A 57,671-nucleotide genomic window follows, 5' to 3' on the forward strand; every position below is an offset into this window, starting at 1 on the left:
GCCTCCCCGGTCGCCCGGGGAGGCCTTCGTCGCTTTGGTGGTCTGGCGCCCCAAGCGCCGCTGACGACCAACGCGACGAAGGGTAAGGCGGGTTCTAACCCGCCTTACCACTCACGACCGGCGCGGCAGATCACTGGGCCGCGGCTCCCTGCCGGGCCCGGAGGTCGAGCTCGATCTGCTCCAGCGAGCGGCCCTTGGTCTCCGGGACCAGCCACTTGGTGAGCACGAACAGCACGACGTTGACCCCGGCGAAGAGGAACATCGAGCCGCCGATGCCGAGCGACTTCGGGTCGGAGATGATCGGGAACACCGCGCTCACGATGCCCGTCGCCGCCCACAGGACCACGCTGCTGATGCCCATGCCCGTCGCCCGGTACTTCAGCGGGAACACCTCGGCCATCATCACCCAGACGACCGCGCCCCAGCCCAGTTCGTAGCCGACCAGGTAGAGCACCATCATCACCAGCATCAGCAGCCCGCGCGTGCCGGTGTCGTGGACGTTGAGCACCACGAGCCCGGCCGCGACCAGCGTGAGCACCATGATGACGTTCCCGATGAGCAGCAGCGGCTTGCGGCCCCAGCGGTCCACCACGAACACGACCCACGCCGTGAAGAGGAACTTCGTGACCCCCAGCAGCACGCCGGACAGCAGCGCGGCCTGCGTGGCGAAGCCCAGGCCGATGAGCATCGTCGGGAAGTACGCGTTGATCGCGTTGACGCCGCTGAACTGCTGACCGATCGCGAGCAGCAGCGCCACGACGAGCATCGGGCGCACGAACCCGGAGAACAGGTCGCGGATCCGCGGCTTCTCTTCGGTGTCGAGCCGGATGACCTCGTGGATGGTCGAAATCTCCTCGTCGAGGTCCACGGTGCTGCCGTGCGCGCTCGCCAGGACGCGCCGGGCCTCTTCCTCCCGGCCGTTCTTGACCAGCCACCGCGGCGTCTCCGGCAGGAACACCAGTCCGGCCAGCAGGATCACCGCGGGCACGATCGCCCCGGCGAACATCCAGCGCCACGCCGAGATCGGCCCGAGCCAATAGCTCACCAGGAACGCGATCAGGATGCCCAGCACGATGAAGATCTGGTTGAGCGCGCCCATCGCGCCTCGCCACCGCGCCGGGGCCAGTTCGGACAGGTACGTCGGGACGGTCGACGACGAAAGGCCGATCCCCAGCCCGATGACCAGGCGCGAGAGCACCAGCAGCACGAACGTCGGCGAGAAGCTCGCCGCCAGCGTGCCGGCGATGACGATGCCCGCCGCCACCATGATCGTGCGGCGCCGGCCGAGGGCTTCGTTGGTGCGGCTGGAGAACAGCGCGCCGCCGATGGCGCCGACCGACAGGCTGGCGGTGATCACGCCCTTGTCCCAGCTGGTCAGCGCCCACAGCTTCCCGATGAACGGGAGCACCCCGGAGATCACGCCGAGGTCGTAACCGAACAGGATGCCGCCGAGCGCACCGAAGAAGTACAAGGTGGTCCGGCCGATGTGCCGCGCCGGGGCCGTTTGCGTCATTGCCTGGTCGCCTCTTTCGTAGGTCCGGTCCAGCAGCGGCCACCACACTCACACGCCGCAAAATGACGGGCAAGGAGGTTTCCGATAACAATTCAGAAACCTGATCGCCGTTCACGTATATGATTCCGACAAACCCGGCACCCCGCGGACGCAGAGCGGGCACAAAATCCACTGTGGACAGTGCGGACGGCGAAATCGTCGAACGCTTTACAACGCTCCGAACGCTGGTTTACCGTCCCTCTGGAAGCGCTCCCAGAAGGTGGAGGCAGAGGTGCACAACGTCGTGCGAAGAACTCATTCCCCGTCCCGGTTCCGTTCGGCGAGACGGTTTCTCACCACCGCGCTCGCCGTTCTCGTGCCCGCCGCGGTCGCGGTCACCGTGGGCGCGCCGGCCTCCCCCGCCGCACCGGCGGCCACCACGTGGCGCAATGCGGAGATCGGCGGCGGCGGGTTCGTGCCGGGAATCGTCTTCAACCAGAACGAACCCGGGCTCGTCTACGCCCGCACCGACATCGGCGGGGCGTACCGGTGGAACACCGCCACCGGGCGCTGGCTCCCGCTGCTGGACTCGGTCGGCTGGACCGATTGGGGCCACAACGGCGTCGTCAGTCTCGCCACGGACGCGGTCGACCCGAACCGCGTCTACGTCGCGGCCGGGATGTACACCAACAGCTGGGACCCGAACAACGGCGCGATCCTGCGGTCGGCCGACCGCGGCGCCACCTGGCAGGCGGCCGCGCTGCCGTTCAAGCTCGGCGGCAACATGCCCGGCCGCGGCATGGGCGAGCGGCTCGCCATCGACCCGAACCGCAACAGCGTCCTCTACCTCGGCGCGCCGAGCGGCAACGGGCTCTGGCGCAGCACCGACTCCGGCGTCACGTGGGCGAAGGTCACCAGCTTCCCCAACCCCGGCAACTACGCGCCGGACCCGTCCGACACGACGGGCTACTCCAGTGACATCGAAGGCGTCACCTGGGTGACGTTCGACCCGTCGACCGGCACCCGCGGCAGCACCACCCAGACGATCTACGCCGGGGTCGCCGACAAGCAGAACACGGTCTACCGCAGCACCGACGGCGGCACGACGTGGGCGCGGCTGGCCGGCCAGCCGACCGGGTACCTCGCGCACAAGGGCGTGCTCGACCCGGTCGGCGGTTACCTCTACCTCGCGACGAGCGACACCGGCGGCCCCTACGACGGTGCGAAGGGCGACGTCTGGAAGTACGCCACGAAGACCGGCGCCTGGACGCGGATCAGCCCGATCCCGTCCGACAGTTCCGACGACTACTTCGGCTACAGCGGCCTGACGATCGACCGGCAGCACCCGAACACGCTGATGGTGGCCACACAGGTGTCGTGGTGGCCGGACGTGATCTTCTTCCGCAGCACCGACGGCGGCGCCACCTGGACCCGGATCTGGGACTTCTCGAACTACCCCGAGCGGACGCTGCGCTACACGCAGGACATCTCCTCGGTGCCCTGGCTGAACTTCGGCCTCCAGGCCGCTCCCCCGGTGCCGTCGCCCAAGCTCGGCTGGATGACCGAGTCGGTCGAGATCGACCCGTTCGACTCCAACCACCTGCTCTACGGCACCGGCGCGACCATCTACGGCACGTCCGACCTCACGAAGTGGGACAGCGGCGGGAAGATCACGATCAAGCCGGTCGTCGGCGGCCTCGAAGAGACCGCGGTGCTCGACCTGATCAGCCCGCCGTCGGGCGCTCCCCTGCTGTCCGGCCTCGGTGACATCGGCGGGTTCCGGCACGACAGCCTCGACGCGGTCCCGGCCACCATGTACACGCAGCCGGTGTTCACCACGACCACCAGCCTGGACTACGCCGAGCTGAACCCGGCGACAATCGTGCGCGCCGGCACGCTCGACCGGTCCGCGCGGCCGAACGACAACCGGATCGCCTTCTCCACCGACGGCGGGAAGAACTGGTTCCAGGGCGCGGAGCCGGGCGGGAACGCCGCCGGCGGCACGGTGGCCGCGGCCGCCGACGGCAGCCGGTTCGTCTGGAGCCCGGACGGCACGAACGTCAGCTATTCCGTCGGCTTCGGCTCGTCGTGGACGGCGTCCACCGGCATCCCGGCGGGCGCGGTGGTCGAGTCCGACCGCGTCGACCCGAAACGGTTCTACGGGTTCGCGGCGGGGAAGTTCCACGTCAGCACCGACGGCGGCGCCACGTTCACCGCGACCGCGGCCACCGGGCTGCCGTCCGGGTCCGCGCACTTCAAGGCGGTGCCGGGCGTGGCCGGGGACATCTGGCTGGCCGGCGGCTCCGGCTCGGCGTACGGCCTCTGGCACTCCACCGACTCCGGAGCGTCCTTCACAAAACTGGCGAACGTCGCCGAAGCCGACAACATCGGGTTCGGCAAGGCCGCCCCCGGCCGGACGTACCCGGCGTTGTACACGATCGCGAAGATCGGCGGGGTGCGCGGGATCTTCCGCTCGGACGACGCCGGGGCTTCGTGGACGCGGATCAACGACGACCGCCACCAGTACGGCAACATCGGCGCGGCGCTGACCGGGGATCCGCGGGAGTACGGCCGGGTGTACGTGGGCACGAACGGCCGCGGCGTGATCGTGGGCGAGTCCGGGGGCAGCGAGCCGCCGCCCCCGACGAGCACCACACCCACCACGCCCACGACTCCGACGACTCCGACCACCACCACGCCCACGACGACCACCACGCCGGTGCCGTCGGGGTCCTGCACGGCGGCCTACACGGTCACCAACCAGTGGCCGGGCGGGTTCCAGGCCTCGGTGAAGGTGGGCAACACCGGCACGGCCGCGGTGACCGGGTGGACGGTGACGTGGACGTTCGCCGACGGCCAGCGGGTGACGCAGGGGTGGAGCGCGCAGGTCACCCAGAGCGGCGCGGCGGTGACGGCGGTGGACGCGGGCTGGAACCGGACGATCCCCGCGGGCGGGAACGCGGAGTTCGGGTTCACCGGGACTTCGGGGACGGTGAACGGGAAGCCGGCGGCGATCTCGCTCAACGGGCGGGCCTGCACGACCTCGTGAGCCGGTCTCCCGCAGCCGGTCGTGAGTGGTAACGCGGGTTAGAACCCTACTTACCACTCACGACCGGCTGGGGCACGGGCGGGAAGGGGGTTTCAACCCACCCCCAGGCGGTTGAAACCCCCTCCCCGCGCCCCCAGTCCGGGGCAGGCGGCCCGAGCAGCCGCAGCCTGCTCGGGCGCTGTCCCGGTAACCCCCACTCTTCCCGGTGCCGACGGCAGCCGCCATTCCTGCCCAAAGGGGACTTTTTCCTCCCGGCAACCCCGCACTGAGCTGGGGAAACGCGGTCAGGAGATGGTCAAAATACCCACCCGGGCGCGCAAAAGTTACCCGCGCCGGGCGCGAGGGCTCAGGCGCTCTCCAGGACGACCTTCCCGATGTGGGTCCCGGACTCGAGGTGCTTGAGGGCGCCGTCGACGTCGTCGAAGGGGAACCGGCGGTCGATCACCGGCTTCAGGCCGGTGCGCTCGATGGCCCGGTTCATCGCCTGGAACGTCTCGCGGGAGGCGTTGGTCAGCCCGCGCAGGGTCAGCTGCTTGACCAGCACCAGGATCGGGTCGGCACCGCCCTCGTGGGTCAGGACGCCGGCGACGCTGACGTGGCCGCCGTAGCGGGCGGCGATCATCGACTGGCCGATGGTGCCGCCGCCGCCCACGTCGACGACGTGGTCGACGCCGCCGCCGGTCAGCCCGGCCACGGCGGCGCCCCACTCCGGGACGGTCTCGTGGTTGACGGTCTCGGCCGCGCCGAGCGCGCGCAGCCGGTCCAGCTTCGCGTCCGAACTCGACGTCGCGACGACGTGGGCGCCGCCGAGCGCGGCGAACTGCAGCGCGAAGGTGGACAGACCGCCGCTGCCGAGGGTGAGCACGGTCTGCCCGGGGGTCAGCCCGCCTTCCTCGACCACGGCACGCCACGCCGTCACCCCGGCGCTCGGCAGTGTGGCGGCTTCGGCGTAGTCGAGGTGCGCGGGCACCGCGACCACGGCGTCCTCGGCGAAGACGGCGTACTCCGCGAGCACGCCGTCGAGCGTGCCGCCCAGGTCGTCCCCGGTCTTCTCCGGGGTGCCGGGACCGGACAGCCAGTTCGGGAAGTACGTCGCCGCCACCCGGTCCCCCACCGCCCAGGCGCGCACCCCGGCCCCGACCGCGACGACCTCGCCCGCGCCGTCGGACAGCGGGATCACGTCCGGCTTCACCGGCTTCGGGTAGAAACCCTTGACGATCATCAGGTCGCGGGCGTTGACCGCCCACCCGCGCATCCGGACCAGGACCTGCCCGGGACCGGGTTCGGGCACGTCACGCTCGCCGGGGACGAGCGCGGCGCCGGGGCGGGGCAGGGAAAAGTACTTCACAGCGGCTCCATGGGTCGGGGTACTCCTCAACGAGGCCAGTGTGTCGAAGTCGCCAGCTCCCCGTCGACGATCGCCAGGAGTTCCGGGGTCAGGTCGGCGAGCGAACCGGCGAAGTGGCGGACACCGCAGGAAGCCATGAAGTCCCGCTGCCGGGCGTGGGCGGGGCTCGAGGGGAACCCGATGAACCCGGCGCCGTGCGCGCGGGCGTCCTCGGCCACCCGGCTGACGTCGTCGACGAACACGATCTCGTCGAACCCGGCGCCGAGCACACCGCGGGCGATGTGGTCGACGCCCGGCCGGTGTTCGTTGATGCTCACGTAGGGCACCTCGGGGTCGAGCAGCTCGGCGAATTCGCCGAGGTACCGGTCGAAGGTGTGCTCGCGGGTCCGGCCGCCGTAGCAGACCAGTCGCACGGGCAGCTTCGAAAGCGCTTCCAGGCAGTCCCGCGCCCCTTCGGCGACGCGGATCGGGTGCTCGGCCAGGTACTCCTGGCGCGCGGCCCAGAGCTGCTTCAGCGTCTCCTCGGCCGGCTGGTCGAGGCCGCAGAGCGCGGTGACCTTCTCCGCGACCACGATGTCGCGCAAGCCGATGACGTCCCGCTCGGCCGCGGCGTCGTAGCGCCCGCCGTGGTCGGTGACGAACCGGGCGATCATGGCCAGGTAGGTGTCGTCGATGAGCACGCCGTCGCAGTCGAGCGCGACCACGCGCAGCTTTCCGAACCGGGTCACCGCTGCGCGAACACTTCCCGCGCGGCGGCGATCGCGTTGAGCGCGGCCGGGAACCCGCAGTAGAAGGCCAGGTGCAGCACGGTTTCCACGACCTCTTTCCGGGTTCCGCCGACGTTGAGCAGGCCGTGGATGTGCACCTTCAGCTGCGGCAGCGCGGTGCCCAGCGCGACGCACGCGGCGATCGTGACGATCTCGCGGTGGCGCAGGCTCAGGTGCGGCCGGGTGTAGATCTCGCCGAAGGTGAATTCGACGATGTAGGCGGCCAGGTCCGGGGCGATGTCCTGCAGTGCCTCGGCGACCTTCTCGCCCGCCTCGCCGTCGACGGCCTTCATCGCGGCCAGGCCGCGCTCGTAGCGGTCCTCGATGCCGGCCCACGGCACGTCGGCCGTTTCCTCGGACGGCTCTTCCGGCGGCAGCCCGTCGAAGGCCGCCTTCAGCGCCGTCAGCGCGTTGAGCGTGGCCGGGAACCCGGCGAACGAGCTGACGTGGATCACGGCCTCGATCAGCTGGCGGCGGGTGCAGCCGACGTTGAGCGCGGCCTTGGCGTGGAACTGCAGCTGTGAACCCGCGTAGCCGAGGGCGGTGAGCGCGGCGACCGTCACCAGCTGCCGCTCCGGCAGCGCCAGGCCGGGCCGGTGGTATACGTCGCCGTAGATGAACCCGACGCACTGCTCGCCGAACTCGGCCTCCCCGATGCTCTCGAACAGGTCCAGCACGGCCGGGCGATCCGTTCCGCCGAGCTGCTGGATGAGTTTCAAGCCCTGGGCGAAGGACGCGGAGCGGTCCTGCTGCAGGTCGGACATCGTGGAGTGGTTTCCCTTCCGGAGTGCGGGCCGTGCGTCGGCTCAGCCGAGGTAGGCCCGGGTGGCCTGGTCTGCCTTGCGGCGTTCGAGGGTGTCGACGCGCCCCTGCGCGATCATCGAGTACTCGATGCCGGCGGTGGCCACGGTGCGCCCCTGCTGGCGCACCGCCGTGGTGGCGCGGAACTTCAGGTTGGTTTCCCGGCCGAGGTCGGACTCGACGATCAGCGACTCGACCGTGGCCGGGAGCGGGAACAGGAAGTCCTCGAAGGACAGGTCGATCCGCTTCCACACCCCGGCGTAGGCGGCCGGGGGCAGGCCGGGGCGGATCGCGGTCTCGAACTGCGCGATGCAGATCTGCCGCATCGCCTCGATGATCACGATGCCCTGCACGTGCTCGCCGGTGTGGTGGTCGAGGACCAGCTCGTTGTCCCGGTGGATCCGCAGCTCGGCCCGGCAGTGCGTGGGCAGCGGGCTGTGCACGCCCGCGAGCAGGACGTTCTCCGGCCGGTCCTTGTGGACGACCACGGGGTGTTCGGGCGGGCGCCGGAACGAGTCCGGGTCCGCGAGCCGCACGGTCCCTTCGCTCTTGTCGCAAGCGGCTTCGAGCAGGTCGCCGTCGGTCGCGTCGATGCCCTGGCCGAAGTGGACGACCCAGTGGCAGCCCGAGGCACGCAGGCCACCGGAATCGAGCAGGCCCAGCAGGCCCGACAGCGTGAGCACCCGGTCCCCCCGGGCGAACTGCGCGAAGCGGTCGGCGACCACCACGACGTCCCGCCGGGTGTACCCGGCCAGCGCCCAGTCCTCCCCGGACGGCGTTTCCGGGCACGAAACTTCGCGCGGTGCCACCTCGGGGGCCTCCGTCGGGGTCGGGTCGGGTGTCACGGCCGCGCCGAAGCGTGGGCGTCCAGCAGCGCTCCGGCGAGGTTCCGGGCCGTCGTGGCCGAGCGCCAGCGCGGCCCGGACAGCTCGGTGGCCATCAGCTTCAGCATGGCGCGGACCATGTCCGGCTGCTTGCCGACGCCCGCGTCCAGCAGCGGTTCCACTTGGGCGGCGGCGCCTTCGAGGTCGTCGAGCCGCAGGTGGGCGCGGCCGGTGTCGATCCGGATCATCGGATCCATGGCCTCCCAGCGGTTTTCCAGCGACAGCCGCTCGAAGGCTTCGCGGGCGGTGGTGAACTCGCGCAACGCGGCCGAAGCCTGCCCGACCGCGAGCAGCGAGTTGCCCGCCATGTAGTGCCGCCGGTCCTTCGTGATGTTGAAGAACCGGTCCTCACCGCCGGCTCCGAGGTCCGGGTTTTCGATGGCGGTCCAGCGCGCGATCGCGTCCAGCACCTGCCCCTCGGCCTGCACCGACGACCAGCCGCGCGCCTCGGCGAGGATGAGCGGCGCGTCCGTGAGCTGCTCGCCCACGCGGTAGTTCAGCCCGTCCGCGGCGAGCCTAGCGGACTCGATGCCGTTGCCGGCCCAGAACGCCACGCGCGCCTGGGACGTGCGGACCCAGCGCCGGGCGAGGAAGTCGTCGGCGTACTGGGTGTAGAGCCAGGCGGCCGAGTTGAGCTCGCGCGAGAGCCGGTAGCGTCCGAGGTCCCCCGCGATCCAGGCCATCATCGCGCTCGACTTCGCCCCGACGAGCAGGAGGTCCTGGGTCTGCTTGGGCCGCTGGCGGCCCTTGAGCAGGGACGCGGTCCGGTCCCCGATCACGGCCAGCTCGCCGAGGATCGAGTCGGGGGCGATCCGGGTGTAGGCGCTGCCCAGGAAGTCCAGGTCCGACCACAGGTCGTCGAGTTGGACGTCGTCGACGTTGGTCTTCGTGAGCAGGATGGCCTCGTCGAGGGCGCCCGCCCCGAGCTCCTCGTCCGGCCGCGCCTCGACGCGGGCGACCGTGACGCGGGCGACCGCACGGGCCGGCGGTGGCGCCTCGGGGCCGGCCGCCGCGACGGCCGCGGGCTCCTGATCGGCGTGGTACTCGGCGAGGTCCTTGGCCGGCAGCTGCTCGAGGTCGCGCAGGCCGAGCAGGCACTTCCAGCTGGTCCCGTAGACCTGGGCCAGCACCCGCAGCGCCGCGACGGTGGGCCGGACCCCGCGTTCGGGCCACTGCTCGTACTCCCAGATCCGCGTCCCGCGCATGCCCGCGCGGGGGTCTCCGGTCACAGCGTTGTACTGGTGCGCGGCGACGTCGAGCGAGAGCTCGGACGCCAGCCGCCACGCGGTGCGCGGGGGGATCCGGCATTCGACGATCAGGTTCTTCGCCACCTGGGCCGGGATCGCCTCCTCGGAGAAGCCCAGGGCGACCAGCCGGTCGCGCAGTTGTGCACGGTAGGGCTTACTCCCTGGTTTGGCCTGTCGACTCATCGTTCATCCAACGATTTCCGGAGTACGGGTGCACCCCGACGACAGTACCGCAGCGTGACCACGGGGGGCCCAGGACGTCACCGGGCGGGAACCGTGCGCTTTCCGAGAAGTTGAGGACGCAACAAGGGTTTCCGGCGCCCGGATGGGCACGCCGCGCGGGGAACCTGACTGAGAGCGCTCCCAATCGCCGGTTCCGGCACCTTCATGGTGATCTTGGCCCGGATTTCCGGAATCCACCCCAACGGCCGCGTCCGGCACCGCGGGCCGGTGGCGCAGTGCTACCGGGACATGTCCTGCCTCCCAAGGGATTCGGCCGTTCAGGAGCGTTCAGCGGAGATCGCGGGCGGCCCGGCTGCGGAAAACGGACCACCGGATCCGGCCGCGTCCGGGTCGCTCTTTACAAGGGCGACACACCGGGGTTACCTTTCCGGCGGCTGGAAGCGCTCCCATGCCAGGTCGCCTCGCCAGAACGCGGCCACCAACCAGGGGCGTCGTGGTGCAGGCCACGGCGCCCCTGTCCGCGTCCGGAGGAGAAACCCGATGAACAGGTTCGCCGGCGCCTTCGCCGCGCTCTGCCTCGCCGCGGCGGGCACCGCCGCCGTCCTCGTGGCCGGTCCGGCCGCCGCCGCGCCCGCGTGCTCGGTCGACTACCGCGTCAACCAGTGGCAGACCGGCTACACCGCGGACGTCACGGTGACCAACGGCGCCTCCGCGGTCTCGTCCTGGACGCTCACCTGGAACTACGCCGGGAACCAGTCGGTGACCTCCGCCTGGAACGCCACCGTCCGCCAGACCGGGACCGCGGTCACCGCGCAAAACCTGTCCTACAACGGCGCCCTGCCCGCCGGCGGCTCGGTCTCCTTCGGTCTCCAGGGCACCTACAGCGGGACGAACGCCACGCCCACGGACTTCGCGCTGAACGGCGTTTCGTGCGGCGACCCCGCTCCCCCGACCACCACGACGCCGACCACGCCCACGACCCCCACCACCCCGACCACGCCCACCACGACGACCTCCGGGCCGCAGCCCGCCGGCTGCTCGAGCGCCGCGATCTGCGACGACTTCGAACAGCAGACCGGCAGCACCCCGGGCGGCCGCTGGACCGTCGGCGCGGCCAACTGCACCGGCACCGGCACGGTCGCCGTCGACACGGCGGTCGCGCACTCGGGCTCCCGCTCGGTCAAGGTCACCGGCCAGGGCGGCTACTGCAACCACGCGTTCCTCGGCACGAGCCTCACCGGGGTCGGCTCGAACCACCTCTTCGGCCGGTTCTGGGTCCGCCACACGACGGCGCTGCCCACCGGGCACGTCGCGTTCATGGCCATGCGCGACACCGCCGACAACGGCCGTGACCTGCGGGCCGGCGGCCAGAACCGGGCCCTGCAGTGGAACCGCGAGTCCGACGACGCGACGCTGCCCGCGCAGAGCCCGGCCGGGGTCGCCCAGAGCGTCCCGCTGGCCACCGGCACCTGGTCCTGCTTCGAGTTCGAGGTCGACGGCGCCGCGGGACGGCTCCGGACCTGGCTGAACTCTGCCGAGGTGCCCGGGCTCGTCGTCGACGGCGTCCCGACGCCCGACATCGACCAGCAGTGGCTCGCCCGGGCCTGGCACCCGGCGGTGACCGACCTGCGGCTCGGCTGGGAGAGCTACGCCGGCGACGCCGACACGCTCTGGTACGACGACGTGGCCGTCGGCACCGCGCGGATCGGCTGCTGACGCTGCTGCCCACCGGTCGTGAGTGGTAAGGCGGGTTAGAACCCGCCTTACCACTCACGACCGGCCGGAGCTTGCGGAGGCCGTCAGCCCTTGATTTCGGTCCAGGCCTTCGTCCACTCGCCGTAGTCCTTGCACTTGACGTCCGTGCGGCCGTCGAGGCACTGCGGGATCGGCGTGGTCCAGTACGCGATCTTCGCCGCGTACGCCGCGTCGCCGGCGTGGTAGGTGTCGCAGAGCGTCTTGTCCGTCATCTCCGCGCACGCCTTCGTGTTCGCCGGCGCTTCGCCGAAGTACTCGGCGACCTGGGCGTTGACCTTCGGGCTGATGATGTAGTCGAGCCACTTGTAGGCACACGTCTTGTGCGCGGACTTCGCCGCGACCATCCACGTGTCCGACCACCCGGTCGCGCCTTCGCTGGGCACGGTGGACTCGAGCGGCGCACCCTCGCCCTTGGTCAGGTTGACCGTGACCTGCCAGGCGGTGCCGACGACGGCGTCGCCGTTCTTCAGCGCCTGCGACTCCTTGAGGTAGTCCGACCAGTATTCGCTGACCAGCGGCCGCTGCTGCTTGAGCAGGTTCACCGCGGCGGTGAACTGCTTGTCGTCCAGGGCGTACGGGTTCTTGATGCCGAGGTCCGGCTGGTGGGTCTGCAGGTACAGGGCGGCGTCGGCGATGTAGATCGGCGAGTCGTAGGCGATCACCTTGCCCTTGTGGGGCGAGTTCGCGTCGAACACCACCGACCACGACGTCGGCGCCGGCGTCACCTCGTCGGTGCGCCAGGTCAGCAGGTTGGCGCCCCAGCCGTGCGGGATGCCGTAGGAGACGCCGCCGACGCTGTTCCAGGACTTGTCCTTGAGGAACGGCTGGACGTCGGCGTAGTTCGGGACCAGCGCGGTGTTCACCGGCTCGGCGTCGCCCGAGGCGACGAGCCGCAGCGACGCGTCACCGGAGGCGGACACGACGTCGTACTGCCCGGTCTTCATCAGCGTGACGGCCTCGTCGGACGTGCCGAACGGCTTGACGTTCACCTTGCAGCCGGTCTGCTGCTCGAACGGCGTCACCCAGTTGACCTTCGGGTCGTTCGAGCCGTTCTCCGCGTACCCCGGCCAGGCGAGGACGTTCAGCTGCCCTTCCGGCTGGCCGAGCGCCTTGAGCGCTTCCAGCTTCGGCGGCGTGAAGCCCTGCGCGCCGGGCGGCGCGGCGGAGTTCGAGCCGGACGTGCCACATGCAGCCAACAGCAGGCTGGCGCCGAGCAAGCCGGCAAGCCGCGTTTTCCTGTTCTTCATGGCATCCTTTCTGGGAACTACTGGACCTGGAAGCTGTGTTCGTCGCGCCAGCTGAGCCGGACGCGCCCGTCTCCGAACTGTGCGGTGCCGTCGGTGTTCTGGCGGACGACCGAGAGCCGGCCGCCGGCGTCGAGCGCGACCGAGTACCGCACGGTCGCGCCGGCGTAGACGACGTCGGTGACCGTGCCGGTCGCGCTGGTGTGCCCCACGGCGGCGGGTTCGGACAGGTCGCCGTCGATGCGGATCTTCTCCGGCCGGATGCTGAACAGCCCCGGCCGGCCGATGACGGTCTCGGCGCCGCGGCCGCCCAGCAGGTTCGACGTGCCGACGAACCCGGCGACAAACGCGCTGGCGGGTCGTTCGTAGACCTCTTCCGGCGGGCCGACCTGCTCGATCTTCCCGTCGTTGAACACCGCGATGCGGTCGCTCATCGTGAGCGCCTCGTCCTGGTCGTGGGTGACGAAGACGAACGTGATGCCGACGTCGCGCTGGATCTGCTTGAGCTCCAGCTGCATCGCCTGCCGCAGCTTGAGGTCGAGCGCGCCCAGCGGCTCATCGAGCAGCAGCACCTTGGGCCGGTTCACCAGCGCGCGGGCCAGTGCGACGCGCTGGCGCTGGCCACCGGACAGCTGTGCCGGCTTGCGCGAGCCGTAGTCCTCCAGCCGGACGGTCTTCAACGCCTCGAGCGCGCGCTCCCGGCGCTGCTGCTTCGGGACGCGCTTGACGCGCAGGCCGTACTCGACGTTCTGCTGCACGCTCATGTGCGGGAACAGCGCGTAGTCCTGGAACACCGTGTTGACGTCCCGCTCGAACGGCGGGAGCCGGCCCACGTCGTGGCCGTCGAACTCGATCGTGCCCTCGGTCGGCAGGTCGAACCCGGCGATCAGGCGCAGCACCGTCGTCTTGCCGGAGCCGGACGGGCCGAGCATGGAGAAGAACTCGCCGGGCGGGATGTCGAGGTCGACGCCGTCGACGGCGTGGACGTCACCGAAGTGCTTGCGCAGCCCGGAAAGCCGGATGGCCGGCCCCGCGTTCTCGAGCGCCGCTGGCTCTTCCCGCGTCTCCGATGGTGCTTGGTTGGGCATCGCGACCCTCACAGTGCGCTCATCACGTGCTTGACGCGCGTGTAGTCCTCGAGGCCGTACAGCGAGAGGTCCTTGCCGTAGCCGGACTTCTTGAACCCGCCGTGCGGCATCTCGGCGACCAGCGGGATGTGGGTGTTGATCCAGACGCAGCCGAAGTCGAGCTTCGCCGCGACGCGCATCGCGCGCTGGTGGTCACGCGTCCAGACCGACGACGCGAGGCCGTACTGGACGGCGTTCGCGGCCTGCAGCGCCTCGGTCTCTTCGGAGAACCGCTGGACGGTGATGACCGGGCCGAAGATCTCGTTCTGGCTGATCTCGTCGTCCTGGCGGACGCCGGAGACCACGGTGGCTTCGTAGAAGTAGCCTTCGTCGCCGACCCGATGCCCTCCACAGTGGACGGTCGTGTGCGACGGCAGCCGCTCGACGAACCCGGCCACCTTCGCCAGCTGGGCCGCGTTGTTCAGCGGGCCGTAAGCGACGTCTTCGTCATCCGGCTTGCCGGTCTTGGTGTTCTCGGCCTGCCGGGTGAGGGCGGCGACGAAGGTGTCGTGCACGTCGTCGGCGACGAGCACCCGCGTGGCGGCGGTGCAGTCCTGGCCCGCGTTGAAGTAGCCCGCGACGGCGATGGCCTCGGCGGCGGCTTCCAGGTCGGCGTCGCCGAAGACGATGACCGGCGCCTTGCCGCCCAGTTCCAGGTGCACCCGCTTGACGTCGGCGGCCGCACTGCGCGCGACCTCGATGCCGGCCCGGACCGAGCCGGTGATCGACACCATGGCCGGGATGCCGTGCTCGACCAGCGCACGGCCGGTGTCGCGGTCGCCGCAGAGCACGTTGAACACGCCGGGCGGGAAGAACTCGCCGGCGATCTCGGCGAGCAGCAGCGTCGACGCCGGGGTGGTGTCGGACGGCTTGAGCACCACCGTGTTGCCGGCGGCGAGCGCGGGCGCGATCTTCCAGATGGCCATCAGCAGCGGGTAGTTCCACGGCGTGACCTGCGCGCAGACGCCGACGGGCTCGCGGCGCACGAAGGAGGTGTGCCCCTCCAGGTACTCGCCCGCGGCCCGGCCTTCGAGCACGCGGGCGGCCCCGGCGAAGAAGCGGAGCTGGTCCAGGACCATCGGGATCTCTTCGGCCATGGTCAGCGCGACCGGCTTGCCGGTGTTCGCCGACTCCGCGCGGACGATCTCTTCGGCGCGGGCTTCGAGCGCGTCGGCCAGCTTGAGCAGCGCGAGCTGGCGCTGGGCGGGGGTCGTCGTCCGCCAGGTCTCGAACGCGGTCGCGGCGACCTGCAGCGCGTTGTCGACGTCTTCGGGCCCGGCGATCGGGGCGGTGCAGTAGGGGCGTCCGGTGACGGGGTCGGTGATCTCGGCCGTCCGGCCCGACTTGGACTCGACGTACGCGCCGCCTACGTAGTGCTTGAGCTCTTGCGGCGGGGTGGGTGGGCAGGTGGAAGACACGGTGAACTCCTCCGGTGCTGACGGGGAGCCAAAACATATGACTCCATATGTAATAGGACAAGGGGATGGGGCAAGATTGGTGCGAATGGGTAGTCCGCCGTCCGGAGGGGCACGATGCGCAAGGGCATGTCGCACAGCGCGCGATCCGCCATGTTCGCGCCGCTCGGCCAGGTCGGGCGGGCGGAAGCGGTGGCGGCGCGGCTGGTCGACGCCATCACGCTCGGCTTGCTCGCCGACGCGGAACAGCTGCCCAGCGAAGCCGAGCTGGCCGCGCAGTTCGGCGTCTCGACCGTGACGGTCCGGGAGGCGCTGGTGGCCCTCCGGCAGCAGGGGCTGGTCGAGACGCGCCGGGGCCGCAGCGGCGGCAGCTTCGTCCGCACGCCGGCCAACCCGCCTTCGGACGCCTGGCGCGAGCGGCTGCGCGAGGTGTCGCTGTCGGACCTGCGCGACGTCGGCGACCACTACCTCGCGATCGCCGGAGCCGCCGCGAAGCTCGCCGCCGAGCGCAGCTCCCCCGAAGACGTCGCCCGGCTGCGGCTGGCGACCGAGGACCTCCGCACGGCCCAGGGCATCGACTTCACCCGGGCGGAGCGGCAGTTCCACCTGGAGGTCGCGGCGGCCGCGCAGTCGCCGCGGCTGACGCACGAAGAGGTCCACCTGCAGAGCGAGCGCGGCGGCCTGCTGTGGCTGCCGCTCGGGCCCGCGGCGCACGCCTGCGAAGAGCACGCGGCCATCACGGCGGCGATCTCGTCGGCCGACGGCGAGCTGGCCCGCAAGCTCACCGAAGAGCACCTGCTGGCCGCCCTCGACCGGCTCGCGGACGTGCACCTCGACCTGCTCACGCCCTAGACTTCCGCTACTCCGCGCATCGAGGTGAGGACCGTGAACGACACCCGCACGCCCGCCGTCGACGAGGTCGTCGAGCAGGTTTCCGCGTTGGTGGAAGGGGTTTTCGGGCGGCTAAAGCCGCTGCTTGCGGCCGCCGAGTCGGTATTGGCGGACGCCCCGGCGGCGTCGGCCCTGCACCGGATCCGCCCGCAGGTCACCGAGGCACTCGGCGGCCTGGTCATCGGCGCGGGCTTCGTCAGCGCACCGCACGTGCTGGCCGACTCGGAGTTCGGCTTCGAGTGGTGGACCCGCTCCGGCAGCGAACCGCCGTCCCAGCTGTTCATCAGCCTCGACCCGGCGAGCGAGAACTTCCTGGACTACACCCGCCAGTCGTGGTTCACGGTCCCGCGCGACACCGGGCGGCGGCACATCAACGGGCCGTACGTGGATTACCTGTGCACCGACGAGTACACGCTGACGTTCACGATCCCGGTCTTCCGCGCGGGCGCCTTCGCGGGCGTGGTGGGCGCGGACGTCTACGTGCGCGAGTTCGAGCGGGCGGTGCGGCCCCGGCTGCGGTCGCTGGGCCGCGGAGCGGCGTTGCTGAACGCCCAGGGGCGGGTGATCGTGTCGAACAGCGTCCGGCAGCCGACGGGCTCGCTGGTGCGCGAAGCCGACGTCCCGGCGTGGTGGTCGGCGGGTGCGGAACCGGGCCCGGGACGGCGCCGCTGCGGCGATGCCCCGATCGTGCTGGCGACCGGGGCCTAAGGCCCGCCCATCAGCGCGTATCCCACGTAGCAGCCCGGACCGGCCCGCACGAGAACCGTCAACGGGGTGCCCTCGGGAACCGGCCGGGTGGTGAACACCGTGTGCGCCGCCCCGAACAACGTGCCGACCTCGCCGATCCGGGTCAGGGACGTTTCTTCGCCGCCGAACGGAGTGCAGTACGGGGCGGCGGTGCACCAGCCGGCTCCGGCGCAGGTCGCGGAGCTGTGGTAATCCCGGCCGGCGTGGTGGATGCGGTACGGGAGCCCGCGCTCGCCCGGCAGGGCGTACCCGAAGTGGTTGGCGGTCCACGGCAGGAACGCCGACCCACCCGCCGCGAGCAGCACGACGACGACCGCCACCGCAGCCGCGCGTTTCCAGGTCACCTACCGAAGACGCCCGTCGTGGTGCTCAGGTTTGCAGCGCCACCCAAAGTTCCGCGCGGACGCCCGGTGAGTCCAGGTCGCGGCCCAGCAGCTCCTGCGCCTTGGTGATCCGGTTCCGCAGCGTGTGCCGGTGGACGCCGAGGCGCGCGGCCGCCACGTCCCAGTGGCCGTGGTGCTCCAGCCAGCAGCGCAGCGACCCGACGAGGTCGCCGCGGCCCGTTTTGTCGTGGCGGCGAAGCGGGGCCAGCAAGCCGTGGGCGAACGCCTGCGCCACCGTCGGGTCGATGAGGGACAGCAGGCCGCGGCCGGTGTGCTCGGCCGCCGAGACGAGGATCTTGCCCTCGGCTTCCGCGGCGCGGGCCGCCAGCTCCGCCTGCTCCAGCCCGGCCGCGAAGTCCCCGGCGGACACCGGCCCGGCGACCCCGCCGTGCAGGCCGCCGATCCGCAGCGCGGCCTCGGCCACCGTGTCGACCACCGGGCCGGCGCCGAACGCGACCACCGACGGGCCGGAACGGGCCGCGAACACCTCGCCCTCGAGCGCCTCGAGCAGCTTGCGCCGGGCCGCGGGCGGTCCGGCGAACACCAGCACCGACCACGGCGACGGCGGCGGCTCGCCACCCGTGGTCTCCAGGACCCGCAGCGCCAGCTCGGCCTGGCCGCCCGCGAGGAGCTCCAGCAGCCCGGTCCGCAGGGCCTGCCGGGCGGCGGCCTGGGCGCGGTCCTGTTCCAGTGCCAGGGAAAGCACCGACACGGCGGTGTTGACGATGTGCCGTCCCGCGGTGTCGAGCGGCACGCCGGTGCCCACCGCGAGCACGCGCCGCGCGCCGGTGTCCAAGGTCTGCAGGACCACCTCGTCCTGGTCCAGCGACACGACCCGCGTGCCGGTCTGAAGCCGCTCCAGCTCCTCACGCAGCGAAGCACCGTACGCGCGAGCGCTCGCCGGAGCCGCTTCGGTGACGGTTGTGCGTTCGAACAGCAGCGCCCAGCCGTCGACGAGCTTCGCCAGCTTGCGCAGCACCCCCGCCGGGCCGCCCTTGCCGACCGCCGTGCGGGTCAGCTCCTGCTGGGCGCGGCCGATCCGGACCGTCGTCGCGTACTCGTCGGCCGCCACCGCGCGCGAGACCGCGCGGGTGATCGCGATGAACGGCGTCTCGCGCGGCACCTCCAGCACCGGCAGCCCCACCTCGGCCGCGGTCGCCACGAGCGAGCGCGGCACGGACTCGTGGCTCAGCCCGACGCCGAAGCCGAGCCCGGCCACCCCGGCGTCCACCAGACGGTGCACGTAAGCCGGTGCCGTCCCCTCGTCCAGGGCCAAGCCGGTGGTGAGCAGCAGCTCGCCGCCTTCCAGGAAGGCCTGCGGATCGGTCAGTTCGGTCGGGTGGACCCACCCGATCGGGCGATCCAGGAGCTCGGCACCGGTGCGCACCCGCAGCCCGAGGGGGCGGTCGGCGGCCAGCGCGGCCAGCGTGAGTGCCATAACGGCCAATCTTACGCGCCGATTTGGCCAAAACGGCGAGCTGACGAGCGCGGGGGCGCCACTCATCCTGAGGACGTCCACCGACTTCCAGGAGCACGCCGTGACCGCAAGCACCACCGCCGGGCCGCACGCCCCGGCGCCCCGGCAGCGCAGGCTGCAGACCGAGATCCCCGGTCCCCTTTCGCGCGAGCTGCAGCGGCGACGCGTCGCCGCCGTCGCCGCCGGGGTGAGCTCGGTGCTGCCCGTCTACGTCACCTCGGCCAGCGGCGGCCTGCTCACCGACGCCGACAGCAACGTCCTGATCGACTTCGGCTCCGGCATCGCGGTGACGAACGTCGGGCACTCCGCGCCGGCGGTGGTGGACCGCGTCCGCAAGCAGGCGTGCTGGTTCACCCACACCTGTTTCATGGTCACGCCGTACGAGGGGTACGTCGAGGTCTGCGAAGCGCTCGCCGAGCTGACGCCGGGCGACCACGCGAAGAAGTCGGTGCTGTTCAACTCGGGCGCCGAAGCGGTCGAGAACGCCGTCAAGATCGCGCGGGTGGCGACCGGGCGCCAGGCCGTCGTCGTGTTCGACCACGCCTACCACGGCCGCACCAACCTCACGATGGGCATGACCGCGAAGTCCGTGCCCTACAAGCACGGCTTCGGGCCCTTCGCCCCCGAGGTCTACCGGGTGCCGGGCTCGTACCCGTTCCGCGACGGCCTGTCCGGGCCCGAGGCGGCCGCGCTGGCCATCGACCGGATCGAGAAGCAGATCGGCGGCGACCAGGTCGCGGCGGTCGTCCTCGAACCGCTCCAGGGTGAAGGCGGTTTCATCGAGCCCGCCCGGGGTTTCCTGCCCGCGATCGCGGCCTGGTGCCGCGAAAACGGCGTCGTGTACGTCGCCGACGAAGTCCAGACGGGCTTCTGCCGCACCGGTTCGTGGTTCGCGTCCACCGACGAGGACGTGTCGCCGGACCTGATCGCGACGGCCAAGGGCATCGCGGGCGGCCTGCCGCTGTCCGCCGTCACCGGCCGCGCGGAACTGCTCGACGCCGTCCCGCCGGGCGGCCTCGGCGGCACGTACGGCGGCAACCCGATCGCGTGCGCCGCGGCGCTCGGCTCGATCGAGACGATGAAGAACGAGGACCTCGCTGCGTCGGCCAAGCGCATCGAAGGTGCCATCCTGCCGCGGCTGCGCGCGCTGGCCGGCGAGACCGGGGTGATCGGTGACGTCCGCGGGCGCGGCGCGATGCTGGCCGCGGAGTTCGTGCGCCCCGGTTCGGTGGAGCCCGACGCGGAGTTGACCAAGCGCGTCGCGGCGGCCTGCCACCGCGCGGGGGTGGTCGTGCTGACGTGCGGCACCTACGGCAACGTCGTCCGGCTGCTGCCGCCGCTTTCGCTGGCCGACGACCTGCTCGACGAGGGCCTTTCGGTGCTCGAACACGCCGTCCGTACGGAGGCTCGCGCATGACGTTCCCGTTCTGGGTCGCCGGGAAGCCGGTGACCGCCGGCTCGACCGCTGACGTCCGGCACCCCTACGACGGTTCACCGGCGGGGTCGCACTTCGTTCCGTCCGCGTCGGACGTCGAAGCCGCGGTGCAGGCCGCGGCCGACGTCGCCGCCGAGTTCGCGACGCTGCCCGCGCACGTCCGCGCCGGAGCGTTGGACCACGTGTCCCGTTCCTTGGGCGAGCGGTCCGAAGAGATCGCCGCCCTGATCACGGCGGAGTCGGGCAAGCCGCTGAAGTGGGCCCGCGGCGAAGTCGGGCGCGCGGTGTCGACGTTCCGCTGGGCCGCCGAGGAGGCCCGCCGCTTCTCGGGCGAGCTGCAGCGGCTCGACACGGACCCGGGCGGCACCGGCCGGCTGGCGCTGGTCCGGCGCGTGCCGCGCGGGCCGGTGCTGGGCATCACGCCGTTCAACTTCCCGCTGAACCTGGTGGCCCACAAGGTGGCCCCGGCGATCGCGGTGGGCGCGCCGATCGTGCTGAAGCCCGCGCCGGCGACCCCGCTGACGGCGTTGCTGCTGGGGGAAATCCTGGCTTCGGCGGATCTCCCGGCGGGCTCGTGGTCGATCCTGCCGGTGGACAACGAGACGTCGTCCCGGCTGGTCGAGGACCCGCGGCTGCCGGTGGTGTCGTTCACCGGTTCGGTCCCGGTGGGCTGGTCGATCCGCGACCGCGTGCCGCGCAAGCACGTGGCCTTGGAGCTGGGTGGCAACGGCGCGGTGCTGGTCTGCCCGGATTGGCCGGACCTGGACTTCGCGGCCCAGCGGATCGCGACGTTCGCGATGTACCAGGCGGGGCAGTCGTGCATTTCGGTGCAGCGGGTGTACGCGCATTCGGATGTCTATGACGCTCTCGCTTCGAAGGTGCTTTCGCAGGTGCTTGCGTTGCGAACCGGCGACCCGCGTCTCGACGGCGTCGACGTCGGCCCGCTGATCAATGTGGACGCTGCCACCCGGGTTTCGTCGTGGATCTCGTCGGCGGTGTCTTCCGGCGCCCGCCTCTTGACGGGCGGCGGGCAGTCGGGAGCCACGGTGGAGCCGACGGTGCTCGCGGACGTCCCCGAGGACGCGCCGGTGATGGCCGAGGAGGTGTTCGGACCGGTGGTTTCGCTGGTTCGTGTGTCTTCGGTGGCCGATGGGGTCGCGCGGATCAACGCGTCCCGCTTCGGGCTGCAGGCAGGCGTGTTCACGCGCGATCTGCCGACGGCGTTCGAGGTGTCGGCCGCGTTGCAGGTGGGTGGCGTGATCGTCGGGGACGTGCCGAGTTTCCGGGCCGACCAGATGCCTTACGGCGGGGTGAAGGATTCGGGGGTGGGGCGCGAGGGCCCGGCGGCGGCGATGGCGGACTTCACGGAGGAGCGGGTAACGGTGCTGACCGGTCTGACGCTGTAGAAGTCCATGAGGAGCACCCTCATGGACTTATGAGCCATGAGGGAACCTTCATGGCTTTGGGAGCGCCTCCAGCAGGGCCGCGTGGGCCTCGACCAGCGACGGCCCGTACCAGGTGAGGTGCCGGCCCGACACCAGGACGTACGGCGCCTCCGGGAAGTGGTCCGGGCCGTCCTCCCCGGTGAACTCGTACGGCTCGTCCGGCAGCACCAGCAGGTCCGCGTCCGTGCTCAGGTGGGCCCGCAGCTCCTCCACGTCCGGGCGCGGGTAGCGCTCCCCCGACGCCGCGTAGACGTTCGCCACGCCCACCCGGCGCAGGACGTCGCCGGCGAACGTGTCGCGGCCCAGGACGATCCACGGCTTGCGCCACACCGGGACCACCGCGTGGAAGCGCACCGGCCGGACCTCGCGCCAGGCTTCTTCCGCCGAAACCAGCCACTCCGGCTCGTCCAGCTCGTACGCCTGCGTCAAGATGCGCCGCAGGGAGCCCAGCGCGGCCGGCACCGACGCCGCCGCGGCCATCACCCACACCGGGATCCCGTTGGCGCGCAGGCGTTCCACGTCCTCCTGACGGTTTTCCTCCGAGTTGGCCAGCACGAGGTCCGGTGCCAGGTCGAGCACGCGGTCGAGCTTCGGGTACTTCGACCCGCCGACGCGCGGGACGTCCAAAGCAGACGGATGCGTGCAGTAGTCCGTGGCACCGGCGAGGCGGCCCGGCGCGCTGACCTCGACCGCTTCGGTGAGCGACGGCACGAGGGACACCACCCGCGAAGCCGGGCCCTCGAGCGGCACCGGCTCCCCGAGGTCGTCGACGAGGTACGTCATGCGCGTTCGAACGACACCTTCCGCTTGTCGACGTCGACCGCGGTGAGGCGGACCGCGATGCGCTCCCCCGCCGTCAGCTTCTCCCCCGCGCACTTCGCCATCACCGTCGGGTCCTCGACCAGGATCTCCGCCTTGTTCTCGTCCGCGCGCAGCACCACCGCGCTGAACTCGCCGCCGACGTGCTCGGCCAGCACCCAGGCCTCGACCTGGTCGATGCACGCTCGCTCGACCTTCGCGGCGAGCGTGTCCGACGCGCTCATCCGCTCCGGGACGTCGGCCAGCGCCGCCCGCACCCAGTCCGGGACCTCGCGACCGGCCGAGACGGCGAGGCAGATCTCCGTGGCGAACCGGTCGACCAGCCGCCGGATCGGCGCCGTGACGTGCGCGTACGCGCCGCCGATGCCCGCGTGCGTCGTCAGCGCCGGCAACTCGCCGTCGAACGCGGTGTAGCCCGCGCCGCGCAGCAACCGGGTCGTGTCGGCGTAAAGCGCCATCGAAGCCGGTTGCCCGGGGTCCAGCTTGGACAGGAACTCCGAGACGGTCGTTCCGGGCGTCCAGGCGATGCCCAGCGCCTCGGCCGAGCGGCGCAGCCAGTCGACGGCCTCGGGCTCCGGGTCGGGCAGCGTGCGCAGGACGCCGATCCGCGCGTCGATCATGATCCGCGCCGCGGCCATCCCGGTGAGCAGGGAGATTTCGGCGTTCCAGGCGTCGACGGCCGTGCGCGGACGGCGGGCGAGCACCCAGCCGCCGTCCGGGTCGCCGGTGATCTCCTGCTCCGGCAGCTGCAGCTCGACCGCGCCGCGCCGGACGGCCAGCTCGCGCCGCAGCCGTCCCAGCTCCGGCAGCGCGGCCACCGACGGGTGCAGGTTGCCGGCCTCGAGAGCGGCCTGCACCGTCTCGTAGTCGAACTGCTCGGTGGACCGGACCAGCGCGCGGCGGACCCGGGTCGCCGTCGGCTCGCCCACGTCGTCGGTCTCGATGGTCCAGAGCACCGCGGGCCGGATTTCGCCGGGCAGCAGGCTGGCCGCGCCTTCGGACAGCACCGGCGGGTGCAGCGGGACGTTGCCGTCGGGCAGGTAGAGCGTCTGCCCGCGCAGCCGCGATTCGCGGTCGAGCGCGCCGCCGGGCGGGACGAACGCGGCGAGGTCGGCGATCGCGTAGTGCACGCGGAAGCCGTGCGCGGTCTTCTCGACGACCATCGCCTGGTCGAGGTCCTTGGCGCCGGGCGGGTCGATGGTGACCAGCGGCAGGTCCGTCGCGTCCTCCCGCGGACCGGCGCTGGCCAGCGGATCCAGCACCGCCGACTCCGCCTCGGCCAGCACCTCAGGGCCGAACGACTCCGGCAGCAAGAACTCGGCACGCAGGGGGCCGAAGTCCCCGCCCGCCGAATGTGTCCTGATCACGAGGGGAGGCACCCCCCAACCCTAACCCGCGCCGGGCCCGGAGATCGCCCGATCGGGCGCGGGCCGGTCGGGTGTACGTTGCCGGGGTAGTAATGAAAACCGTCTTCATTGCCAGAAGGGGATCACACCGTGAAGATCGCGTTCGTCGGCAAGGGCGGCAGCGGCAAGACCACGCTGTCGTCGCTGTTCGTCGCGTACCTCGCCGACGCCGGCCTGCCGGTACTGGCCATCGACGCCGACATCAACCAGCACCTCGCGGTGGCGCTCGGCGCGACCGAGGAGGAGGCCATTGCCTGGCCGACGCTCGGCGACAACATGACCCTGATCAAGGACTACCTGCGCGGCGACAACCCGCGGATCCCCGACGCGGCGTCGATGATCAAGACGACACCGCCGGGGCGCGGTTCGCGGCTGGTCCGGCCGTTCGAGGACAACCCGGTCTTCGCGACGTGCTTCCGGCAGCTGGGCGGCGTGCGGCTCGGCGTCACCGGCCAGTTCGACGAGGACGACCTCGGCGTCAAGTGCTACCACTCGAAGGTGGGAGCGGCGGAGCTGCTGCTGAACCACCTGGTCGACGTGGACGGCGAGTACGTCGTGATGGACATGACGGCGGGCGCGGACGCGTTCGCGTCGGGGCTGTTCACCCGGTTCGACGTGACGTTCCTGGTGTGCGAGCCGACGGTCCGGAGCGTGGGGGTGTACCGCCAGTACGCGGACTACGCACGCGACTTCGGCGTGCGGCTGGTGGTGGTCGGCAACAAGGTGGCCGACGCCGACGACGTCGAGTTCCTGCAGGACCAGGTCGGCTCGGCGTTGCTGGGCTGGATGTCGGCGTCCCGGCACGTCCGAGCGGCGGAGCGCGGCGCGGCCCGGCCGATCACCGAGCTCGAGCCGCGCAACCTCTCGACGCTGCGTTCGATGCACGCGGCGGTGGACGCGGAGCAACGCGACTGGGCCCGCTACCAGCGCCAGGCGGTGGAGTTCCACCTGCGCAACGCGGCGGCGTGGGCCGGCGCCGACCTCGCCGCGCAGGTGGACCCGGAGTTCGTGCTCAGCCCGCAGCTGACGGTCTAGTCCTCGTCATCGGCATCGGCCCGCCGGGTGCGCTCCCGGGCGATCTCGAGGGCGCGCCGGGCGGTGGCCTCGTCCGGGTACGGGCCGAGCAGGTCGACGCCGCGGCTGCGTTCGAGGTGCTCGACCTGGTGGGTGCGGGTGTTGTAGTACCACCCCTGGTCCGGGTTCGGGTCTTTGGACATGGTTCCAGGTTCGCACCCCCGGGCCCGCCTGTCAGCGCTTGTACCGGTAGGGGATCTCGGTCGGCTGCCCGGTGGGACCGAAGTCCGGCGGTTGTTCGGTTTCGGTGAACTCGTCGAACCAGCCGCGGGGGGAGCCCCGGGGCGGGGTTTCGGGTTCTTGGCGGGTCGAGGGCTGCGGGAGAGGGGTGTCCGGGCCGGGGAAGACGGGACGGACGGTCGAGGCAGGCGGGACGGGGGGCATGGTCCCGGGACCGGGGAAGACCGGCCGCGCCGGGGCGGCGTGCCGGGCGGGGAACGGCTGGGGGGTGGATTCGGGGCCGGGGAAGACCGGCTTGGGGCGGGGTTGCCCTGGCTGCGGGTTGGGGGTAGCTGGGGCGGTGCTTTGGGCAGGCGCTGGGCTGGGGGCGCTTTGGGCTGGGGCGGGCGCCGGGTTGGGGCCTGCTGGGGCGCCTTGGGCCGGACTGAACGCCGGGCCAGCGTTTTGGGGGGCGCTGGGCGCCGGGCTCGGGCCGCCTTGGGTGGCGCCCGGCGCCGGATTGAAGCTGGCTGGGCCGGTGCCTTGGACCGGGTTGAACGCCGGGCCGGTTGGGCCGATGCCTGGGGCGGCGCCGCCGGACGCCTGGGCGGCGCTCGGCTCCGGTGCGGTGCCGGCCGGTCCAGTGTCTTGCGCAGGCGCGGTGCCCGGCTGAGGGCTGATGCCGTGGGCCGGGGCCGTGCCCGGCACCGGCGCGAAGTGGGGAGCCGAGGCGGCGCTGGGAGCCGGCAAGCCGGCGGGCCCCCAAGGAGGTTGCGGCAGATGCGAGCCGACCACGGGAGGCGGCGAGTGCGGCGGGACAGGCTGGGACGCATCGTCCGCCGCAGCCGGAGGCCGCGAAACGTCATCGGGTTCGGGCTGCGATTCAGCGTCCGGCTGCACACCGCCCGCCTCAGCGGGCTGCGGGGGCTGCGAGACGACAGCCGGCATTCCCTGCGGCGCAGTGGGCGGCCCCGGCGGGCTTTCGGGCACAGCCGGATGGACCGGCTTCTGCTCCGCCGAACCGAACACAGCCTCCTCGGCCCCGCCCGCTTCGCTCGCGAGCGGCTCGGCGACCGTTGGGGCGACCACCTCGGACCGGTCCTCATCCGCCGGCGCTGCCTCGGCCGCCGGCGACTCAGCCGCCTCCGGGCGAGCGGTGTCCCGGGGCGCCGGTTCGGCAGCTTCCTGCTGCTCCGGCTCCTGCGGCGCCGAACCCGCCGGTGCCATCGCGGCACTTTCTGGCGAGCTCGCATCCCGCGGCACCGGCTCAACGAATGCCGGCGCGACTATCTCCGGCTGATCGGCCTCCTGCGGCACCGGCTCAACGTCTTCCGGTGCGGCAACCTCCGGCTGACCCACACCCTGCGGCGCCGGTTCGACCGCTCCCGAGGCAACAGCCTCCGTGTCCCGTGGCGCCGACTCGACGAATGCCGGTGCGACTACCTCCGCCTGATCGGCCTCCTGCGGCACCGGCTCAACCGATGCCGCTGCGGCACCTTCTGCCTGGTCGGCGCCCTGAGGCACCGGCTCGACCGAGTCCGGAGCGGCGGCTTCCTGCGGCACCGGTTCAACGGCTGCCGGTGCGGCAGCTAGCTGGTCCGCACCCCGGGGAACCGGCTCGACCGATTCCAAGGCGGCCGCTTCCTGCGGCACCGGCTCAACCGAGTCCGAAGCGGCGACCTCCTGCCCCACCGGTTCAACCGATGCCGGTGCCGGTGCCGGTGCGGCAGCTTCCGGCTGGTCCGCATCCTGCTGTACCCGCTCGACCGGTCCCGAAGGCCGGTCCGCGTCCTGCGGCGCCTCAGGCTGAGCCGCCCCGCCCGGGGCGGGTTCAGTCGAAGCCGCGTGGGGCTCAGGCTGAGCGACCAGCGGCGGGCTCTCCTCCGACACGGTTGCTACCAGCGGCGAGACCGGACGAAACTCCTCCGCCCGAGCTACCACCGGCCCCGCAGAACCTGACTCCGGCTCGACAGCCGCACGGGCTTCCGGCTGGGACATCCCCGGCCACGCCACCCCATGACCGGGAGACGACTGCGGCGCCTTCACCGGCCCCGGCAGATCCGCTTCGGCCGTCACCGCCCACTCCGGCTCCACGGCCGGTGCCACGGGCAGCTCCACCGCAGGTGCCACGGGCGGCTCCACCGCAGGCTGCCCAACCACCGGCGCAGGCGCGACCGGTCCCTGACGACCCCCCGACTCCTCCGGACGATGACCCCACCCCGGCCCCGGCACTCCCGGCCGCGGCTCCGGCGGCGGCTGCGGCATCGTCCGCCACACCGGCGCCGGGCCGATGTTCATCGGAGCCGGCGCCTGCGCCGGCGCCCGGCCCGTCGGCGACGACGCCGTCGGGGGGGCCGGGCGGGCCGCCGGCTTGGGGATCGGGTCCAGGCATGACACCAGCACCGAGGTGTTCTCCGGATCCGGCACCTTCCGGCCGCTTCGCTCGCGGTACACCATCTCGCCGTCCGCGTCCATCTCGACCAGGTAGCCCGCCTCGGCGAGCTGCTCCTCGTCGAGGTCCGCCAGCTTCTCGTACCGCGAGGGCACCACTCGATAGATCGGCCACGCCAGCGATGCGTGCTCCGCGTGGAACTGGGCCAGCAGCGCCGCCATCTGGTGCTGCCACGGCAGCGACATCCCCTCGGCCAGCGAACGCGGCAGCACCACGTACCCCGCGTCCACGCCCGGGTACCCCTGGCTCAGCTGGTCGGCGAGCGGGGTGCTGGACGCGGGCCGGGCGCTCTGCCGGGGCGGCTGGGGCGCGCCGAACAGCGCCGCCGGGTCTTGGGGCTCGCCCGCTCCGGGCTTGCCCCGCCTGCCGAATTTGCGTCCCACGTGCTCATCCTCTGCCAGTACGCGGCCACCTGCTCGTGGAAGCGCCGCGACGTCGGTGAATCGGTGCGATTCTGTCCAGGCCCTCGCGACCCATGCTAAACGCCGGGACGGACCGCCTGCGGTACCAGTTCGCCCTCGTCGAACGAGAAGTCCCGGGTGTGCACCGGGACGCCGGTCTGCTGCGCCTCGACGATCTTGTTGTCGCCCAGGTACATCATCACGTGGTGAATGGACGACGGGTCCGCCGGGTCGGTGGCGAGGAACAGCAGGTCACCGGGCTGCGCGTCGCGCACCGGGAGCAACGCGCCTGCGTGGTACTGGTCGCGTGAGACGCGCGGCAGGATGACCCCCGCCGACTCGTAGGCCCGCAGCATCAGGCCCGAACAGTCGTAGGAATTCGGTCCCGTGGCGCCCCACACATACGGCTTCCCCTGCTCGCCCAGCGCGAAACTGATCGCCTGCGCCGCCGCCTGGCTCGGCGGCAGCAGCACACCCATGCCGGTGCCGCAGGCGACGACGTCGACGACCTGGCCGACGTTCTCCACCAGCGTCGCCGCCATCGGCTCCCACTTGTGGTAGCGGTCGGGGAACCCCGAGCGCTCCACGGCCTGGGCCGCGTCGCCCGGCCGCTTGTTCTCCCAGTCCGGCACGCCCAGCAGGACGTCGTAGAACTTGTTGACCTCGTACGTCGGGTCGGTGACCTGCGCCACCGTCCCCCAGCCCATCGACGGGCGCATCTGGAAGACGCCCAGCGAGTCGCGGTCGCCGTAAGTGAGGTTGTGCAGCCCGGACTCGGTCATCCCGGCCTGGATCGCGACCTGCCACGCGCGCGGCGCCAGCGACCGCTGCTTGCCGATCGAGATGATCAGCGCGACGATCCCGCGCTGCTCTTCGTCCAGCTTCGACGCGTCGACCGTGCCGCGGTCGCCCTGGCCGGGCTGCGTCGGCCCGACCGAGGCGTCGCAGCTCATCAGGGACACGCCCCGGGCCTGCGCCTGCCGGTTGTCGATGACGACCTTCGCGGCGACCGCGGTCACGACCAGTGCGCCGATCGCGACGAACACGACCAGCCCCAGCCACAGCCCCAGGCGCCGCACGGTCAGCTCGCCTGGTCGTAGTCGGCGACCCGCCAGCCGGCGTTGGTGCTCACCACCGTGATGGCCAGCTTCGGCCCGTCGGTCGGGATGGTCACCTGCAGCGACTTGGGGTAGGACGTGCCGACCTCCGGCTCACCGGTGACCTTGGTCGCCGGGATGTTCGCCGGGTCCACCGTCGACATCACCGGCAGGTACTCGTCGGTGGTCAACGGCTTCAGCTGCGCCAGCCACTGCTCGGAGGTGATGCCGGCCGGGTGGTTCACCCAGGCCGCGGCCCACTCCTTGGCGATGCGGATCGCGTCGCCGTTCGGCGGCGCCGGCGTGGGGGTGGTCAGCGGCGTGGACAGGCGCGTCGGCAGGTTCGACGTCGGGACGCTCGCGGCGACGCCCGGCGGGGTCGCCGTGCGCGACGTCGTCGTGCCGGTGGGGGGCGAGGCCTTGGCCTGCGGTTTGCCGACCACCTTCGGCAGCACGATGCCGAGCGCGGTGACCAGGATCGCCAGGAACACCAGCGTCCCCATCAGGTGCCGCGGCGAGCGCAGCGGCCAGCCCCACAGGCGGCGGTAGACCGCGGCGCGGCCGCGGTTGGTGCGGATCGGCATCGGTCACCGCCCCATCACTTGATCGGTCTCACGCGGTTCCTCGCGGACCTCGATGCCCCGCGACGGCCGGTAGAGCACAAAAACCGGCTTGCCGGCGACGACTTCGGGGTCGACGCGCCGCGGCTGGGCGCGCACGCCCGGCACCCGCGGGGCGTCCTGCGCCGGGTAGTCGCTGAAGCCGGATTCGGGGGTGCGCAGATCGGACGGCACGACGACGGGCTCGGGTTCGTCGCTCCAGCGCCGGTCGGCCACCGGCGAGGTGTCGACGCGCCGGCTCTCCTGCCGCGTGGTCGGACGGCCCCCCGCGCCGACGACGACGTAATCGCCGCCGTCGCCGTTGACCGGGTTGTACTGGCCGAACACCGGGGCACCGGGACGGCCGCCCGCGGGCAGCGCGCCCGCGGATCCCCCGCCGCCGGCACCCCCCGGCCAGGGCGCGCCGGACCAGGCGGCGGCCGGGCGGGCCGCGCCGGAGCCGTTGTCGAGGCGCTGGGCGTTGGCGAAGATCGTGGCTTCCGGCCGGAACCGGCCACCACCGGCGGTGGCGCCGAGCGGACCGCGCTGCTCGCCGTCGACGACGTCGTCGGTGTCGCGCACGTTCTGCCAGAACTCGTCCTGCGGCGTCGGGCCGTTCCGGTTGCGCCGGAAGCGCGAGAACATCCCGCCCCCGGGCGACGGCACGGCGGCGCCGACCATGCTGACCGACATCTCGACCATCTGCCACAGGCGCCGGACCGGCCGCCCGACCATGAACAGCAGCACGGTGATGAGCCCGGCGAGGACCATCTGCGTGAGCATGTTCAGCGAGTTCCCGGCGTCGAAGATGGCCTGCAGCAGCAGGGCGTGCACGCCGGCGAGCACGGAGAGCACGACGAGGTTGAAGGCCACCCCGCCGGCGACCTTGAGCACGCGGCGGAGGATCTCCGGGTGCAGCAGGGCGACGAGCCCGATCAGCGGCGCGGTGAGCGCGAAGAGGCGGATGAGGACCTGGGCGAGCAGGACGCTGGCCTTGGCGAGCAGCTGGAAGAGCGAGTAGACGAGGGCCTGGCCGAGGGAGAGGAAGCCCGCACCCGTTCGGCCGCCGGCTTCGCCGGTGAAGTAGCCGGTGGCGGGGCCGAGCTTGGTGGAGATGTCCTTGTAGGCGTTCTTCTTGCCGTCGATGACGGCTTGGTTGCCGTCGTCGCCGCTGACCAGCTGGTTTCGGGTGAACGCCTGGGCGTCGAGCAGCGGCTTGCCGAACTGCTCGGCCTGCGGCGCCGACGGCGTGCCGAATTCCCCGCGCAGCCAGTTGTTGTAGACGATCTGCGTGTGGAGCTGGGTGGGCAGGATGTCGCGGACGATCCGGTCGCCGCTTTCGTCGACGAATCCCGCCTGGATGTTCGTCGTGGTCTGGACGATCGCTTTGTCGATCGGGTCGAAGTACCGCAGCATCGCCAGTGACGACGCCGCCAGCCAGATCCCGGCCAGTGCGTAGAGCGCTCGTTTGCTGACCGCGGCCAGGTCGCCCCGCCAGATGTTGCGGAACATCATGATCGACAGGATCAGCGCGACCAGGCCGAACAGCTGGGCGTAGATGTTGTTGTAGACCTTCTCGGCGCCGGACTTCACCGCGTTGTAGATCGGGTTCAGCAGGCCGCCCTCGAGCACCGTGTAGTGCAGCGAGTTGGTCGCGCCGACGATGTTCTTGCCCAGGTTGAACAGCTGGTTGCCACCCCAGGTGTCCAAAGTGGACCCGGCCGGGGTCAGGTTCAGCCCCGAGCAGTTGGTCTCGAAGGTGTTCCACACCATGCCGGCGTAGCCGTAGTCGATGTAGGCGCTGTTCGGTTCGCCGTGGCCCTCCGGCGGGTCGATCGCGCCGACCATCCCGGCCCCGGGCCGTTCCGGGTTGGGCGCCTCACCGCACGCCGCCGCGCTGGCCGCGGGGGCCGTGGCGATGGCCTGCAGGCCGAGGATCAGCATGACGGCGAACATCGTCGCCTTGCGGCTCGGCGCGCGCCGAGGCCGGGGACCTTCCTTGATCCGGCGCTTCACGGCGTGCCATCCGGCGGCCAGCGTCAGCAGCACCGCCAACGTCAGCAGGGTGTTCATGCCGCGCCCCCCGCGGAACCGGCCTCGGCCTCGGGACGGCTGCCCGCGACCCGGCTGCCGGGGCCCGCGCCCCGAACCGCGCGCTTGCCTCGCTCCCGGGCCGCGTTCATGCGGCGTCCCGGCCGGTGCCGCCCTTTCCACCCGACCGGGCGTGTTGCTGCTGCCCGTTCGACGGCTGGACGCCGCCCTCCACCTCGCCCGTCTCCGAGGCCAGTGGATCCGGTGCCCCCAGGAGGTTCTCGTCGGCCAGGCCGACCTCCAGTTCCGCCGCCAGCTCGAAGTCCTGCTCCAGCTCGATGTCGTCCTCCGGGGGGACCGCGACGTACGGCTTCTTCTCCTCCGCAGGCAGCGCCAGCTCGTTGCCGGGGCGCCGGGAGGGCGCCGCGTCCTTCGAACCCGGGGTCGTGTCCATGACCGCGCGCAGGTGGTCCAGGTGCGGGCCCGAGAAGTCGACGCGGATGCGCTCCACGCCGCCCGCGCCGTCGCCGAAGATGAACTGGCGGGGCTCGACGTCGCGCTCCACTCCGCGCTGGGCGCCCGGGCGGCGGCCCAGTGCCGCCACCACCTGCTCGTACCCGACGCCCACCGGGACCTTCAAGAGGCGAAGGGCGTCCGCCTGGGCGTCGTCGTCGTCCAGGCGGCCGACGAACACCGAGTCCAGCAGGGTCACAAAACCCTGGATCTTCAGGAAGTCCGCCGGGATCTGGGACGACAGCAGGACGCGGACGTTCCACTTGCGCGAGTCACGCGCGAAGCGGTTCATCAGCACGCGCCCGGTCGGGACCTCCGACAGGAAGAACGCCTCGTCGATCCAGACGCCCTTGCGCATCTCCTTCGGCTTCTCGTACACCGATCGCTGGGTCAGCCACGCCGCCAGGTTCAGCATCTCGACGCCGAGGGACTCCGCGTCCGTCCAGTACTCGCGGGGGACGCCGTCCTTCGGCAGGGTCAGGCCCGCCATGGTCAGGACCGTCAAGCGGTCGTCGCGGGTTTCGGAGTACGGGTCCGCGTCGGTCTCCGGGATGAGCAGCGCCATCCGTTCGCGCATCTCGTCGAGAAAGTCCGCGACGACGACCGCGTGCTCGTGGTGCTCGCTCGAATCCCGGCGCAAGGCATCGATTACCTGCCCAGGATCCGCATCGAACCGGCCGCCGACGGCGCGGACCGCGCGCAGCAGCACGATCCGGGTCTGCGCCATCCGCGAGACCTCGTACGGCAGGACACCGGAGAGAACGTCCAGCACCAGCCGTCGCCGCGTCGCGCCGGCAAGGGCTTTCTCGCGGCGCCAGGAGCGCTCCGGGTCGTCCTCGTCCATGAAGTGCTCGATGAGTGGCTCGGCGACCACCCGGTACGGGTTCAGGATCCCCGGCTGGGCGTTGAGCAGGTTGATCGGCCGCGCGTACGGCCGCATTTCCGGCAGGTCGCAGAGGCGGGACAAGGGCCCCGAAGGGTCGAGGATCGTCCAGTTCGCCCCCGCGCGCAGCGTCTTGTAGACGATGCCGCCGCCGAGGAACGACTTACCACCACCCAGGCCCGCCACCATGGCCGTCAGGCCGGAACCGTCACGGATCTCCTGGGCCATCCACGGGTCCCAGGCCACCGGGCGCCGGGTCGCCGTGCACGTTTCGCCGAGCAGGATGCCGCGGCGGTCGCCGACCTCCGCGGTCGCCGTCGGGACCGCCGAGGACGCCCAGACCACCGAGCCGCGGCGCATGTACGCCGCCGACGCCAGCGGCTCGCCCGGGATGAACTCCCTGGCCAGCGCGTACTGGGCTTCGGGGTGCTCGATGGCGATCTTCGGCTTGTACAGGTCGAGCAGCTGCTGGGCCAGGCGCAGCGCGTCGCGCTCGGTCGGGCCGGACACCGCCAGCCGCCACCAGGACCGCACGCGGGTGGCGAGCGCGGTGAAGCCCGACGTCATCTCGTCGTCGATCTCCAGCACGCGCCCGGCCTGCCGCGACAGCGACTGCGGCGGCTCGAGCTCGTGTTCGTCGGTGTAGTGCTTGACCTGCGAGCGCACCTTGTTCATCTGGCGCTGCAGCTCGCTGGCGACCTCTTCGGGGCGCCGGACGTAGATCCTCGCCGACACCTCGACCGCGGCGGGCAGCCGGTCGGCGTGCTGGATCCACGGGTCGTCGACCTCGGGGATCTGCAGGCCGTGCATCTGCCCGACGGTGAGCACCGCCAGGTGCCGCGAGACGCCGGCGTTGGACCCGGTGCGGCCGCGGACGGTCACCGTCGGCGCGTACGGGTCGGCGTAGTAGTCGGCGGCGTCGGTGAAGCTGGCCAGGTCTTCGGGCTCCCAGGCCGCGCCCGGCACGGCGGGCATGTTGCGCGGCGCGGGCAGGCCCAGGGAGCACGAGCGGTGCATCAGCCAGGACATCTCCTCGGCGTGCACCGGACGGCCTTCCAGCCCGGCGCTGCCGATGACCTGGTCGAGGTGCTCGACCTCGGAGTCCAGCGCGGTCAGCTCGGCGTCGACGGCCTCGGGCAGGATCTTGCGCAGCACCGGCGCGGCCCGCTCGACCGCGCGGTCGACCATCCGCCGGGTCTGCACCTGGACCCCCAGGTAGACCTCTTTTTCGGCCATCGAGCGGCCCATCAGCTGCTGCTGCTCGCCGATCAGGTAGTCGTCGAAGGACAGCGCACCCGGGACGTCCTGCGGGCGGCCGTGCGCGTTGTAGACGTGCGCCTCGGCCCACATCCGGATCGGGTACGGCCGGTTCGTCACGCGCAGGTGCAGCCAGCGGCCCTGCAGCTCGGCGTACTGGCCGGCGATGGCCGCGATCAGGTCGCGCCGCTGGGAGTCCGAGCGGAACGACCAGCGCTGCGGCGCCAGCCGGTACCAGGCGTAGACCTCGACGCCGGTGCGCACCAGGTGCCCGTCGATGCTGCGCACCGCGATCGACGGGGTGTATGCGGGAATGGCCTGCTCACCCGGCAGGCGCGCCTTGTTCCCCGAGCCGTTCCGCGACGCGCGGACCTGCTCGGGCGGTTGCCATGCGCCCGAGTGGGTGTCCCGACCCCGTTTTCCTCGGCTACCGCCGCGACCGAACAACGACTACCTCCCGGCCCGACCCGCGTTGCCGCGGCTCCGGCGCGCTCGTGGTGCTCCCTGGTGAATCGACGCAGTGGTGTGAAGCGCCCCCGTTGAGGGTGCCGGGGGCATGAGTGGAACGGCACCCGGCCGGCCGCCGTGGTGCTGGTACTGCCGCCTTCGGCGGTGCTTCGGCAACGGGCGCTCGGCCCGCACCCGGACGCGGCTGGCGCTGACCGCGCCCCCCGTGCCCGTGGTCCGTTCCCGGGGGGTGTTCAGCTCGCGCCCGGCCATCGCGACCACGGTGCCGAGCGGGCGCTCGTGGCTGATCTTGGCCGTGAGCAGCCGGGTGATCGCGATGGTGGCGATGAACCCCCATGCCGTCGAGAAGAACCCGAAGCTCCACCCGGCCCAGCGCTCGATGCCGAGGACCACGAAGAACGTCGGGATGCCGATGAGCCAGGCGACGTACCGGGCTCTCCAGGGAAAGGTCGCTTTCGGTGGGCCGAGCCACACGGCGTCGACCCGGTAAACCTCGTCATCGGTCCTGATGCGCACGCGGGCCCCCGCCTCAGCCGGTGAACAGGCCGGCGATCCACTGGCCCACGTTCACGCCCGCGCCGCTGACCGCGAGACCGATGATGGCGAGCGCGATGACCACGCCGGCGAGCCGGCGCATGACACCGGCGTTGTCGCCCTTGCCGCCGCCGAGCCACAGGAGCAGGAGCGCGACGGCCAGCAGCACCAGGGGAATGACGTTGTCGAGCAGCCACTGGCGCACGTTTCCCGTGCCCAGTTCGCCGGCCGCCAGCGTGTCGAGGGTGGTCAAGGTCATCATCGCGATACTCCCGGTGCGCGGTGGGGGCCGCGCGGTTCTGGCTCAGGCGGTGCTTCGAACAACATCATGGGGGCTACGAGGGGTAGTGGTCAAAGTGCACAGCGTAGAGACCGGCTGGCTCGTCAACCGGTGTGGTGCGCATAGCCCGCGAAATCTCCACGCCCACCATCATCGCGGCAAGGGCCCTCGGGTTGAACCCCGGCCACCCATACTTCTCAGTGTGCTGACGAACTCACCCCAATGCCCGGGATTTGCTCACTGTGGGTACTGGCACTGTGGCCGTTGTGCGGCCTGGAACAGTGTGACATGACACGAACGGCCGTGTCCCGTGAGTCCGTTGCGTGACGAGCCTCGGCCGGTCCACGGGCATGTCGATCTTGGCCGCTCGCGCTGTCCGTCACTAGGCGCACAGTACTTCACAACTATTTCACTACATAGCGTGATCTTGGACGATTGGTCAGGGCCGCCGCTTGGCGAAGACACCGTCCGGGAAGGCGCCGGCTTCCACCACGCGGCGGCTGAGCCCGCGGCACAGCTCCTCGAGCCGGGCCGTCCGCTCGGGCCCGAGGTGCTCCCACGGCCCCCGGGCGGCGGACTCGGTGGCGGCCTCGACGCTGTCGCGGACGGCGGCACCCGCCTCGGTGAGCGCGCCCTCGGCGTCGAGGAGACCGCGGCCGGTGAGCCGGGCGGCGGCGGCCGTCCACTGCTCGTCGCTCCAGCCGCGGGTGACCTTGGCGGCGTCGGTGGCGAACCCGCGGCCGGTGGCCACGTGGGTGATCAGGGCTTCGAGGCCGCTCAAGCCGTTCAGGACGAGGGCGGCGATGTGGCCGTCGCCGCGGTACTCGCGGACCAGGGTCAGGGCGTGCCAGAGGACGAGGTGCGGCTCCCCCGGCCAGCCGAGGCCGGCGTGCGCGGCGTAGAGGGGACGTCCTTCGCCGGTGCACCCCTTGCTCGCTTCGCGGGCGAGTTCGGCGGCCTCGGCGACTTCGTCGCTCTTCACGTGGTCGCCGAGCAGGCGGGTCAGCGCCTGGTCGACGCCGTCGAGCCGGGCGTCCAGGACCTGCTCCGGCGTCGCCAGGGTCCAGGCGCGCGGGATCACGCGGGCGACGACCTCGGGGTTGAAGTTGTAGAAGGTGGCGGCGACAACCTCGGGGCCGACGGCGCCCATGGCCGCGGACCGCCCGGCGAAGTACGGCATCCGGCCCGGCCGCAGCCCGGTGCCGGTGAGCGCGGCGTCGACCTCGGGCGCGAAGTACGCCAAGGCGTGCAAGGAATCGAACGCCGACTTGAACCGCTTCTCGTCACCCGCCATGATCGCACCCTACTACCGGGTAACCCCCGGGCGATACCGCAAAAGCCGGTGCACCGAGGGGCATCACGCGTGATCCAGCGGGCATCACGTGTGATCCGAAGGGCATCACGCGTGATTCCAGGGGCATCACGCCGATGCCCCGCCAATCACGCGAGATGCCCCGGCAGACACGCGAGATGCCCCTGCAGTCACGGGTGATGTCCCTGCGGGCAGGGCTGGGCGCGGACGAGCTGGCATGTAAGCCGGATCCTGTTCCCCGGTCGCCTTGCGGCTTGCGGGGCGGCGGCCATCCATCTCGGCCTGCCGTTGCCGGCAGGCTCCAGCGGCCTACCCGCAGGCTCGGACGGGCCGTCCTCGAACGCCTGCGCAGGAGCTCGTGAGCTCCCTCTTGGCCTTGCTCCGGGTGGGGTTTACCTAGCCGTCCCGGTCGCCCGGGACGCTGGTGGTCTCTTACACCACCGTTTCACCCTTACCCTCGCCCGGAGGCGAGGGCGGTCTGTTTTCTGTGGCACTTTCCCGCGGGTCACCCCGGGTTGCCGTTAGCAACCACCCTGCCCTGCGGAGTCCGGACTTTCCTCGGACCGGGTCGCCCCGGCTCGCGACCGCCCTGCCAGCTCGTCCGCAGGCTGGATGGTAGCTCAGTACCCGGCCGCCGCCCCGCTGTGGTGGCGGGGCCGGACTTCGGGCGGCGGCTCGGCGGCCACCGGGTGCTGGCGGGCGAGTTCGGCGGTCCAGTGGAGGACGGCGGCGGGGCTGTCGAGGCCGATGAGGCCGACGAGCTGCCCCTGGCGCACGAAGCCGGTGATGGGCCGGGTGCCGGGGACCGGCGATTCCAGCAGGACAGTGTCGGTGGCGAGGGCGGGGCGGCCGGCGACCTGGATGCGGACGCCGTGCTGCTCGGACCAGTACCGGGGCACCGGCGTGTAGGCCGGCGAGCCCTGGGGGCCGGCAAGGAGGTTCTCGGCCGCGGCGCGGCTCATTTCGACGGCGTTGAGCCAGTGCTCGTCCCGGTGGGGCGCGGGGTCGAAGCGGAGGTTGGGCCAGCGGGCGACGTCGCCGGCCGCGACGATCGTCGACGAGCCGACGACGTGGCAGGTGGGCCCGCAGACGACGCCGTCGTCGAGGGGCAGCTTGGCGCCGCGCAGCCAGGACACGGCGGGGACGCTGCCCACGGCGACGACGACGCAGGCGACGTCGAGGGCGCGGCCGTCGGCGAACTCGAGGCCGACGTGGGTGGGGGCCGGACGCCAGCGGCGGATGGTGGTGCCGAGTTCGAGGCGGACGCCGCGGGCGGTGTGCAGCGCCGTGAGCCAGTCGCCGATGTCGGGGCCGAGGACGTCGGCGAGAAGGGCTCTCGCGCGTCCGAAGAGGACGACTTCGCGGTTCATTTCGCGCAGGCTCGAAGCGACTTCGCAGCCGATGAAGCCGTCGCCGACGACGGCGACCGGGCCGGGGTTGGTGGCCAGTGCGCGCTGGAGGGCGATCGTGTCGGCGAGGGTGCGGACGACGACCACGCGGGGGTGGCCGTGTGGCGCGCCGGGCATGCGGCGCGGTTCGACGCCGGTGGCGATGATCAGCCCGTCGTAGCGGAGTTCCCCGTGGCGCAGGTGGACGATCTGCCGGTTCGGCGAGAGCGCGGTGACGGGGGTGTCGAAGCGCCACTCGGCGTCGACCTCGAGGGGGTCGGCGAGCAGGGTGTCGGCGCGGCTGACCGCCCCGGTGAGCAGCTGCTTGGACAGCGCCGGGCGGTGGTAGGCGATGTCGGGCTCGGCACCGAGGACGACGACTTCGCCGTCGAACCCGAGTTCGCGCAGCCGTTCGGCCGCGCGCAGGCCGGCGAGGCCGGCTCCGGCGATCACGATGCGTTCGCTCATCGGGTGGCTCCCAACAGGTGGATGGCTCGCATCGGGCAGGCGCGAGCGGCGGCCCGGACGTCCGGGACCAGCAGGGCATCGGGGCGCTTCTCGTACTCGAGCTGCCCGTCCTGGCCGAGCTGGAAGACCTGGGGCGCCTCGGACTGGCAGACCCCGTAGGCGTGGCAGCGCTGGCTGTCGACGTCGACGCGCACGGTGGCCGCTTCCGGACCGGGCCCGGTGGGCGGCGGCGTGACCAGCCCGGCGCGGGCGAGCACCGCGGCGGGCAGCACGCGCAGGACCGACAGCAGCACCGGCGGCGCGAGCAGGGTGATGCCGGCGAGCCAGACGACGGCGACGTGCCCGCTCGAGGCGGCGCCGAGCCAGGCGTGCACGGCGAGCAGGCCGATGGCGAGGTACCCGGCCTGGTGGAAGCGCAGCCAGCGGCCTTCGCGGGCGCCGCGGCGCAGCCCGGCGGTCACGGACACGGCGACGACGAGTTCGAGGCCGGCGATGCCCAGCGCGTGCCGCGGGGTGCCGTCGTAGAAGGGCAGGAGCAGGTCGGCGACGCCGAAGGGGTCGTCCTCGAGGAAGAGGAACGTCAGCCCGTGCAGGGTGCCGAGGGCGAGGGTGAACGCGGCGAGCAGGACGTGCCCGGTGCGGATGGCGTCCTGGCCGCTGAACCGGCGGACCCAGCCGGTCGCGGCGAGGACGCCCCAGCACAGCGTCAGGCACATGCAGAGGTAGGTGAGGCGGCCGGACAGCGCGGCGGCCTCGGCGATCCCGGTGTCGTGCGGCGACACCGGGGCCAGCGCGGCGGAAAGGGACATGGGGCGGGTTACCTCCGGGTGCGCGGCGAGGTCGTGGCGGGGGTTCCGAGCAGGCGGAGCAGGCCGAACGTGGCGGCGGCGGCGAGGGCCACGAAAACGGCGCCGAGTGCGATGGCGCCGCCGCCGAGGGTGTCGTCCTCGGTGGCGGAGACGAGCAGGGACGTGGTCTCGGCGAGCCCGGTGCTCTCCAGGAGCGTCAGGTGCCCGAGCGAGGTGTCGACGGCGGTCTGGGCGAACGCGCGGACGTCGTCGTCGCGGGTGCCCGCGCGGACGTCGGAGGCAAGCCCGAAGAGGGTGCCGTACTCGGCGCGGAGGCGGTTGACGTAGGCGCGGTCGAAGGCGTCGCCGGAGCCGGCGGCGATCTCGCCGGCCCAGCCGCGCTCCTGGTCCGTGGGCTCCCCCGGCAGGGTGACGGCGAGCCGGTCGGCGACCGCGCGCAGGGCGACGTCGAGGCGGGCCTGGTCGTCGGCGATGCGGACGGCGACCGCGCGCACGCGCCGGTTGGTGGCCCGCTCGACGGCGAGCCTGCTCGACGGCACGGCCCACAGCGTGTGCTGTTTGAGCCGGGTCAGCAGGGCGCGGTCGGTCTGCTGCAGTTCGCCGGCCGACGCCGGGAGAGCGCAGCCGAGCACGAGCGCGGTCGCGGCGGCCAGCAACGCCACGAATCGGAGCGGCATCCCCGTTGTCCCTTCGCAAAGGAGTCCTCACCTCCTGTTACGGCGGGAACGTGTGGTCCGGTTCTCTCCGTCACCTTTTAGTGACCTGTGACGTGTATCACAAGACGCATTGTGAGCCCGGCTGCGGCGGTCGCCGTCGAATTGGCCGTCGAAACTAATGCATATGGCCTATTAAGTGTTTTTGCGCTACGCTCCGATGGCCCCACGGTCCGCCAGTCAGGTGAGGTTGCGAGCTTTATGGAAGCACTGGGAAGAGAAAGCCGCGGCCAGGTCGGCTACGCGTCGTCCGCCACCGCGGTCGACACCGGCCCGACCGCGGGCGACGACCTCGTCCCGTTGCTCTACAAGGACTTCCGCGCCACCCTGTTTGCGCAGGTCCTGGCCCTGACCAACCACGACCGGCAGTGGACCGAGGACGTGGTGCAGGAGACCATGATCCGCGCGTGGCAGCACTCCGACACGCTCGAACGCGAGCCCGGAATGCTGCGGGGATGGCTGCTCACGGTGGCGCGGCGGATCGTCATCGACGGCTGGAGGAATCGCCGCGTCCGCCCGCAGGAGGTCGCTCTGGAGATCCCGGAAAACACCGAGTCCACCGACCGTGCGGACAGTTCGTTAGCGGCACTAACGATTACTCGGGCATTGCGGGAACTGGACGCGAAATACCAATCGGTTATCTACGAAACCTATCTCGCCGGAAACACCGTTCGACGGGCGGCAGAAATTCTGGGAATTCCCGAGGGAACCGTCAAATCGCGGCTGTACACGGCGATGCGGCAATTGCGCAAGGCGCTCGGGGAAGTGTCGGTCCGATGAACGGGCGGGCGGGGGACGCCGCGGCCTACGGGCTCGGCGTCCACGACGATCCGGAAGCGTTCGAGGCCCACCTGCTCGGCTGCGCCCGCTGCCGGAGCCGGGTCGCCGGGTTCGTCCCGGTGGCCGGCGCACTGGCGGAGGCCGTCCGGCTCGGCTACCTGCCGCCCGGCAGGGGGACGGCCGAACGCCGGAAGCCGAGCGGGGCCGGGGGACGGCGGAGGATGGGAGCCGGCCCGCTCCTGCTGCTCGTGCTCGGGGTGGCCGCGACGGCCCTCTGCACGGCCCGGCCGGCCGCGGGGAAGATCCGGTTCGCATCCGCTGCGTCCATCGTCTCCCCTGGTCAGGTCGTGGCCGGTACCGGCCGCGCTCCGCGGTGTCTCCCGTGGTCGGCCGGTTTCCAGTAGTCTGCCCCAACCCAACATGAAAGTCCTTACGGTGGATACCGAAGTAAATCCCGAGCACCCCGCCAGCGGGGCTTCGGTACCGAAGCGTCCCGCCCCTCGGCTCCCCGGTCGCGAGCCCGAACTCGGCCGCCTGACCGGTCTCTTCCCGGTCGTGCTGGGCGGCACTTCCGCCACCGCGGTGCTGGCCGGCGAGTTCGGCATGGGCAAGAGCGCCACCCTGCGGACCGCCGCGGCGCTGGCCGCGGACGCGGGCTTCACCGTCGCGATCGCCACCGGGTCCCGGCTGGAGAGCCACCTGTCCGGCGGGGTCGTCCGCCAGCTGGCCGACGCGCTCGAGGGACCGGGCTCACCGCCGCACCCGCCCGTCACCGAACTGTGCGGACCGGCGGGCGAGAGCGAAGCGCTCGACCTCTTCTTCCGGATCGTCCGCGACGCGACCGAGCGGGGTCCGCTGCTGCTGGGCATCGACAACGTCCACCTCGCCGACGCCTGGTCCATGCGGTGCCTGGCCTACCTCCGCAACCGCGTGCTCGACCTGCCGGTGCTGATCGTCCTGACCTCCCTCATCGGCCATCCCCCGCACCCCGAGGTCGCGCTGCTGGACATGGTGGGCAGCATGCCGGCCACCATCACGCTGAACGGCCTCGGCGACGCGGCCGCGGCGGAGATCCTCGGCCTCGCCCCCGGGGAGCTCGCCTCCGCCTGCCGCGAGGCGACCGGCGGCAACCCGGTCCTGCTGCAGGCGCTGCGGCCGCGGCTGCTGCCCGGCGCCGACCCGCACGAGCTCGGCTCGTCGCTGATCGGGCAGGTGCTCCTCATGCGGATGCAGGAGTTCCCGCACGCGCCGGCCATCCTGCACGCGGCGGCGATCCTCGGCGAGGACGCCGGCTTCGACCTGCTGGCCCGGCTGGCCGGCGTCGACGAGCTCGACGCTCTGCAGGCGATCGACACGATGGTCCGGCTGCACGTGCTCGACAACAGCAGCCGGCCGGCGCTGACCTACCCGTTCGTCCGCAACTCCCTGCTGAAGGACATGCCGCAGACCACGCGGGCGGTCAACCACTCCCGGGCGGCGAAGCTGCTGGCGGAGGCGGGGGCGCCGCCCGAGCGCGTGGCCGCCCACCTGCTGGAAGCGACGGCGATCCGGATCCCGTGGGCCGTGGACGTGCTGCGGCTGAGCGCGCGCGACGCCGTGTTCTCCGGACGGCCGGAGCTGGCCGCCCGGCACCTGCGGCGGGCGCTGGAGGAACGGCTGACGTCCGGGCGCCGGATGGCCGTGCTGCTGCAGCTCGCGCACGCGGAGTTCCAGTTCGACCCGCCCGGCGCGGCGAAGCGGGTGCGGGAAGCCGTCGACACCGTCGGCAACCGCGAGACCGCCGCGTTCATCGCGACCGCGATGCTGCTGTCGCTCTGCGGCGGCCAGGACGCCCGGCTCGGGATCAGCGCGGCGGGCCAGATCGCGGCGCGGCTCGACGCCGGCGGGCCGGACGCCGTCTGGCCGCTGCTGTGCATGACCTACCTCGCCGAGGCCGGCAGCAGGCTGGGCCCGCCCCCGGAGTTCCGCGACTTCGAGGAGCAGTGGGCGCCGCTGACCGACCCGGCGGCCCAGCGGAGCCGCTCGGCGCTGCTGGCGCTCGACGCCGTCCGCAGCGGCGAGTCCGCGCAGGACGCCGTCGGCCACTTCGCCGACGCGCTGAGTGCCGCCGGGGACTCCCCCACCCGGAGTTCCCGGGGGCTGAGCGGCGACGACGGCGAGCTGTTCGAGCAGCACTACTTCTTCACGCTGGCCACCGCGGTGCTCGCGGACGAGCCGGCGCACGTCGACCGGCTGTGCCGGGTCCTCGACGTCGAGCGCGAGCCCTGGGACGTGCACGTGCCGCACGGCGCGCTGCCCACCCTGGCCCGCGGGATCGCGCTGCAGGCCAGCGGCGACCTGCAGCGGGCCAGCGTGCACTTCGAGTCGCTGCTGCGCCGGTTCGACGAGCGCGGCGGGACGACGACCTGCCCGGTCGGCGTGCTGTGCGCGGCGAAGCTCGTCGAGTGCTGGGTGGACCTCGGCCGGTTCGAGGCGGCGACGTCGCTGCTGGACCGGATGGACTTCGTCGCCAGCCAGGGCCTGTTCACCCACACCTACCTGCTGTACGCGCGGGGCCGCCTGCGCGTCGCGACCGGGTACACCCGCTTCGGGTTCGAGGACCTGCTCAGCTGCGGGCGGCGGCTGGCCCACCACGGCATGCGGTTTCCGGGGTTCGTGCCCTGGCGCGCGCACGCCGCGCGCGCGGCGCTGGCGCTCGGCCAGACCGACGACGCGGCCCGGCTGGCCGAAGAGGACATCAACGCCTCGGCCCGCTGGGGTGCGGCGCGGCCGCTGGGCACGGCGCTCACGACGCTCGGGCTGGTCCGCGAGGACGACGAAGCCGAGCGGGCGCTGCAGAAGGCGATCACGGCGCTGCGGTCTTCGCCGTCGCGGCTGCAGCTGGCGACGGCGCTGACCGAGCTCGGCACGCTGCAGGCGCGGCACGGCCAGTCCGAAAAGGCCATCGAGACGCTGCGGCAGGCGGTCGAGCTGAGCGAGCAGTGCGGAGCGCGGCCGCTGGCCCGGCGCGCGGCGGAGGAGCTGCGCTCGGCGCGGCGCGCGCTGACCCCGGCGAAGGACAACGAGCACGGCCTGACCCGGCAGGAGAACCGCATCGCCGTGATGGCCGCGCAGGGGTTGACCAACCGGGAGATCGCGACGGCCCTGCACTTGACGCGGCGGACGGTGGAGCTGCACCTCTCGGGGGCGTACCGGAAGCTGGGGATTCCGGGGCGGGCGGAACTCGGTGGTGCGCTGGCGAAGTCGTCGCAGCGCGTGGACGGTCGCTGAGCCGGGTCCGGTTTGGACTGACTCAGGGCGCTTTCGGACTCCGCTTCGAGCCGGTGCAGCAGCGTCCCGCCGTGCTGGGCGGCACGCACTCGTGGACCGCGCGACCGCCGGCGATTCGAGCCTCGCGGTGGGGCGCCGCCCCCCGTCTTCCACGCTACCCGGCGGCACCGGCAAAACCGGGGCGCAGTTAGCGTGAACACGTGAACTTCTGGGCAGGCGCGGGAAGCCTGGTGCTGCTGGGCGCGGTCCTGCTCTTCGCCATCGTCCGGCCGCGGGGCCTGCCGGAAGCGGTGGCTGCCGTGCCGGCCGCCGGGCTCGCGCTCCTGCTGGGCCTGGTTTCGCCGGCCGCGGCCGGGCAGCGGGCCGTGGAAATCCTGCCGACGCTGGGCTTCCTGGCCGCGATTCTCCTTTTGTCCTTTCTGGCCAGTGTGGCCGGGGTGTTCGCCTGGCTCGGCAACCGGCTCGCCGAGGCGTGCCACGGCAAGCCGCGGCGGCTGCTGGTGCTGACCTTCGCCGCCGCGGCCGGGGTCACCGCGGTGCTCAGCCTGGACGCCACCGTCGTGCTGCTCACCCCGGTCGTCCTCGCGACGGCGACCACCCTGCGGCTCCCCGCCCGGCCGCACGTCTACGCCTGCGCGCACCTGGCCAACTCGGCGTCGACGCTGCTGCCGGTGTCCAACCTGACCAACCTCCTGGCCTTCGCCGCGTCCGGGCTGACGTTCGCCGGGTTCACCGCGCTGATGGCGTTGCCGTGGCTGGTCACGCTCGCCGTCGAACTGGTGGTCTTCCTGCGGTTCTTCGCCGCGGACCTGCGGCCGCGCGACACACCGGACCCGCGGCAGCACCTCGAGACGCCGACGTTCGCCCTCGTCGTCCTCGGCCTGACCCTCGCCGGGTTCGCCGTGGGGCCGCTCGGGCACGTCGAGCCGGTCTGGATCGCGGCGCTGGCGGCGCTGATCCTCGGCGTGCGCGCGCTGGCGCAGGGCAAGATCCGGCCGCGGCAGCTGGTCACCGAAGCGGCGCCGCAGCTGTGCCTGTTCGTGCTGGGGCTGGCGGTCGTGGTGGAAGCCGTGTCGGAGCACCTCCTCGGCGGCGTCCTCCGGGACGTCCTGCCGGCGTCGACCGGCCTGACCGACCTGCTGGTGGCGGCCGGGGTCGCCGCGCTGCTGGCCAACCTGGTGAACAACCTGCCGGCAACGCTGATCCTGCTGTCCGTCCTGGGCCCGCACCCGGCACCGGGCGTGCTGCTCGCGGTGCTGCTGGGCGTCAACATCGGCCCGAACGCGAGCTACCTCGGCTCACTCGCGACGCTGCTGTGGCGCCGGACGCTCCCGGCGCCTCCGTCGGGGAAGACGTTCCACGCCCTGGGCGCGATCACCACGCCCCTGTGCCTGGCCGCGGCGACCGTAGCGCTCTGGCTGAGCCTCAGCTGGGCAGCTTGATCGTCTGGCCCGGGTGCATCGTCGGGCCGCAGTCGTCCAGCGGGCCGCCGAAGCGGTCCGCCGCCACCGCCGGGATCGTCTTCGCCGCGTACTCCTGGGCCGCCTTCAGCTTGGCCGGGTCGGTCACCGCGTCGCGGCGGACCCAGTCGCCGTTGCGGAGGCCCTCGATCGGGGAGCTGTAGATCAGCACGTAGTCGCGGTCGAGCCGGGGGTCGAGGGCGATCCCGTTGCCCGCCGCCCACGGGCCCCACGAGTGGATGAACGTCGGCTTGACCGTGTCGAACACGTAGTCGCGCAGGCCGGCGAGGTCGTTGTCGTGCACCAGGTCGGCAATCGGTTTGTTCACCAGGCCGGCCATGTCGACCAGCTCGAGCCGGCTGGTCAACGACGAGCCGCCGAGGTCCGGCAGCAGCAGCGACGCCTTCTGCAGGCCGAGGATGTCGGCGTAGGTGTTGAACCCGCGGCCGAAGCGATCGCCCACCAGGCACGCCGTGATGTTCGGGTTCTTCGCGAACTTGTCCGCCGCGGCCGCGAACCCGATGGCCGACGGGACGAACGCGCCGACCAGCACCACGACGATCCCGATGCGCAGCAGCGCCTGCCGGTGGCGCAGCAGCTCACCGGCCGACAGCGTGCCCGCGATGACCGCCAGCGCCCAGACCGGGCTGGCGAACCGGTGCTGGTACATCCAGTCGGCGACCATCACGCCGTACGCGACGATCCCGAGCCCCAGCGGCACGAGCAGCGCGCTCAGCGGACGCCGCCACGGGGCCTTGACCAGCGCGAACACGATCACCAGCGCCAGCACGACCACGCCGGCCCAGCCCGCGTAGCCGACCAGCTCGAACGGCCGCTTCACGGCGTCGAACCCGGGCAGGCCCTGTTGCTTGGCCACCGACGGGTTGGCTAGCAGCCGCCCGAACTCCGTGTACCGCCAGGCGACGTACGCGCCGAACGGCACGGCGAACGCCGCCACCGACAGCAGCGCGAGCCGGAAGCTCTTCCAGAACAGCCCGGAACGCAGCAGGAACAGCGCGGCGAGCGGGTACGCACCCGCGTAGATGAGCCCTTCCGGGCGGGTCAGCGCCGCAAACGCGACCATGACCCCGGACCAGAGCGCCACCTTCGGCGTCAGCAGCACGTCGCGCTTCACCGAGACGAACAGCGTCACGCCCAGCGTGACGACCGCGAACGCGAACAGCGAGTTCTCCAGGCCGGACACGACCCAGATGACGAACGACGGGATGGTCGCCAGCGTCAGGCCGGCGATCAGGGTCGCCAGCCACGCGAAGCGGGTGAAGATCTGCTTCGCGGCGATGTAGCAGGCCGTCAGGATGCCGCCGGTGAACAGCAGGCCCAGCGCCTTCGGGAACAGCACGTAGTCGGGGATCCCGAAGATCTCGCCGTGGTCGAAGAGGCCGACGAGCTTGCCGAGGCCGAGCAGCACCATCCACGTCGGGTCGGAGAAGCCCTCGACCGGCGGGGCGCCCGGCTGCAGCACCGGGCCGAGGCCGTCGGCGAAGCTGCGGGCGTAGGAGAAGGTGATGGCGGCGTCGTCGACGATCCAGTGGCCGTAGCGGGTGGCGTGCAGGGCCACCGCCGCGACGCCGGCGAGCACGGCCAGCACCGGCGCCAGCCGTGCGCCCCAGCCGCGGGTGGCCGTGGTGGTGGCCGGATCCTCGGGGACGTCGCTCGGAGAGGTCTCGGTGAGTGCGCTAGCCGTCATGTCCTCGTCACTGTTCCGCCCGCAGGCTTCTGCCGGTGGGATACGCGCGAGCCGGCGCCCCCTGAAGTGGGTCGATCTGGTGACCCGCCACCGCGGCGACGCGGTCGAGACACTGTAGCCAATACCCCATCCCGGGTCGGCCACGCGTCGGGCTTGAGCGTGATCCACCCCACATTTTCCCTGCTCAGCGCGGCGCCGGTCAGGCCAGGTGCGAGGTGTCGTTGGCGAGGCGGACCGAGGCGTTCCCGTCCGGGTAGAACTCGACGATCGACAGCGACGCCAGGTCCAGGTGCAGCCGGAACAGCAGCTGCGGCCCGGCGTCGAGGCCCATCCGGAGCAGGGTCTTGATCGGCGTCACGTGGCTGACCAGCACCAACGTCCGGCCGCCGTGCTCGGCGATCAGCTCGTCGCGGGCCTTGCGGACGCGCCGGTGCACGACGTCGAAGCTCTCGCCGCCGGGTGGCGGCACGGAGCTGTCGCCCAGCCAGGAGCTGTGGAGCTCGGGATCGCGGTCGGCCGCTTCGGCGAAGGTCAGGCCTTCCCACTCGCCGAAGTCGGTCTCGATGAGGCCGGGGTGGGTCTCGACGCGCCCGCCGAGCGCGTCGGCGACGGCTTGCGCGGTCTGCTTCGTGCGCGTGAGCGGCGAGGAGATGATCGGAACGACTCCGCCATCCACGCCATCGACGACCAGGCCCTCGGTCGCGGCCAGCCGCTTCGCCGCCGCGGCGGCTTGGGCCCGGCCCAGTTCGGTGAGCGGGACGTCGCCGCGGCCGGAGTAGCGCCGCAGCGCCGACATCTCGGTCTGGCCGTGGCGCAGCAGGAGCAGCCGGGTCGGGGTGCCGCGGGCGCCGGTCCAGGCCACCGCCGCGCGGTCGGGCTTGCGGGTGGGCAGTTGCGGCTTGTCGGCGGCGCCGGTCTTCGCAGCGGCGGCGCTGCCCGTGGCGGCGCCGGTCCTCGCGGTCTTCTTCCCTGCGGTTCCGGGCCGGCCGGCCGCGGGCTTGCCGGTCGCCGCGTCCATGGCTTCGTTGGCCAGCCGGTCCGCGTGGGCGTTCTGCGCGCGCGGGATCCACTCGTACTTGACGCGGGAGAACCCGGCGGCCAGCTCCTTGGCCCGCTCGGCCAGCGGCTGCATGTCCGGGTGCTTGATCTTCCAGCGCCCGGACATCTGCTCCACCACGAGCTTCGAGTCCATCCGGACGTCCACTGTGGACGCTCCGAGCTCGGCCGCGGCGGCCAGGCCGGCGATCAGGCCGTTGTACTCGGCGACGTTGTTGGTCACGACGCCGAGGCTTTCCTTGCGCTCGGCGAGGACCTGGCCGTCGCTGTCGCGGACCACGGCGCCGTAGCCGGCGGGGCCCGGGTTGCCCCGGGAACCGCCGTCGGCCTCGATGACGACGTGCGAGGTCACAGACCCGACTCCAGGGTCCGGACCAGGATCGCGCCGCAGTTCTCGCACTGGATGACGTCGTCCTCCGGCGCGGCCTTGATCTCGTTGACGGTGTTGCGGTCCAGCTCCAGCTGGCAGGCGCCGCAGCGGCGGGCGCGCAGCAGCGCGGCCCCGATGCCCTTGTGCTCGCGGACCCGCTCGTACAGCTTGAGCAGCGGCTCCGGGAAGCGCGGCAGCAGCTTCACGCGGTCTTCGTCGCGGCGCGCGCGGGTCGTGTCGAGGTCCTTGAACGCCTCGTCGCGGCGGGCGATCGCGGCGGCGACCTCGGCCTCGGCCTTGTCGACCTCGGCGCCGGTGCGCTGCGCGTCCAGGCCGAGGGCCTCGCGCTGCTCCATCAGCTCCAGCAGGTCGTCTTCCAGCGCCCGCTGACGGCGTTCCAGCGACTGCAGTTCGTGCTCGATGTCGGTCATCTGCTTCGAGTTGACCGAGCCGGAGGCCAGGAGCTTGCGGTCGCGTTCCTCGCGGGCGCGCACCGACTCGATCTCCTTCTCCTGCCGGGCGATCTCGCGGTCGAGGTCGGAGGCGGCGGTCTCCGCCGAAACGAGCGCGTCGCGGCGCTCGCGGGCGGTCTTCTCCCCCGCGTCGATCTCGGCCAGCTCGGGCAGGGTGCGGCGGCGGTGCGCGGTGCGCGAAAGCTCGGCGTCCACCTTGGCGAGCTCGAGCAACTGACGCTGCACGGCGGGTTCGGCCTTCACGGTGCTCCTCTAAATCGATGTGCGCTCGGCGCGGACGGTCCACGGGTCGGTGCACCGCGTGGAGACGCAGGTGTCGACGTTACCCGCAAACGCCTGCGCCACGACCGCCGAGGCTTGCCCGCACCAGGGCCACTCGCTGGCCCAGTGGGTCAGCCCGACCAGTGCGGGCACCGGCCCGCGGCCCGCGAGGTGCTCGCCGGCGGGGTGATGCCGCAGGTCGGCGGTGACGAAGGCGTCGACCCCGGCCGCGGTGGCCTGCTGCAGGTAGGAGTCCCCGGCGCCGCCGGACACGGCGACGGTGCGGATCGGGCGGTCCGCCTCGCCCGCCCCGAGCACGCCGGGCACGGTGGCGGGCAGGGCGTCGGCGACGCGCCGGACGAACGCCGCGAACGGCTCGGGGGCGGGCAGTTCGCCGATGCGGCCGATGCCGGTGACGCCGTCGTCGTTCGGCGCCAGCGGGCCGGTGACGCGCAGCCCGATCGCCGTGGCGAGCGCGTCCGAGACGCCGGGGTCGGCGGAGTCGGCGTTGGTGTGCGCGCAGTAGAGGGCGATGCCCGCGCGGATCATCCGGTGCACGAGCGCGCCTTTGGCGGTGTCGGCGGGCACGCCGTGCACACCGCGCAGCAGCAGCGGGTGGTGGGCGACGATCAGCTGCGCGCCGAGTTCGACGGCTTCGCCGACGGTCTCGGCGACGGGGTCGACGCAGAACAGCACCCGGCTCACCGGTTCGGCGGGATCGCCGCAGACGAGGCCGACGGCGTCCCACGACTCGGCGAGCGCGGGCGGGTAAGCCTGTTCCAGCACGGAGATGACTTCGGAAAGGGCGGGCACGCGGTGATTTTCGCATGTACCGTCCGGGGCCATGCGCCTTCGGTCCTGGCTCGTCACGGTGACGGCGGTCCTCGCCGCGTCTCTGCTCTTCGCCGCCCCTGCTTCGGCTTCCGGTCCGTCGCTTTCCCGGACGGCTCTGTGGCGGCTCACGGACTTGGCGGCGGACCGCGTCGCGATCGCCGACCAGGTGGCGGCGGCCAAGTACGGCACCCCGTCGCCGATCGACGACCCGGTGCGGGAGCAGCAGATCTACGACTCGGTCGCGGCGCGGGCACCCCAGCTGGGCCTCGACCCGGCGGACGCGGTCCGGTTCTTCCGCGCCCAGATCGAGGCGAACAAGCTGGTGCAGCGCGGCCTCTACGCGCGCTGGGCCGCGCACCCGGCGGAGGCGCCGTCGACCCGCCCCGACCTCGCGCAGATCCGCCCGGTGATCGACGGGCTCAACACGGGATTGCTGACGGAACTGGCGGCGACGACGCCGGTCCGGGAGGCCCGCGCGTGCCCGATCCGGCAGCGGGTGACGGCGGAGGTGGCGGAGGTCGTCCACCGGTTCGACGCGCTGCACAGGCGCGCCCTCGGCGAAGCGACTTCGGCGACCTGTTCAGCGGATTAGGGGCGCCCCGGCGGCACCAGGCCGCCGCGGGCGCCGGGTGCGGTCAGTTGCAGTTGCCGCAGCAACCGCAGCCCTGGCCGGTGCACTTCGAGCAGCACCCGTGCATGATCGCTCTCCTTCCGGTTCGCGTCCTCGCCCGATCGACGCTAAGTGCGCGGCGCGGGCCGCGGATACCGCCGAGCGGGCGGGTGACGGGGTGAACCCGGTGGTTACGCTCGGACCCGTGCCGCACATCGTCTTCGTCTGCTCCGGCGGGGCGGAGAGGGCACGGCGGCTGTCGCGGATGGTGAAGGACGTCGACGTCGCCCCTCCTCCACCGCGATGAACGGGCGGCCCTCGCGGCCCCGATGCGTGGCGATTCTCGTCAGGCTGATTCCCGCGGCCTCCGCGCTCCTCGACCGTCGGCCACGAGTGGCCGGTGTCGCTCCCTTCGCCGATGCCCATGGTTACGCTCGGAGCCGTGCCGCACATCGTCTTCGTCTGCTCCGGCAACATCTGCCGCTCCCCCATGGCCGAACTCGTCTTCCGGGCCCACCTCGACGACGCCGGTCTCGGTGACGCCGTTCGCGTGACGAGCGCCGGGACCGGGCCGTGGCACGCCGGGGAGCCCGTCGACAAGCGCGCCCGGGCCACGCTGAAGGCGCACGGCTATCCCACCGCGCACGTCGCGTCCGAGGTGTCCGACGAGGACCTGGCCGCCGATCTGCTGCTGGCTGCGGACGAGGGGCACCTCGAGTTCCTGCGCGCGCGGGTCGGCGACCCGGCGAAAGTGCGGCTGCTGCGTTCGTTCGACCCGTCGGCGCCCGAAGGTGCCGAGGTCCCCGATCCCTACTACGGCGGGGACGACGGCTTCGAAGACGTCCTCGGCATGGTCGAGCGCGCCGCGCCCGGACTGCTGGACTGGGTTCGCGCCCACGCGTGATCGGCGTCACAACCCGGGTCCGCCGGCCCGCGAGAACCCGAGCCGGCCGTGGCGGCTCGATCGCTGAGCCGCGTTCGCCCCGCCCGGGCGGTTCGTCCGGCCTCCGTCACAGGTGACGGGAGTCGGCGGGCGGCGCGGGCGGGGCACGGCCTACCGTGGTGGGGTGCGGTTGCGGTTCCTGCTCCGGCCCGGGTGGCTGGCTCTGACGGCGGTGGTGTTCACCTTCGCCGTCTGCTGCTTCACGCTGCTCTCGCCCTGGCAGTTCAGCCGCAACACCGAGCGCGAGCAGCAGAACGCCGCGCTGGAGGCGTCGTTCACCGCGGCGCCGGTGCCGCTGGCGCAGCTGCTGCCGCCGGGGAGCGCGCCCGGCCGGCACACCGAGTGGCACCTCGTCTCGATAACCGGCCAGTACCTGCCGGACAAGGAGGTCGTCGCGCGGCTGCGCACGGTCCAGGGCGAGGGCGCCTTCGAGGTGCTGACGCCGATGCGGACCACCGACGGCACGATCGTGCTGATCGACCGCGGCTACGTGGGGCTGGACAGCAAGTCCGCAGCGCCGCCGATCGCGCCACCGCCGTCCGGGACCGTTTCCGTGACGGCCCGGGTGCGGGCGGACGAAACCGACCCGAAGAACCGCGACGCGTTCGCCGACGCGTCGACCGGCGGGAAGCTGCAAAGTTACGTCGTCGACTCCCGGGTGGTGGCGCGGGCGGGCCGGCTCGACATCCGGCCCGGGTACTTCCAGCTCGACGTCGGCCAGCCCGGCGTACTCGGCGCGTTGCCGCTGCCGCAGACGGACTCGGGGCCGTTCCTGTCGTACGCGCTGCAGTGGATCGCGTTCGGGGCGATGGCGCTGCTCGGCTGGCTGTACTTCACGGTCCGCGAGCTGAAGCCGGGCGGAGCGTTGGACGCGTCTTCCTCGCCTTCGCGGCGCAAGTCCGTCGCGGAGATCCTCGCCGAAGACGAGTACGCGGAAAGTGGCCCCCAGAGATAGGCCGGAACTGGCCCTGTGGTGAGGCCACTTGCGGTGGTGATACTCGGGCCATGTTGATCCACCCGTGGGACGCTTCCGCCGATTCCGAGTGGCGGGAGTGGTTGTCCGAGCACGACTTCGGGCAGCTGATCGCCGGCGGCCGGGGCCGGGACCTGCCCGTGGTGACGCCGGCGCACTTCGTGTTCGACGGCGACCGCACGATCGTCACCCACCTGGCCCGCCCGAACCCGATCTGGCCCCTGCTGGAGGAACACCCGAGGGCACTGCTGGCGGTGGTCGGCGACTACACGTACATCCGGGCGGACTGGAACACGGCCACGGACCCGGCCCACGGCGTGCCGACGTCGTACTACGCAACGGTCCAGCTCGAGGGCGACGTCCGGCTGGTCGACGACGCGGCGGCCAAGGCGCAGCTGCTGGACGAGCAGCTGCGGCACTTCGAGCCGGACGGAGCCCGGGCCCCGGTCAGCGCGACGGAGGCCCCGGATCGGCGGCTGCTGCCGGGGATCCGGGGGATCGAGTTCACGGTGACGGGAGTCCGGGCGAAGTTCAAGTTCGGCGGCAACCGGACGGCCGAGGACCGGGAGCGGATCGGGGCCCGGCTGGCCGAGCGGGACGGGCCATTGGATCGGGCGGCGTTGGCGCAACTGCGCCGCCGGAGCTGACTCAGCCCGGACGCCGCCAAAGACTCCCCGCCACCGCCAGCACCACCGAGGTCGCCGCCGCCAGCCAGCCCACCACCCGGGACAGCTCCACCGCACGCGTCACGTGGCCCGCGTCGGGGTTCCGCCCCACTCCCAGCACCGGCAGCTCCGCCACTCCGTGCGGGTACACCGTCCTGCCGCCGACGCGGATCTCCAGTGCTCCCGCGAACGCCGCCTCCACGCGGCCCGCGTTGGGGCTCGGGTGGGCGATCGTGTCGCGGCGCCACGCCCGCCACGCCCCGCCCGCCGAACCTCCGACCACCGGGGCCGCCACCACCGTCAGGGCCGCCGCCGCGCGGGTCGGCAGGAGGTGGACCAGCTCGTCGATGCGGTCGATCGCCCAGTGCCCGCGACGGCCGGAGCGGCCGCTGCGCAGCAAGCTCACCGCACGCGCGCCCAGCAGGCCCGGCACGCCCGCCAGCGCTCCCCACACCAGCGGGGCCACCACCGCGTCGGACGTGTTCTCCGCCAGCGTCTCCACCGACGCCCGCGACAGCGCGATCGCGCCCAGGCCGTCGGTCACCCGGGGGTCCAATTCGGACAGTGTCGAGCGGGCCGGCTCGAAGCGGCACTCCTCGAGGTTGCGGGCCAGCTCGGTGCCCTGCGTGGCCAGTCCCGCCGCGCCGAGCACCGCCCACGTCGACACCGCCGTCGCCGACGCCTGGACCAGCGGGCGGCCGCGGGCGGCGCGCTCCAGCAAAGCACCGCCCACCACGACCGCGCCCGCGACCAGGACGCCCGAGCGGTGCGGGAGCCGGCGGAACGCCGTCACCGGAGGACGTCGCCGGGGGTCGCCGAGGGCGCCGTCGGCCGCCACACCCAACACCAGTCCGATCGCGCGCGCCGCGCTCACCCGTGCCCCCCGGCAGAAGAAAAGTCCAGTTCCCGGGGGAGGCTACTCGACCTCGGGACCGCCGTCCGCCACCAGGGCGGCGATCTCGTCGCGCGCCTGGACGACGATGTCCCGCATCGCCCGCTCCGCCCGGTCCGCGTCGCCGGCGGCCACCGCCGTGGCCACCTCCGCGTGCAGCGCCACCGCCTCCGGCTGCGGCTGCGGCGGCATCAGGCCGTGCCCGGTCCGGCCGGTCAGCACCTCCGCGACGACCGCGGAAAGCTGCGCGAACATCGGGTTGCGGGAGGCGGTGAGCAGCAGGTCGTGGAAGGCGATGTCGAACTCGAGGAACGTCGAAAGGTCACCGGCCTCGGCCGTGCGCGCCAGGCGCTCCCCCAGCGCGCCCAGCCGGCCGCGCTCCTCGGGGGTCGCGCGCAGGGCGGCGTACCGCGCCGCGCACGGCTCGATCGCCGACCGCAGCTCGTTCAGCGTGGCGAGCGCCGCCGGGCGGGCCGGGCCGTCGAGCTGCCAGCGGATCAGCCGCGGGTCGTAGTGGTTCCACTCCGCCGGCTCCCGGACGATCACCCCGACCCGCCGCTTGCTGCTGGTCAGCCGCATCGTCTCCAGCACACGGACGACTTCGCGGGCCATCGTCCGCGACGCCCCGAAGCGCTCCTGCAGCTCTTCGGAGCGCAGCACCGTGCCCGGCGTCAGCGTTCCGTTCGCGATCGCCGCACCCAGTGCGTCCAGTACCTGCTCGTGCCTCACCGCACCCAACCTAACCACCTGATTCGATTAAGTAGTACTTCAAGTTGAATAAGTAGTACTTTTGAGTTTCACTCACCTGGGCACAACGAAGTGGGAGGTGCGGATGACCGTCATCGTGGTGATGGGGGTGTCAGGCTCCGGGAAGACGACGATCGGCACGGCGCTCGCGAACGCCCTCGACGTCGAATACGCCGAAGCGGACACGTTCCATCCGAAGGCCAACATCGACAAGATGACCGCCGGCACGCCGCTGACCGACGAAGACCGCGCGCCCTGGCTCGCGGCGATCGCCGGCTGGATCCGCGACCACCAGGCCGCCGGCGGCGTCGTGACGTCGTCCGCGCTCAAGCGCCGGTACCGCGACGTCCTGCGCAGCGGCGGCGACGTCTGGTTCGCCCACCTGCACGGCGACCGCGAGATCCTCGCCGAACGCATGCAGTCGCGCTCGGGCCACTTCATGCCGGTGTCGCTGCTGGACTCCCAGCTCGCCGACCTCGAACCCCTCGGGCCGGACGAGCCCGGCGCGATCTTCGACATCCGCCGGACCCCCGCGGAGATCACCGAAGCCGCGCTGACCGCCTTCCGGGAGCACGCGTGAACACCGTCCTCGCCGCCGGCTGGACCGGCCACGACACCCGCCTGATCGCCGCGACCGTCGTCGCGATCGCCGTCATCGTCGTGCTGATCACGAAGGTGAAGCTGCACCCGTTCCTGTCGCTGGTGCTCGGCTCGCTCGTGCTCGGCCTGACCGCCGGGATGCCGGTCGACAAGCTGCTCAAGAGCTTCACGACCGGCGTCGGCAGCACGGTCGCGTCCGTCGGCATCCTCATCGCCCTCGGCGCGATGCTCGGCAAGCTGCTGGCCGACTCCGGCGGCGCCGACCAGATCGTCGACACCGTGCTCGGCAAGGCGCGGGACAAGAGCCTGCCGTGGGCGATGGCGCTCGTGGCGGCGCTGATCGGGCTGCCGATGTTCTTCGAGATCGGCCTCGTGATGCTCATCCCCGTGGTGCTGCTGGCGGTCAAGCGCACCGGAAAACCGTTGATGTTGCTGGGGATTCCGGCGCTGGCCGGGCTTTCGGTGCTGCACGGGCTCGTCCCGCCGCACCCGGGCCCGCTCGCCGCGGCGGGCGCGCTGAACGCGAACGTCGGGATCACGCTGGCGTTCGGCCTGCTCGTCGGTATCCCGACGGTGGTCGTCGCGGGCCCGCTGTTCGGCAGGCTCGCGGCCCGGATGGTGCCGGACGCCGTCGCGCCCGAACGGCTGGTGCCGGAGCGCGCCGACACGGACAAGCCGCGCCCGAGCTTCGCCGCGACGCTCACGACGGTGCTGCTGCCGGTCGTGCTCATGCTGGCGAAAGCGCTCTCGGACATCCTGCTGGCCAAGGACAGCCAGGCCCGCAAGATCCTCGACTTCGTCGGCGACCCGCTGATCGCGCTGCTCGCGGCGGTGCTGGTGGGCATGGTGCTGCTCGGCCGCCCGGCCGGGCTCGGCCGGGACAAGCTGTCCACTGTGGTCGGTGACTCGCTCGGCCCGATCGCCGGCATCATCCTCATCGTCGGTGCGGGCGGCGGGTTCAAGCAGACCCTGGTCGACGCCGGCGTGGGCGACGTCATCACCGGCCTGGCCAAGGACGCGAACCTGTCGCCGCTGCTGCTCGGCTGGCTGGTGGCGGTGGCGATCCGCCTGGCGACGGGCTCGGCCACGGTCGCGACGGTCTCCGCCGCGGGCATCGTGGCGCCGCTGGCCGCCACCATGGACCCGTCGCAGAGCGCGCTGCTGGTGCTCGCGATCGGGGCGGGCTCGCTGTTCTTCTCCCACGTCAACGACGCCGGGTTCTGGCTGGTCAAGGAGTACTTCGGGCTCTCGGTCGGCCAGACGCTGAAGAGCTGGTCGGTGATGGAGACGCTGATCTCGGTGGTCGCGATCGCCCTGATCCTCCCCCTCTCCCTCCTGGTCTGAACCACCACCACTTTCCCTACGAAAGTGATCCGGAGGCACTCCCTCCGGATAGCTTTCACGTGAAAGCTCGGCTTGGGGTGAGCGGGCGCGTTGACAGGTGACCTTTTGGTCACCTATTCTTTCGGCGTGCCCGACGACGACCTGGTGTTCAAGGCGCTGGCGGATCCGACGCGCCGGTTCCTGCTCGACCTGCTCTTCGAGCGTGACGGCCGCACGCTCACCGAGCTGGAGACCCAGGTGGAGATGACCCGCTTCGGCGTCATGAAGCACCTGAAGCTCCTCGAGGAGGCCGGGCTCGTCGTCGCCCGGAAGGAAGGCCGCGAGAAGCGGCA

Annotated in this window: 49 protein-coding genes and 1 other RNA gene (1 of these 50 running past the window's edge); 18 read left to right on the top strand and 32 right to left on the bottom strand. The window is 72.2% G+C overall.

All coding sequences use genetic code 11. The annotated features are described in order from the left end of the window. Positions 1–130: 130 nt before the first annotated feature. The gene (locus tag Q5425_RS36050) at positions 131–1,513 is read right to left on the bottom strand and encodes a sugar porter family MFS transporter (RefSeq protein ID WP_308676861.1); all 1,383 of its coding nucleotides are present in this window, start codon (positions 1,511–1,513) and stop codon (positions 131–133) included. Positions 1,514–1,784: 271 nt separating this feature from the next. Between Q5425_RS36050 and Q5425_RS36055 the strand changes: the two genes are divergently transcribed. Continuing rightward, positions 1,785–4,541 carry a cellulose binding domain-containing protein gene (locus tag Q5425_RS36055; protein ID WP_308676862.1) on the top strand — a complete coding sequence of 919 codons (2,757 nt, stop codon included), beginning with the start codon at positions 1,785–1,787 and terminating at the stop codon, positions 4,539–4,541. A gap of 346 nt (positions 4,542–4,887) precedes the next feature. Here Q5425_RS36055 and Q5425_RS36060 read toward each other — a convergent pair whose 3' ends face one another. Genes Q5425_RS36060 through Q5425_RS36080 form a run of 5 tightly spaced genes read right to left on the bottom strand, consistent with a single transcriptional unit; the run spans position 4,888 to position 9,771 of the window. Further along, positions 4,888–5,889, bottom strand: coding sequence for an NAD(P)-dependent alcohol dehydrogenase (locus Q5425_RS36060; protein WP_308676864.1), 1,002 nt, complete (start codon positions 5,887–5,889; stop codon positions 4,888–4,890). A 26-nt stretch (positions 5,890–5,915) separates the two neighbouring features. Beyond that, positions 5,916–6,617: an HAD family hydrolase gene (locus Q5425_RS36065; RefSeq protein ID WP_308676865.1), complete on the bottom strand. Its 702-nt coding sequence runs from the start codon at positions 6,615–6,617 to the stop codon at positions 5,916–5,918. Further along, positions 6,614–7,420, bottom strand: a complete 807-nt coding sequence (locus Q5425_RS36070) for a carboxymuconolactone decarboxylase family protein (RefSeq protein ID WP_308676866.1) — start codon at positions 7,418–7,420, stop codon at positions 6,614–6,616. The genes Q5425_RS36065 and Q5425_RS36070 overlap by 4 nt, the downstream gene beginning before the upstream one ends. A gap of 42 nt (positions 7,421–7,462) precedes the next feature. Beyond that, positions 7,463–8,266 carry an AfsA-related hotdog domain-containing protein gene (locus Q5425_RS36075; RefSeq protein WP_308676867.1) on the bottom strand — a complete coding sequence of 268 codons (804 nt, stop codon included), beginning with the start codon at positions 8,264–8,266 and terminating at the stop codon, positions 7,463–7,465. Between the two features lie 32 nt (positions 8,267–8,298). Next, on the bottom strand, positions 8,299–9,771 hold the full coding sequence (locus tag Q5425_RS36080) for a hypothetical protein (RefSeq protein ID WP_308676868.1): 1,473 nt from the start codon (positions 9,769–9,771) through the stop codon (positions 8,299–8,301). Between the two features lie 540 nt (positions 9,772–10,311). Here Q5425_RS36080 and Q5425_RS36085 point away from each other — a divergent pair. Next, positions 10,312–11,487, top strand: coding sequence for a cellulose-binding domain-containing protein (locus tag Q5425_RS36085; protein ID WP_308676869.1), 1,176 nt, complete (start codon positions 10,312–10,314; stop codon positions 11,485–11,487). An 83-nt stretch (positions 11,488–11,570) separates the two neighbouring features. On the opposite strand, the gene Q5425_RS36090 is transcribed toward Q5425_RS36085, so the two are convergent. Genes Q5425_RS36090 through Q5425_RS36100 form a run of 3 tightly spaced genes read right to left on the bottom strand, consistent with a single transcriptional unit; the run spans position 11,571 to position 15,315 of the window. After that, positions 11,571–12,773, bottom strand: coding sequence for an ABC transporter substrate-binding protein (locus Q5425_RS36090; RefSeq protein ID WP_308676870.1), 1,203 nt, complete (start codon positions 12,771–12,773; stop codon positions 11,571–11,573). Positions 12,774–12,790: 17 nt separating this feature from the next. Continuing rightward, complete coding sequence (locus Q5425_RS36095) at positions 12,791–13,858, bottom strand: ABC transporter ATP-binding protein (RefSeq protein WP_308676871.1); 1,068 nt, start codon at positions 13,856–13,858, stop codon at positions 12,791–12,793. Positions 13,859–13,866: 8 nt separating this feature from the next. Further along, the gene (locus Q5425_RS36100) at positions 13,867–15,315 is read right to left on the bottom strand and encodes a gamma-aminobutyraldehyde dehydrogenase (protein ID WP_308676872.1); all 1,449 of its coding nucleotides are present in this window, start codon (positions 15,313–15,315) and stop codon (positions 13,867–13,869) included. A 114-nt stretch (positions 15,316–15,429) separates the two neighbouring features. Here Q5425_RS36100 and Q5425_RS36105 point away from each other — a divergent pair, with 114 nt between their 5' ends. After that, positions 15,430–16,164: an FCD domain-containing protein gene (locus Q5425_RS36105; RefSeq protein WP_308676873.1), complete on the top strand. Its 735-nt coding sequence runs from the start codon at positions 15,430–15,432 to the stop codon at positions 16,162–16,164. Positions 16,165–16,197: 33 nt separating this feature from the next. Beyond that, a complete protein-coding gene (locus Q5425_RS36110) occupies positions 16,198–16,911 on the top strand; it encodes a cache domain-containing protein (RefSeq protein ID WP_308676874.1) in 714 nt (237 codons plus the stop codon). Here Q5425_RS36110 and Q5425_RS36115 read toward each other — a convergent pair. Both Q5425_RS36115 and Q5425_RS36120 read right to left on the bottom strand, forming a co-directional pair. Then, entirely contained in the window at positions 16,908–17,294 is a 387-nt protein-coding gene (locus Q5425_RS36115) for a hypothetical protein (protein ID WP_308676875.1), read from the bottom strand. The genes Q5425_RS36110 and Q5425_RS36115 overlap by 4 nt on opposite strands. 25 nt (positions 17,295–17,319) lie before the next feature. After that, positions 17,320–18,771, bottom strand: a complete 1,452-nt coding sequence (locus Q5425_RS36120) for a PucR family transcriptional regulator (RefSeq protein WP_308676876.1) — start codon at positions 18,769–18,771, stop codon at positions 17,320–17,322. Positions 18,772–18,871: 100 nt separating this feature from the next. Between Q5425_RS36120 and gabT the strand changes: the two genes are divergently transcribed. Both gabT and Q5425_RS36130 read left to right on the top strand, forming a co-directional pair. Further along, positions 18,872–20,227 carry a 4-aminobutyrate--2-oxoglutarate transaminase gene (gabT, locus tag Q5425_RS36125; protein WP_308676877.1) on the top strand — a complete coding sequence of 452 codons (1,356 nt, stop codon included), beginning with the start codon at positions 18,872–18,874 and terminating at the stop codon, positions 20,225–20,227. Then, on the top strand, positions 20,224–21,651 hold the full coding sequence (locus Q5425_RS36130; RefSeq protein ID WP_308676878.1) for an aldehyde dehydrogenase family protein: 1,428 nt from the start codon (positions 20,224–20,226) through the stop codon (positions 21,649–21,651). The genes gabT and Q5425_RS36130 overlap by 4 nt, the downstream gene beginning before the upstream one ends. Before the next feature lie 48 nt (positions 21,652–21,699). Here Q5425_RS36130 and Q5425_RS36135 read toward each other — a convergent pair whose 3' ends face one another. Then, positions 21,700–22,473, bottom strand: a complete 774-nt coding sequence (locus Q5425_RS36135; RefSeq protein ID WP_308676879.1) for a helical backbone metal receptor — start codon at positions 22,471–22,473, stop codon at positions 21,700–21,702. After that, positions 22,470–23,876 (bottom strand): RNB domain-containing ribonuclease, encoded by a 1,407-nt coding sequence (locus Q5425_RS36140; protein ID WP_308677080.1) that lies wholly within the window; start codon positions 23,874–23,876, stop codon positions 22,470–22,472. Before Q5425_RS36140 ends, Q5425_RS36135 begins: the two co-directional genes overlap by 4 nt. 129 nt (positions 23,877–24,005) lie before the next feature. Between Q5425_RS36140 and Q5425_RS36145 the strand changes: the two genes are divergently transcribed. Further along, the gene (locus Q5425_RS36145) at positions 24,006–24,950 is read left to right on the top strand and encodes an AAA family ATPase (RefSeq protein ID WP_308676880.1); all 945 of its coding nucleotides are present in this window, start codon (positions 24,006–24,008) and stop codon (positions 24,948–24,950) included. Here the strand turns inward: Q5425_RS36145 and Q5425_RS36150 are convergent. From Q5425_RS36150 to Q5425_RS36210, 13 genes are all read right to left on the bottom strand, one after another. Continuing rightward, positions 24,947–25,132, bottom strand: coding sequence for a hypothetical protein (locus Q5425_RS36150; protein WP_308676881.1), 186 nt, complete (start codon positions 25,130–25,132; stop codon positions 24,947–24,949). The genes Q5425_RS36145 and Q5425_RS36150 overlap by 4 nt on opposite strands. Before the next feature lie 31 nt (positions 25,133–25,163). Continuing rightward, complete coding sequence (locus Q5425_RS45920; RefSeq protein ID WP_396135332.1) at positions 25,164–27,983, bottom strand: hypothetical protein; 2,820 nt, start codon at positions 27,981–27,983, stop codon at positions 25,164–25,166. Between the two features lie 95 nt (positions 27,984–28,078). After that, positions 28,079–29,080, bottom strand: coding sequence for an NlpC/P60 family protein (locus tag Q5425_RS36160; RefSeq protein ID WP_308676882.1), 1,002 nt, complete (start codon positions 29,078–29,080; stop codon positions 28,079–28,081). A 2-nt stretch (positions 29,081–29,082) separates the two neighbouring features. Beyond that, positions 29,083–29,682, bottom strand: a complete 600-nt coding sequence (locus Q5425_RS36165) for a hypothetical protein (RefSeq protein WP_308676883.1) — start codon at positions 29,680–29,682, stop codon at positions 29,083–29,085. Positions 29,683–29,685: 3 nt separating this feature from the next. Beyond that, positions 29,686–31,770 carry a magnesium transporter gene (locus Q5425_RS36170; RefSeq protein WP_308676884.1) on the bottom strand — a complete coding sequence of 695 codons (2,085 nt, stop codon included), beginning with the start codon at positions 31,768–31,770 and terminating at the stop codon, positions 29,686–29,688. A 106-nt stretch (positions 31,771–31,876) separates the two neighbouring features. Next, positions 31,877–34,828 (bottom strand): ATP-binding protein, encoded by a 2,952-nt coding sequence (locus Q5425_RS36175; protein ID WP_308676885.1) that lies wholly within the window; start codon positions 34,826–34,828, stop codon positions 31,877–31,879. 3 nt (positions 34,829–34,831) lie between these two features. Beyond that, positions 34,832–35,365 (bottom strand): hypothetical protein, encoded by a 534-nt coding sequence (locus Q5425_RS36180; protein ID WP_308676886.1) that lies wholly within the window; start codon positions 35,363–35,365, stop codon positions 34,832–34,834. A 13-nt stretch (positions 35,366–35,378) separates the two neighbouring features. Further along, entirely contained in the window at positions 35,379–35,645 is a 267-nt protein-coding gene (locus Q5425_RS36185) for a hypothetical protein (RefSeq protein WP_004562703.1), read from the bottom strand. Positions 35,646–36,102: 457 nt separating this feature from the next. Further along, positions 36,103–36,957, bottom strand: coding sequence for an SCO6745 family protein (locus tag Q5425_RS36190; protein WP_308676887.1), 855 nt, complete (start codon positions 36,955–36,957; stop codon positions 36,103–36,105). A gap of 222 nt (positions 36,958–37,179) precedes the next feature. Then, positions 37,180–37,575, bottom strand: an RNA gene (gene rnpB / locus Q5425_RS36195) — RNase P RNA component class A. Positions 37,576–37,595: 20 nt separating this feature from the next. Then, positions 37,596–38,831: an FAD/NAD(P)-binding oxidoreductase gene (locus tag Q5425_RS36200; protein ID WP_308676888.1), complete on the bottom strand. Its 1,236-nt coding sequence runs from the start codon at positions 38,829–38,831 to the stop codon at positions 37,596–37,598. Continuing rightward, positions 38,828–39,640, bottom strand: a complete 813-nt coding sequence (locus Q5425_RS36205; RefSeq protein WP_308676889.1) for a ferredoxin — start codon at positions 39,638–39,640, stop codon at positions 38,828–38,830. The genes Q5425_RS36200 and Q5425_RS36205 overlap by 4 nt, the downstream gene beginning before the upstream one ends. Positions 39,641–39,648: 8 nt before the next feature. After that, positions 39,649–40,317: a DUF4142 domain-containing protein gene (locus Q5425_RS36210; RefSeq protein WP_308676890.1), complete on the bottom strand. Its 669-nt coding sequence runs from the start codon at positions 40,315–40,317 to the stop codon at positions 39,649–39,651. Positions 40,318–40,554: 237 nt separating this feature from the next. On the opposite strand from Q5425_RS36210, the gene Q5425_RS36215 reads away from it, so the two are divergent. The 4 genes from Q5425_RS36215 (at position 40,555) to Q5425_RS36230 (ending at position 45,845) form a co-directional block, all read left to right on the top strand. After that, positions 40,555–41,133 (top strand): sigma-70 family RNA polymerase sigma factor, encoded by a 579-nt coding sequence (locus Q5425_RS36215; RefSeq protein WP_308676891.1) that lies wholly within the window; start codon positions 40,555–40,557, stop codon positions 41,131–41,133. Then, on the top strand, positions 41,130–41,537 hold the full coding sequence (locus tag Q5425_RS36220; protein ID WP_308676892.1) for a hypothetical protein: 408 nt from the start codon (positions 41,130–41,132) through the stop codon (positions 41,535–41,537). The genes Q5425_RS36215 and Q5425_RS36220 overlap by 4 nt, the downstream gene beginning before the upstream one ends. Before the next feature lie 31 nt (positions 41,538–41,568). Further along, positions 41,569–44,403, top strand: a complete 2,835-nt coding sequence (locus Q5425_RS36225) for an AAA family ATPase (RefSeq protein ID WP_308676893.1) — start codon at positions 41,569–41,571, stop codon at positions 44,401–44,403. A 200-nt stretch (positions 44,404–44,603) separates the two neighbouring features. Next, the gene (locus Q5425_RS36230; protein WP_308676894.1) at positions 44,604–45,845 is read left to right on the top strand and encodes an SLC13 family permease; all 1,242 of its coding nucleotides are present in this window, start codon (positions 44,604–44,606) and stop codon (positions 45,843–45,845) included. Here Q5425_RS36230 and Q5425_RS36235 read toward each other — a convergent pair. The 4 genes from Q5425_RS36235 to Q5425_RS36250 all read right to left on the bottom strand — a co-directional run bounded on the left by Q5425_RS36235 (position 45,829) and on the right by Q5425_RS36250 (position 50,544). Continuing rightward, the gene (locus Q5425_RS36235) at positions 45,829–47,571 is read right to left on the bottom strand and encodes a hypothetical protein (protein ID WP_308676896.1); all 1,743 of its coding nucleotides are present in this window, start codon (positions 47,569–47,571) and stop codon (positions 45,829–45,831) included. The genes Q5425_RS36230 and Q5425_RS36235 overlap by 17 nt on opposite strands. A 199-nt stretch (positions 47,572–47,770) precedes the next feature. After that, complete coding sequence (locus Q5425_RS36240) at positions 47,771–48,979, bottom strand: bifunctional RNase H/acid phosphatase (RefSeq protein WP_308676897.1); 1,209 nt, start codon at positions 48,977–48,979, stop codon at positions 47,771–47,773. Further along, the gene (locus Q5425_RS36245; RefSeq protein WP_308676898.1) at positions 48,976–49,713 is read right to left on the bottom strand and encodes a C4-type zinc ribbon domain-containing protein; all 738 of its coding nucleotides are present in this window, start codon (positions 49,711–49,713) and stop codon (positions 48,976–48,978) included. Before Q5425_RS36245 ends, Q5425_RS36240 begins: the two co-directional genes overlap by 4 nt. Positions 49,714–49,722: 9 nt before the next feature. After that, positions 49,723–50,544 (bottom strand): Nif3-like dinuclear metal center hexameric protein, encoded by an 822-nt coding sequence (locus tag Q5425_RS36250; RefSeq protein WP_308676899.1) that lies wholly within the window; start codon positions 50,542–50,544, stop codon positions 49,723–49,725. A 31-nt stretch (positions 50,545–50,575) separates the two neighbouring features. Between Q5425_RS36250 and Q5425_RS36255 the strand changes: the two genes are divergently transcribed. The 4 genes from Q5425_RS36255 (at position 50,576) to Q5425_RS36270 (ending at position 53,738) form a co-directional block, all read left to right on the top strand. Continuing rightward, entirely contained in the window at positions 50,576–51,157 is a 582-nt protein-coding gene (locus Q5425_RS36255) for a chorismate mutase (protein ID WP_308676900.1), read from the top strand. 460 nt (positions 51,158–51,617) lie between these two features. Then, positions 51,618–52,079 carry a low molecular weight protein-tyrosine-phosphatase gene (locus tag Q5425_RS36260; RefSeq protein WP_308676901.1) on the top strand — a complete coding sequence of 154 codons (462 nt, stop codon included), beginning with the start codon at positions 51,618–51,620 and terminating at the stop codon, positions 52,077–52,079. 163 nt (positions 52,080–52,242) lie between these two features. Continuing rightward, positions 52,243–53,073 carry an SURF1 family cytochrome oxidase biogenesis protein gene (locus Q5425_RS36265; RefSeq protein ID WP_308676902.1) on the top strand — a complete coding sequence of 277 codons (831 nt, stop codon included), beginning with the start codon at positions 52,243–52,245 and terminating at the stop codon, positions 53,071–53,073. A gap of 50 nt (positions 53,074–53,123) precedes the next feature. Continuing rightward, positions 53,124–53,738 carry an FMN-binding negative transcriptional regulator gene (locus tag Q5425_RS36270; protein WP_308676903.1) on the top strand — a complete coding sequence of 205 codons (615 nt, stop codon included), beginning with the start codon at positions 53,124–53,126 and terminating at the stop codon, positions 53,736–53,738. A 1-nt stretch (position 53,739) separates the two neighbouring features. Here the strand turns inward: Q5425_RS36270 and Q5425_RS36275 are convergent, their stop codons facing one another. Both Q5425_RS36275 and Q5425_RS36280 read right to left on the bottom strand, forming a co-directional pair. Beyond that, positions 53,740–54,630 (bottom strand): cobalamin biosynthesis protein, encoded by an 891-nt coding sequence (locus Q5425_RS36275; protein ID WP_308676904.1) that lies wholly within the window; start codon positions 54,628–54,630, stop codon positions 53,740–53,742. A gap of 42 nt (positions 54,631–54,672) precedes the next feature. After that, on the bottom strand, positions 54,673–55,377 hold the full coding sequence (locus Q5425_RS36280; RefSeq protein WP_396135333.1) for a FadR/GntR family transcriptional regulator: 705 nt from the start codon (positions 55,375–55,377) through the stop codon (positions 54,673–54,675). Positions 55,378–55,480: 103 nt separating this feature from the next. Between Q5425_RS36280 and Q5425_RS36285 the strand changes: the two genes are divergently transcribed. From Q5425_RS36285 to Q5425_RS36295, 3 genes are all read left to right on the top strand, one after another. After that, complete coding sequence (locus Q5425_RS36285; RefSeq protein ID WP_308676906.1) at positions 55,481–55,975, top strand: gluconokinase; 495 nt, start codon at positions 55,481–55,483, stop codon at positions 55,973–55,975. Further along, positions 55,972–57,339 carry a gluconate:H+ symporter gene (locus tag Q5425_RS36290; protein ID WP_308676907.1) on the top strand — a complete coding sequence of 456 codons (1,368 nt, stop codon included), beginning with the start codon at positions 55,972–55,974 and terminating at the stop codon, positions 57,337–57,339. The genes Q5425_RS36285 and Q5425_RS36290 overlap by 4 nt, the downstream gene beginning before the upstream one ends. A gap of 126 nt (positions 57,340–57,465) precedes the next feature. After that, positions 57,466–57,671: the 5' portion of a metalloregulator ArsR/SmtB family transcription factor gene (locus Q5425_RS36295; RefSeq protein WP_308676908.1), read on the top strand. The gene runs 118 nt beyond the window's last position; 206 of the gene's 324 nt are visible here — the first part of the coding sequence; the start codon lies at positions 57,466–57,468; its stop codon lies beyond the right edge, outside the window.

This window comes from Amycolatopsis sp. A133, from assembly GCF_031082405.1.
Lineage (GTDB): Bacteria > Actinomycetota > Actinomycetes > Mycobacteriales > Pseudonocardiaceae > Amycolatopsis.

Bases quoted from the DNA above. Each gene is read 5' to 3' on its own strand.
- Q5425_RS36170 (WP_308676884.1), bottom strand. From the start codon at position 31,770: ATGAACACCCTGCTGACGTTGGCGGTGCTGCTGACGCTGGCCGCCGGA.
- Q5425_RS36085 (WP_308676869.1), top strand. From the start codon at position 10,312: ATGAACAGGTTCGCCGGCGCCTTCGCCGCGCTCTGCCTCGCCGCGGCG.
- Q5425_RS36270 (WP_308676903.1), top strand. From the start codon at position 53,124: ATGTTGATCCACCCGTGGGACGCTTCCGCCGATTCCGAGTGGCGGGAG.
- Q5425_RS36235 (WP_308676896.1), bottom strand. From the start codon at position 47,571: ATGACGGCTAGCGCACTCACCGAGACCTCTCCGAGCGACGTCCCCGAG.
- Q5425_RS36190 (WP_308676887.1), bottom strand. From the start codon at position 36,957: ATGGCGGGTGACGAGAAGCGGTTCAAGTCGGCGTTCGATTCCTTGCAC.
- Q5425_RS36120 (WP_308676876.1), bottom strand. From the start codon at position 18,771: ATGGCACTCACGCTGGCCGCGCTGGCCGCCGACCGCCCCCTCGGGCTG.
- Q5425_RS36165 (WP_308676883.1), bottom strand. From the start codon at position 29,682: ATGCCGATCCGCACCAACCGCGGCCGCGCCGCGGTCTACCGCCGCCTG.
- Q5425_RS36105 (WP_308676873.1), top strand. From the start codon at position 15,430: ATGCGCAAGGGCATGTCGCACAGCGCGCGATCCGCCATGTTCGCGCCG.
- Q5425_RS36050 (WP_308676861.1), bottom strand. From the start codon at position 1,513: ATGACGCAAACGGCCCCGGCGCGGCACATCGGCCGGACCACCTTGTAC.
- Q5425_RS36220 (WP_308676892.1), top strand. From the start codon at position 41,130: ATGAACGGGCGGGCGGGGGACGCCGCGGCCTACGGGCTCGGCGTCCAC.
- Q5425_RS36070 (WP_308676866.1), bottom strand. From the start codon at position 7,420: ATGTCCGACCTGCAGCAGGACCGCTCCGCGTCCTTCGCCCAGGGCTTG.
- Q5425_RS36205 (WP_308676889.1), bottom strand. From the start codon at position 39,640: ATGTCCCTTTCCGCCGCGCTGGCCCCGGTGTCGCCGCACGACACCGGG.
- Q5425_RS36285 (WP_308676906.1), top strand. From the start codon at position 55,481: ATGACCGTCATCGTGGTGATGGGGGTGTCAGGCTCCGGGAAGACGACG.
- Q5425_RS36215 (WP_308676891.1), top strand. From the start codon at position 40,555: ATGGAAGCACTGGGAAGAGAAAGCCGCGGCCAGGTCGGCTACGCGTCG.
- Q5425_RS36090 (WP_308676870.1), bottom strand. From the start codon at position 12,773: ATGAAGAACAGGAAAACGCGGCTTGCCGGCTTGCTCGGCGCCAGCCTG.
- Q5425_RS36255 (WP_308676900.1), top strand. From the start codon at position 50,576: ATGCGCCTTCGGTCCTGGCTCGTCACGGTGACGGCGGTCCTCGCCGCG.
- Q5425_RS36150 (WP_308676881.1), bottom strand. From the start codon at position 25,132: ATGTCCAAAGACCCGAACCCGGACCAGGGGTGGTACTACAACACCCGC.
- Q5425_RS36135 (WP_308676879.1), bottom strand. From the start codon at position 22,473: ATGACGTACCTCGTCGACGACCTCGGGGAGCCGGTGCCGCTCGAGGGC.
- Q5425_RS36185 (WP_004562703.1), bottom strand. From the start codon at position 35,645: ATGATGACCTTGACCACCCTCGACACGCTGGCGGCCGGCGAACTGGGC.
- Q5425_RS36080 (WP_308676868.1), bottom strand. From the start codon at position 9,771: ATGAGTCGACAGGCCAAACCAGGGAGTAAGCCCTACCGTGCACAACTG.
- Q5425_RS36210 (WP_308676890.1), bottom strand. From the start codon at position 40,317: ATGCCGCTCCGATTCGTGGCGTTGCTGGCCGCCGCGACCGCGCTCGTG.
- Q5425_RS36130 (WP_308676878.1), top strand. From the start codon at position 20,224: ATGACGTTCCCGTTCTGGGTCGCCGGGAAGCCGGTGACCGCCGGCTCG.
- Q5425_RS36200 (WP_308676888.1), bottom strand. From the start codon at position 38,831: ATGAGCGAACGCATCGTGATCGCCGGAGCCGGCCTCGCCGGCCTGCGC.
- Q5425_RS36095 (WP_308676871.1), bottom strand. From the start codon at position 13,858: ATGCCCAACCAAGCACCATCGGAGACGCGGGAAGAGCCAGCGGCGCTC.